This is a genomic window from Ensifer sp. PDNC004 (genome assembly GCF_016919405.1).
Classification (GTDB): domain Bacteria; phylum Pseudomonadota; class Alphaproteobacteria; order Rhizobiales; family Rhizobiaceae; genus Ensifer.
On sequence record NZ_CP070352.1, the window covers coordinates 972,048 to 1,029,004 of the forward strand.

Here is a 56,957-nt window from a genome sequence, read left to right on the forward strand (position 1 = left end):
CGAACCGCCGAGCCGGTTATGCTGCCATAGGGAATAGAAAGGATGTGGACCTTCGCTCATTGAACCGAAGGCGTCGGCTTGCGTCGTTTCCATTCGCAACCGGCAGAACGACGCAACTTTATCCACTTTTCGCAAGACCCTAGTGGCTCTTCACGCCGAGGGGGTTATAGATTGCAATCATCATCACCTTTCAGCGGACGTTTCGTGGACCAGATACTCGCAATCCGTACATTCGTGCGCGTCGCCGAAGCCGGTTCTTTCGCCAAGGCGGCGGATACGATGAACCTGCCCCGGTCTTCCGTTAGTAAACTAGTGCAGGATCTTGAGGCGCATCTCGGGACAAAGCTTGTGGAGCGCACCACGCGGTCGGTCACGATCACCACCGAGGGCGTTGCCTATCGCGAGCGCGCGCTGAAGCTCCTTGCCGATCTCGATGACATGGACGGCGCTGTCGCCGGTTCTCGCAGTGCACCCAAGGGAAAGCTACGCGTCGACATCGGCTCCGTGCTCGCAAACCAAATCCTCATCCCTGCGCTCTCCGACTTTCAACACCAATATCCCGATATCGACCTCATGCTCGGGGTCAGCGATCGCCCCGCCGACCTTATCAGTGAAGGGATTGATTGTGTCATTCGCGGCGGAGTGCTCAGTGACTCGTCAATGAAGGCACGAAAGCTGTGCGAGCTGGATTACGTCATTTGCGCGTCGCCCAGCTATCTGGATGGCTTTCTGGTGCCGGAGCGGCCTGATGAAATCGAGAAGCATCGGATCGTCAGCTACTTCTCCGCGTCATCTGGAAAACGGTTTCCATTGCGGTTTCAGCGCGGCAAAGAGCGAAGCGAGTATCTTCCGGCCTCCAGTGGCATTTCTGTCAACGAAAGCACCGCGCACTTGAACGCGCTTCTCGCGGGACTGGGGATTGGTCAGAGCTTCGGTTTCCTCGCAAGACCGCATTTCGCGAGCGGTGCGCTGGTCGAACTGCTGGCCGAATGGAAACCGGAAAATCATTCCCTTCATCTAGTCTATCCGGCCGATCGATTTTTAAACCCGCGTCTGCGCGCCTTTACAGAATGGGCAGCGAAGGCATTCGAAGCCGTCGATGCTCGACGTCGACGCAATGAGACGACGGAGACCATCCATACCCATGGATAATGTCTCCATCCCGAGCGGCTTCTCGCCGCCAGCCTGACGAACTAACTTCTCCTCATCGGACGGCGACGAGGCCAACGGCCACCCCCTCCCGAACAGTTTAAAGAACTTCAACAGGCCGCGCATCCGGGCTGAACCCTTTCGCGCGCCCAGCATCAGGAGAGTAAAATGACCAAGAGACTTGAAAACAAGATCGCCGTCGTCACCGGAGCAACCAGTGGTATCGGCCTTTCGACCGCCAAGCTATTCGCCGCCGAGGGCGCGCGCGTCTACATAACCGGTCGCCGCAAGGATGCGCTCGACGAGGCAGTGACCGAGATCGGTGATGGCGCGGTCGGCGTACAGGCCGACTCCTCGAGCAACGCTGATCTCGACAAGCTATTCGCCCAGGTAAAGGCGGAACAGGGCCGCCTTGACATCCTCGTTGTGAACGCAGGTGGCGGCAGCATGCTGCCGCTCGGCCAGATCACCGAGGAGCAGATCGACGACACCTTCGGTCGCAATGTGAAGGCCGTCATCTTCACTGTACAAAAAGCGCTTCCGCTTTTGAGCAAGGGCTCGTCGGTGGTGCTGACCGGTTCGACCGCCGGCACTGAAGGTACGGCTGCCTTCTCCGTCTACTCCGCTTCGAAGGCCGCGGTCCGCAACCTGGCACGCTCCTGGGCGCTTGACCTGAAGGGCACCGGCATCCGCGTCAACGTGGTCTCGCCCGGCGCCACACGCACCCCCGGCCTGGTCGAGCTTGCCGGCGAGGACAAGGAACAGCAGCAGGGCCTGCTCGACTATCTCGCCGCGCGCATCCCGCTCGGCCGCGTCGGTGAATCCGAGGAGATCGCCAAGGCGACCCTGTTCCTGGCTTCCGACGATGCAAGCTTCGTCAACGGCGCCGAACTCTTTGCCGACGGCGGCCAGGCCCAGGTCTAACCCGAAACCAGGAGCGGCTAACCGCCGCTCCACCTCTCAAGGAGAGACAGCTATGCGTGCCGCAGTCCGGCGGTCGGACTGCTCGCTCAAGGCGGACGCCTTGTGTCTTACGGCGATCTTTCCGGGCAGCCGATCTCGGTCCCAGCACTTTACTTTTCTACACGCGACATTCGGCTGTCTGGCGTGACGGTCGGGCGGTGGGTGGACCGTCCCATGGAAATTCGTAAGGTCGATCTCAAGCTCGCTCTCGAACTCGCGGCCAGCAAACCGGAGCTCTTTCCGGTCGAGCAGACGTTCGACCTCGCGGATGTCGGCCAAGCTGTGGCCCTTGTCGAAAAGCCCGGCAAATCCGGCACGGTTCTGATCGCGTCGCGCTAGTCTAGACTAGTAAGGCGCCAAAACTGGAGCGCAAGCCTATGCTCGCCTACAACGCGACGCAGACGGCAGCGCGGCTTCAAGCGGTTGAAGGCAAGCGATTGCACATCCCGGTTTTACTGGCGATGATGTGTGGGCTAAGACGCGGCGAGATCGCGGCGCTCCGATGGAAGCATATACCATCGTCGAAAGTGTCGAACAGACGGCCGAGGGCGTCAACTACAAAGAACCTAAGTCAGGGAGGAGTATAGTAGTTGATCTCTCCTCATCTGTTGTAAAGGCGCTAAAGACGCACAGGGCGCGTCAGGCCGACATGTTGCTGGCACTGCTGACAGACGGATGGATGCGGCACCTAGAGGGGCTGGATCTGCCGCGCATTCGCTTCCACGATTTGCGTCATACTCACGAAACGCAGTTGCTGGCCGCCGGCGTTCATCCAAAAATCGCGAGTGAACGTCTTGGACACTCGACGATTGGCATTACCCTCGACCTCTACTCACATGTGATGCCCGGGATGCAGGCCAATGCAGCCGCGCAGATTGACGACATGATAAGTCGTGCCGCGGTTGAAAAAGGTGATGGCAAAGGGTAGCAAAGCGGTAGCAATGCCTGAGCATGCCGGAGTTTCTAGCGGCGAAATAATAATAAAATCAATGACTGGAAGGGAATCATGCCCGGTGGCATGGCCGGACTTCAAATCCGGTTGGGGCAGCGAGCCTGTCCCGGGTGGGTTCGACCCCCACTCCCCTCCGCCAGCACGCGCGGGTTCGAGCTCGGCTCCCGCATGTGCGGACGTTCAGGGATCGCTTCGGCTTCGATACTCGATTGCGCGCCTCGTTCCGGCCGCGCGGCTGCAAAAGCCGCTCGCCGATGCCGGCTACAATCGCGTGCAGCGACCGCCTGCCGACGCGAAAAGCGCAAGCGGGGCTGGGCTAGTTGCCCAACCCCTGCATGGCGAGATCGACCTGCTCAGCTGTTGGGAGCGCCACGTCGACGACGACGCCATCTTCGTCCGCACCGAGCAGCTCGAGGGTTGCTAGCTGGGTGTCAAGCAGGGAAGCCGGGAAGAAATGTCCCGCCCGATGGGAGAGCCGATCGGCCAGCACGGCGCGGTCGCCGTGCACATGCACGAAGCGGACGCGCGCCGCGCCCGTGCGCAGGATATCGCGATAGGACCGCTTCAGCGCCGAGCACCCCACAACCGAGGGACGGCCGGCCGCCTCGTCCTTGGCAATTTCTGCCGCCAGCGCCCGCAACCAAGGTTCGCGATCATTGTCATCAAGCGGAATGCCGGCGGACATCTTGGCGACGTTCTCCGGCGGGTGAAAGCTGTCGCCCTCGACGAAGCGCCAGCCGAGCCTTTCGGCCAGAGCCTCGCCGACAGTGGTTTTCCCGCTGCCGGACACGCCCATCACCACGATATGCTGCAGATCTTCGCTCATAGCAGCCACCATCCGACGAGCGCGAAGCCGAAGCCGATCACCCCGAGCAGGGTTTCCATCACCGTCCAGGTCTTGAGCGTCGTCCGTTCATCCATCTGCAGGAAGCGGCCGACGAGCCAGAAGCCGGAATCGTTCACGTGGCTCAACACCGTCGCGCCGCAGGCAATGGCGATCACGAGGAAGCACAGGTCGAAGGGGCTGAGGCCCGTCGTCGCCGCGACGGTGGGCGCGAGCAGGCCGGCCGTCGTCGTCAGTGCCACGGTCGCCGAACCCTGCGCCACGCGCAGGGCCGTGGAGATGAGGAAGGCGGCGACGATCAAGGGCATGCCGATCGCGTCGAGGCTGCCGGCAAGCGCCTGACCGATGCCGCTTGCACGCAGCACGCCGCCGAACATGCCGCCGGCTCCGGTGACGAGAATGATGCCGCAGATCGGGCCCAGCGCCCCGTCCATCAGCTTCTCCATGTCCTTGAGCGTGCGCTCGCCGCTGAGGACCCACATGCCGACGAGCACCGTGATCAGCAGGGCGACGGGCGTCTGCCCGGCCATGCGCAGGATGCTGACCCACAATGCGCCACCGTCGATCATCTTCGCGGCGGCCAGTGTCGAAAGGCCGGTATTGAGGAAGATCAGCACGAGCGGCAGCAGCAGCACCAGCATGACGGTGCCGAAAGACGGAGGCACCTTGTCGCGCGCCGCCTCGCTCGGCGATCCTAGAAGGGTTGGCACCGGCAGTTCGAAGCGCTTGCCCGCCCAGAGCCCGAAGAGGTAACTGCCGAGATACCACGTGGGCAATGCGACGACGAGACCGACGAGCACCAGCAGGCCGATATCCGCCCCCAGCAATTCGCTGGCCGCGACCGGGCCCGGATGGGGCGGGAGAAATGCGTGCATCACCGCGAAAGCGCCCGCCGAAGGCAGCGCATAAAGCAGGACCGAACCGCCGAAGCGGCTCGCGACGCTGAAAATGATCGGTAGCATGACCACGAGGCCGGCGTCGAAGAAGATCGGAAAGCCGAAGAGGAGCGAGGCGATGCCGAGCGCCAAAGGCGCGCGCTCAGGCCCGAACTGGCCGATCAGCCGGTCCGCGAGCACCTGTGCGCCTCCGGAGACCTCCAGCATCCGCCCGATCATCGCGCCGAAGCCGACGAGAAGCGCCACCGAGGCGAGCGTCGAGCCGAACCCCTGCAACAGCGTCGGGACCACATCCTTGAACGAGATGCCGGTCACCAGCGCGGTCAAGAGGCTGACCAGCACCAGGGCGACAAAGGCGTGCAGACGCAACCGGAGGATAAGAAAAAGAAGCAGGCCGACGGCTGCCGCCGCAATCAGCAGCAGCGTCGCGGTTCCATAGACGGGTTCGATCGAAGTCATGTGTCCTCCTTGTTCCGGAAGTGAGGTCAAGGGCCATATAGTCTATGGCCCTTCTCAGCAACCTACCTGAAAGAGGTGGGCACAGGAGATACGACCGCATCAATAAGGGCCCGTAGCCGGGCGGTCGCGATCGCCTTCGACAGGCGATCACACCACGTTTGAGGCGCGTCGCATTGCCATAGGCACGGATCGCCACACGCACTCGATCAGACCCCATAGGGCGTGTTAGGTATGCCAACATGGCAGACCTGTCGTGATCAGTTCAACTGAAAGGTAGAATAAATGCGCGCTACAATCCTGTTGGCAATGGTTCTAGCCCTCGCCGGATGCTCCCAGACCGGCGGTGGCGGTGGCGGCTACACTGCTGACTATGAGGCTGGCGACGGCGACTATTATCACGGGATTGTCGCGCCGAGATAAGGCCCGACCTTCCCACACGAAAGACCGGCTTTCGTGTTCCAGCGGGATGGGCGCTCGCTCAAGTCCATCCCGGCAACCCCTCCCAAGCCGAGCGGCAGCTGCCTTGGGATCAGTCGTTGGTCTGCCGGCTCATCCACCCGAAATCGCAAATGCTGCGACCATTCCGGACCGGTTTCATCGCCGCACACCACTCATTCCGTGGAATAGAGATCTTCCTCCCGCGCATTCAGCATCCCCGCGAGCGTGCGCAAGCCGCTGTCGAGCTGGTCCATCGTCGGGGTCGCCAGCGCCAGCCTGACCGCATTGGGCGCATGGCCGGGCATCACCGCGAAGGTAGTGGAGGGCGTCAAGGCGATATCGCGCCTCGCCGCGGCAACGACGAAACTCTGCGAACGCCAGTGGGGCGGCAGCGTCAGCCAGAGGTGGAAGCCGTTCTCGTTCGACTGGATATCGAAGCCGGAGAGACGGTCGGCCGCAAGCTTCTGCCGGGCGCGCGCGTCGAGGCGCTTCCGCCTGACCAGTTCGGCAACGGTGCCATCCGCCATGATCCGCTGGGCCGCGGCGAAGGTAAGACCGGAGGCCGACCAGCCGCCGGAACGCACCGAGGCCATCATGCTTTCCCGCAAGCGCAGGGGCGGGACGATGAAGCCGAGCGACAGGCCCGGCGCGACCCGCTTGGACAGGCTGTCGATGACGATGCAGGTTTCGGGCGCGAGTGTCGCAAGCGGCAGATCGTCCTCGAGAAAGCTGTAGACGCGATCCTCGATGATCGGGAGGTCGAGCGCCTCGAGGACCCGGATCAGATCGCTCCGCCGCGCCGCAGACATCGTCGTGCCAAGCGGGTTCTGGACCGCCGGCTGAATGTAGATCGCGGACAGCCGGGCCTCCTGATGCGCCCTTAGCACCGCATCCGGCCGCACGCCGTCGCCGTCCATCGCAAGCGGCACCAGCGTGATGCCCAACCGGACGGCGATGCCTTTGATGTAGGGATAGGTCAGCGCCTCGACGCCGCATCGGCCACCGGTCGGAACGAGCGCGGCAAGTGCCGCGCCGATGGCCTGTCGACCGTTGCCGGCAAAAACGAGCTGCTCGGGCGTTGCGCACCATCCGTCCCGCGACAGAAAATCAGCGGCCACGCTGCGGGCAACGGCCGTTCCGGTGCTGGTGACTTGCCTCAAGGCGACATCCAGGGCGGCGGGCTTTTCGAGGCCCGCGAGGCTCCTGGCGATCAACGCGGTCTGTTCGGGCAGGATCGGATAGTTGAATTCCAGATCGGTCCGGATACCACGCGGTTCGCCAAGCGCTTCCGCGCCACGCCTGGTCTCGCCCGAAACGAAGGTGCCGCGACCGACTTCGCCAACGACAAGACCACGCCGCAGCAGTTCCGAAAAGACACGGCTCGCCGTCGAGGCGGCAATCTTGTGCTCATGAGCAAACCGGCGCTGCGGCGGCAGGCGGTCGCCGGGCTTCAGCGTGCCGTTTGCGATCTCAGCAGCGATCGCGTCGGCCAGCCTGATATATTCGGAGTTAGACATTTATTGCTCCGAGTACAATGTTTAGATTGCACCGAGAAGTATCTGCGATCATTCTCCTTTCATCAACCCACTTTCATTGAGAACGCAGGCGCTTTGGCGTCGCGGGCGCGTCAACGCGGAGCCACGCCATGGAACTGACCCTTGCGACCGTCCTCGTCGCTTTTGCCGGCGTGTTTCTGATCAGCTTCATGCGCGGCGCATTCGGCGGCGGCTTCGCAATCATCGGCATTCCGCTACTGTCGACCGTGATGGATCCGGTTACGGCCGGCGGTCTGCTCGCACCACTGTTCATCGCGATGGACCTCTATGCGCTGCACTACTGGAAGCCTTCGACCTGGTCGAAGCCGGACCTCGTGCTGCTCGTGCCCGGCCTGGTGATCGGGATCGGCATTGGCTACTTCGTGTTCCGTGCGCTCGACCATCGGGCGATCGCAATTCTGATGGCGGGCATCACGCTCGCCTTTGTCGGGCTCTGGTTTATCCGGGGCGCCGACGTGATCCCGCATCCCCGTTCGAGACCAAAGGCCGTTGCTGCCGGCTTCACCTCGGGCATCACCACCATGGTTGCCCATTCGGGCGGCCCGCCGCTCGCGATGTACCTGCTGCCGCTCGGTCTCAGCAAGGAAATCTATGCGGGAACCACGAGCCTGTTCTTCACCGTCGGCAACGCCACCAAGCTTGTGCCCTGGCTGCTGTTGTCCCAGCCTTCGGGCGGAACCTGGACCCTGATGGCGCTTTGCCTCCTCACCATTCCGGTCGGCGTGTGGTCGGGCTGGCGGCTCCATGGGGTGTTGGACCAGCGCCAGGTCTATCGCGCCTGCTACGGGCTGCTGGTGGTAACCGCGTTGAAACTGCTGTGGGATGGTGTTTCCGGCTACATCGCCTGATCGTCGTTACGGGCGTGCGCCGACTTGGGCAATTAGAGCCAACGCCTGACACGCGCCTTGTAGGCCCGATAGACGTCGCCGAACTTGCGCTCGAGATAGGCCTCCTCGCGCGCCACGACGCCATAGCGGATGACGAGGTAAAAGGGGACCAGCAGGATCAGCAGCCACAGACTGTCGAAGAGAATGGAAAAGCCGATCAGGCCGAGGAACATGCCGCTATAGATCGGGTTGCGGGTGAAGCGGTAGGGACCGGCTTCGACGATCGTCGATGTCGGGCGATGGATCTGGATTTCGGTTCCCGCGCGCCTGAAACTCACCGCCGCCCAGATCAAAAGCGCAAGACCGGCGAGAAAAATGATGCCGCCGGCGAGGGCGTCCGGCACGATCGCGGGCACGAACGGCAACGGGTGGAGCCGGTCGAGCACCAGGCCACCGCCCACCGACATCACCCAGGCGATCGGCGGATGGATCACCGCGCCGGAACGGTCAGGCGCATTTCCCGTCGTCTCGTTCATCAAAACACCTGTTGCCTGGTTTGCGCGTGGTCCGCTCCCGCACCAATGGCGCGGGTGGCCATTTTAGCGGACGCGGGCCATTTGCGAAAACCCTCCAAGACGCTATGTGAACGGAGGATCATCGGCTCTGTTTGGGACCATGATCACGCCATGGCTACAACAGGACGAGACACATGAAAGCACGCGTCAAATGGGTGGAAGACCGGACCTTCGTCGGAGAGTCTGGTAGCGGCCACAAAGTCGTTTTGGGAACCGCCTTCGGAGAGGAAGGTCGCACCCCGGGACCGAGCCCGATGGAACTGGTGCTGATCGGCACCGGCGGCTGCTCGGCCTATGACGTGGTGCACATCCTGGAGAAGGGCCGCGAGCCGGTCGAAGACTGCGTCGTCGAACTCGACGCCGACCGCGCCGAGACGGAGCCGCGCGTCTTTACCCGCATCCACATGCACTTCATCGTCAAAGGCCGCGGGCTCGCAGTCAACAAGGTCGAGCGCGCCGTTTCGCTGTCGATCGAGAAATACTGCTCGGCTTCGGCCATGCTCGCCAAGACCGCAACGATTACCCACGATTTCGAAGTGGTCGATACCAGCGCCGGCTGAGCCCCCACCCGGAGCTCGCATCAACGACCAGCGGGCGCGCGGTCCCTATCGTCGCGCCGGTTGAAACAGTTCGACGACATTTCCGGAGGGGTCGATCAAAAGGATCTGCGCCCCTCCGGGACCGGTGACGATGTCGTTGCGGAACATGACGCCGGCGCGGCGCAGCCGCTCGACCTCGCCGTTGAGATCATCGACGAGGAGATGGATGCGGTTCCAGCCGCCCGGCCCCGGCTTCTCGCCGTCCGGCATCGGCCTGCCGGCCGAACTCGTCGGTCCGCTGAGCAGCAGCCGCAGCGCGCCGCGCTGCACATCCGCGAAAGCCGGTGGATAGCTCGACAGAAGCGAAAAACCGAGGTGGGTCGTGTACCAGGCGATCGCCGCCTCGACGTCATCGACCATATAGCGGACATTGACCGTTTCAGACATTGGCCTTTCCTCCGAAGCGAACGTCTGCCCGCAAACAGAAACCGGCGGGCACCCACGCCTCGGCAACGCCCCGTCTTCAAAAGAGACGTCGCCGATCTTCAATCCCGATAGAAGTTGCGCCGCCAGCGGTGGGCGGTCAGTTTCGCCCGCTGCGTATCCGGCAGGCCGGCACCGTCGCCGATGGCGCAGTTGCGCTCGACGTTGCGCACCGAGCGCATGCCGGGAATGACCGTCGATACCGCCGGGTGGCTGAGAACGAAGCGCAGCGCCGTTTCGGCCAGCGCGTCGGGCTTGATTTCCAGGTCTTCGACGATCTTCTGAGTCCGCTCCTCGACCTCGCGCTTGCGCTCGCCGCGGAAGTAGGTCTCGCGGAAGTCGCCCTCGGGAAAGACGGTATCGGCGCGGATCTGGCCGGTGAGACCGCCTTCGTCCAGCGCCACGCGGACGATGACGCCGACATTGTGCTTCAGGCACGCCGGCAGCAGCTTCTCCTCGGGCGCCTGTTCGAAGATGTTGTAGATCACCTGCACGCTATCGACGACGCCGGTCTCGATCAGCCGGAGCGCATTGTCCGGCTCGTAGTCGTTGATCGAAACGCCGAAGAAGCGGATCTTGCCGTCGCGCTTCAACCGCTCGACCGCTTCCAGCCAGTCGCCGCGCCCGACCCACTCGTCCGACCAGACATGAAACTGCTGCACGTCGATCGTCTCGACGCCGAGATTGCGCAGGCTTGCCTCGGTGCAGGCGATCACGTGATCGGCCGGGAAGGTCTGCTCGGCAGGCGTGCCGGCATGCGCTGGCCATTGCATGTTCTTCGGCGGGATCTTGGTGGCGACGTGGATCGTCTCCGACCGCTCGCGCAGCAAAGCGCCGATCAGCTTCTCGCTGTGACCCTGACCGTAGCCGAGTGCGGTGTCGATGAAGTTGAGGCCGAGATCGACCGCGCGGTTGAGGGCGCGCGCAGACTCGTCATCGCTTGCGCCCTGCCACTGACTCTTGCCGATGCCCCAGGCACCGTAACCGATTTCGGAAATGCGCAGGCCCGTGCGGCCGAGGGTTCTGTAGTGCATGGTGCTCTCGCTGGCATTGGAGGGAGGACGGGATGTCGCCGGTTATCTAGGCCTCGGCGATCGACCGTCAACCTGGCAAATGCCCAGGCCAGTTGCCCAATGCGTCCTAGGCCCAAGGCGTCCTAGGCAAGGAACCAGAAGATGACAGCCGAAAGGAAGATGAAAGCGAGCACGAGCCCGATGAATTGCCGCATGCCCTCGCTCGTATTGTCGCCGAGCAAGGCGGCCCAGATCGGCCCGCCGCTGCAGTCTTCGTCGCGCAGGTCGCGAATGGAGGCCAGAGCCTCGCGACCCACCGTCCGGCGGCTATAGTCGTGCGTCGGCGGCTGCCGGTTGCGATGAGAGGCAAGCGATCCCGAAAGATCCGGCGCGACGAGGCCACCGTCGCCGGCATCGACCACCGGGGCCGGCCGGCCCTCCGTCGTGGCCTGGTTGCGGATCGCGTCGCCTGCCCGCAGGCGCCCCGCGCCATGGTGAAACGCCCAGCGCTGGGGTTTCGACTGCAGATCGGATTTCACGTGCCGGATAGACATCACGCACCTCCACAGGCGTAACCGCCAACTGGGGACTTTGGTTCCGTGGGCGGGCATGCATTGTTGATCGTGCGGGGGCGGGGCGTCGCCGATACGTCGCTTGAGGGACGCAATTGCCGGCAGCGTCAGCCGAAAAATAAAAGAGCCCGCCGCGGGAGGAGCGGCAGGCTCTCAAAAATCGATCAGCAGCCTGGGAGGAGGAGTGGCGCTGATCTCGTGAACGATCCATGGGAGGAGGAGATCGTTCACCCGTCGAAGCTCTGCGGGAGGAGATGCATTGCTTCGATGAGGTGAATATACAGGGTTTCTGCCCAAATCGTAGGCGGTTTTTGTGCAGGCCAGCTATGCGCTATGCGCGCAGCGCAACACCGGCGCACCGGTCCAGGCCCATAGAAAATGCGATCGAACGGCCGGCGACGTAGATGATACGCGAGCACGTCAGACGACGCGCAGGCGGGCGGAAACGGGTTTCACGCCGCCCCCACTCCGACGCCGCAGATACTGCCGCCGGTCGAAACGATCAGTTTTCCATGAAGGCGCGTGCCATGCTGTCGCGGATCGGCTTGGTGAGATAGTCGAAGAAGGTCCGCTCCGCCGTCTGGATCAGGATTTCCGCCGGCATGCCGGGGGTCACGACGAAATTGTGAACCCTCGCAAGCTCGCTTGCCGGCAGGTTGACGCGCGCCAGATAGACCTCGCGCGTGCCCTCCTGCGTCTGTACCGGCAATGCGTCCGCCGAGACGTAAAAAACCTGCCCGTTGAGAACCGGCGTCGTGCGCTGGTTGAGCGCGGTCAGGCGCACAGTCGCCTTTTCGCCCACCCGGATATTGTCGACGTCGGTGCGCAGCACTTGTGCCTCGATGATGAGCGGCACGTCGGCCGGCAGGATTTCCATGATCGGCTTGCCGCTCTCTATGACGCCGCCGGAGGTGTGGAAATGCATCCGGATGACCGTGCCGGTCACCGGCGCATTGATCGTCGCGCGGCGCAGAACATTGGTGGCACCACGCAGTTGCTCGCGCACCGTGTCCAACTCAGCTTCGGCCTTCTGTAACTCGTCGAGTGCTGCCTCGCGGTAGCTCTCCTCGGTCTGGTTGACCTGCTGCTGCTGTTTCAGGATCTGGGCGCCGGTTTCGGAGACTTCGGACATCAGCCGGCCGATCTGCCCCTCGGCATCGGCGATCGCGCGCTGGATGCTCTTGATCTCCGTCTTGCGGATCAGGTCCTTGGCGAGCAGCGTCTTCTTGCCGATATATTCCTCCTCCAGCAGGGTCCGCTGCTCACGGACCGACTTCAACTGCTCCTCGAAGCCTTCGGACCGGAACTCGAGGCTCTCGATGTTTCGCTTCAAAAGACCGATGTCGCTGTCGAGCTTGCTTCTCCAGGTTTTAAAGTTGAGCTGCTGGCTCTGGACGATCGGCACGATCTCCGGATCGTCCTTCAGGTTCTCGGTGAGGACCTTCGGCAGCGCCACCTCCTTCAGGCCGTTGGCCTGCGCATTGAGCCGGGCGACGATCGCCTCGAGCCTTGCCCGTCTCAGAAAGAACTGCCGTTCGTTGGCGAGCGCCGCCGTCTCGTCCAGCCGGATCAACGGCTGGTCGGCGGTGACATGGTCGCCCTCGTTGACCAGGATTTCCTTGATGATCCCGCCCTCGAAATGCTGGATCACCTTATTCTGTCCGGTCGCGACGAAGCTTCCCTGGGCGATGACGGCCGCCGCCAGCGGCGCGGTGAAGGCCCAGAGGCCGAAACCGCCGAAGGTGACGACGATCAGCACCATGCCGATCACCGTATGCCGCCAGATCGAACGCGGAACCTCCGCGTACCAGGTCAGATCCTGTACTTTGGCCATATCGCTCATGATCGCCTACGGAAGTTGGTTTTGTTCGAGCGGGTTGCCTTCGGTATTCACGCCGCGCGACGCAAGTGCCTTGAGTACATCCTGGCGCATGCCGAAGAGCGCCACGGTGCCGTTGACGAGCAACAGGACCTTGTCGACGCTGTTGAGCAGCGCGGGCCGCTGGGTGATGGTGACGACGGTGATCTTCTCGCGCTTGGCATGACTCAGCGCCCGCGTCAGCGCCGCCTCGCCGGCAGTATCGAGATTGGAATTGGGTTCGTCGAGCACGACCATGCGCGGATTGCCGAAGAAGGCGCGAGCAAGTGCCACGCGCTGCTTCTGGCCGCCCGAAAGCGGCGAGCCGTCGGCCGCCACCACCGTTTCATACCCGTGCGGCAACGTGGCGATCATGTCGTGCACGTCGGCAAGTTTGGCGGCGGCATAAATGTCGGCGTCCGTGGCATCCTCGCGCATGCGCGCGATGTTGGCCTTGATCGTGCCGGGGAACAGCTGCACGTCCTGCGGCAGGTAGCCGATGCTTTCGCCGAATTGCCGCTGGTCCCAGTTTCTGAGATCCATAAGATCGAGCCGCACGTTGCCCGACGTCGGCAGGATGGAGCCGACGAGCATCTTGCCGAGCGTCGTCTTGCCGGCGCCGGAACTGCCGATGACCGCGAGCGAGTCGCCCGGCTCCAGCGCAAAGGTGATACCGTTGAGCACGACGCGCTTTGTGCCCTGCGGAACGAAAAGCAGGCGCTCGACATCGAGGCGCCCTTCGGGTCGCGGCAGCTTCAGCCGCTCGAAGTTCAGCGGCGACGTCTGCAACAGCGAGGTGATGCGCCCATAGGCGGCGCGCGCCTGGATAACCTGGTGCCAGCCTTCGATCGCCGCCTCGATCGGGCCGAGCGCGCGGCCGGCGATGATCGATGCCGAAATCACCATGCCGCCCGTCAGATGGCCGTGAAGCGCGAGATTGGCGCCCCAGCCAAGCATCGTTACCTGCGTCAGCAATCGCACCGCCTTGGAAAGCGAGGCAAAGGCGATGTTACGATCCTGCGCCAGAACCTGGGCCTTGAGCGAGCCGGCCATGTCCTTGCCCCAAATGTGCACGGCCTCAGGGATCATCGCCAGCGCATTGATGATCTGCGAATTGCGCGACATGGAATCGAGATGCAGGTTTGCCTTGGTCTGGTAGTTGGTGGCCTCGCCGAAGCCGGCGGCCGTCGCGCGTTGGTTGAGCAGCGTGACGATCAAAAGCAGGACGGCCGAGGTGACGACGATGGCGCCAAGATGCGGATGGATGAGGAAGACCGCCACCAGGAAGAACGGCGCGATCGGTGCATCGAGGAAGGAAAGCAGCGTTCCCGACACCAGGAACGAGCGCAATTGCTGCAGGTCGCCGAGCGTCTGGTATTCGCGCCCGTTGCTGTGGAGTGCTGCTCTTGCCGCCGCACTCAGGATCGGCGCGCCGAGCTGGGCGGCGACCTCTACCGCCGTTCGCATGAGGATCATGCGGCGAATGCCGTCAAACACCGTCTGCAGCACCACGGCGCCGACGATCAGCGCCGTCAGCATCATCAAGGTGTCGATCGAGCGGCTGGTCAGCACCCGGTCGGATATCTGGAACAGATAGACCGGTATCGCGAGCACGAGCACGTTTGTGGCGATCGTGAACACCATGACGATCATCAGGTTCTGCCGGATGGCCTTGATGCCGGCCCTGAGGCTGGCGGAGAAATCGACCGGTCCGAGGCGTTTGTGAAAGACGCCCCCTCCTCCGCCACCGCCGCCGCCCTTGCCGTCGGACGATCCGCCACCCTTATCGGGCGAACGGGCCTCGGCCTTGATCGGTCCGCGATCGGCTTCGATCACCACCATGCCCGACGGAGAATATCGCTCCTTCATCTCCGCCGTCGGCCAGACGACCGGCTTCTCCGCCGGTTTTTCGATGCGCGGTTCCGGCCTCCGTTCCTCCTGCATCGGTCGGCGCTCGCCCGGCGCTTCGTCGCGCGGAGCGGGCTGGATCTCGACGCGCGCCACCGGCTCGGTTTTCGGCGGCCAGGGCCGCTGCATGAAGTTGCCTGCCTCCGCGGCGCCTGCCGGTGGCGTTGCCGTCTGTGGCGCCTGCGGCGTTACCGCCTCGGCGATCCCCATCGGCGCGGCCGCTGCAGCACACACCGGCGCGACGCCGGATGCGGCGACCGCCGCCTGTATCGGCCTTGCAGCGACACCCGAGCCCGCGGGTGAAATGCTCCAATTGCCCTTGTCGCCGGCGTCGGTTGCCGCCACTCTTCTTATCTGGTCCGCCACTCCGTCGATCTCCCTAACGGCACGATTGAGAACGTGTTCTTGATGATTGAGCTTGCGAAGAAACTGCCGCCGCGCGGCATCGGCGCGAGACGTTTCCGACCGTGTTTCCTTTTCCTCCACGCGTGAAACGGCATCGCCGCCGGTTTCGGCGGGCGCCGGCCGTGACGGATTGGGGCGGTCGGTCATGATTATCCTCCCGCACTCCCATCAGGCGACCATGCTGTGCATGGGGTCGGCGCTGGCCGTGTCGATGCTGTGCTGGTTCGGCGAGATCTGGTCCTGCGGCTGGTGGCCGGAATCCGGCGTGAGCATGTCGTCGCCGAGAAAGATCACCGCCTCGCTGACGAGCGCATCCGGGTTCTGGCTTCCGAGATAGGGATCGTTCTTGACCAGCTCCGCCTGGATGAGCACCTCGTCCGAATAGGCGCCGCCGCCGGCATAGATCGTCTTGCCGGTATCGACATCAACGATCCCGGCATAGTTCAAAAGGGCGTTGGAGCCGGTGGAAATGGTCCAGTCCGCATCCGGGCGCGCCTCGAGCGCGTTCATCGCCAGCGTCACCTGATCACTGTCGCCGAGGATGTTGGTCTGCTGGATATAGTTGAGGCTGATGAGGTCGCCGGAAATGTAGAGCACCCGCAGGCCATGGAGCCCGGCAAAGGCGGGATCATGCAGAAAGTCGTCGCCCGACGGCTTCTTGCCTTCCGACAGGTCCTCCAGCGCCGACAGGTAACCGTCCGACATCGGATTGACCGGGCCTGCACGACCGGCCTCGACGATGCCGGCATAGTTCCAAAGCAGGTTTCCGCCAGTCGAGACCGACCCGGCACCGCTGGTGTGGAATCCGCCGACGGCACCAATCAGATCATTGTCGAGCAGGATGTTCGTCTGCTGGATGATGTTGGCGTCGAAGACGCTTCCGCCGACGAAGATCAGGTCGAAGCGGTATCCCAGTTCAAGCAGCGAAACCTCGTTGGCGGCGGTGTTGTCGCCGGCGACGATCGAGAGCTTCGAGCCCGAAGCCGAAAGGGTCGCCGTGTCCTGGTCCGACATGAAGGTAAACTGCTGCAACCAGTTCACCATCATCAGGTCGCCCTTGACCTGGGTGATGGCCCAGGCCTTGGGGAAGTCCCCGGTTTCCGCATGGGCTGGTTCCTGCGCCGGCTCGACATGCTTGAACATCGCGATGTTCAACGCCTGGGTGGCGGCCTGCACCGGACTGCCGCCGCTGAGCGCCGAACTGACGAGGTCGCTGTCGTAATAGGCGTTGACCTGCACGATCGCGTTGAGCGCGACATGGTCGCCGGCCACAGCCAGTACGTCCGCCTGCAGCCAGTTGCTGGTGATCACGACGGAGTTGACCAGCGTGTTGCTGCCGGTTTCCAGTTCGACCGAACTGTTGATCGAAACGGCGCCTTCCCCGTACGCGACGCCGCCGCTGACCTCGACCGGCCCGTTCGTAAGTGCAGGCTCGTCCGGTGTCTCGGTGGCATCGTCCGCGCCTGGCAGATGATCCTTCAGAACTGGCGCTTCCTCGACGATCACGCCATTCACATAGATGCCTTCGAGCGCGCTTGCCTTGGCGACGAAATGGCTGACGGTCATCCCCTCAGCCTCTGCCTCGCCGCTGGCCGCATAGGCATCGAGCCTTTCAGCCGCGTTCGTTACGAGGCTGGCGATCGCATCGCTGGAGTCAGCGACATCGGTGTCGCCGAACAGCGAAATCTGCTGTGCCGCATCGATGAGTTCGGCGATCGTGGCGCTGTTGTCGATCTGCAGGCTGGACGTCAGTCCATGCCCGCCGACGCTGACGAAGTCGTTGTCCGAGAGTTCGGCGATCTGGTTGCTGTAGACCACGACCGAACCCGGCGGGTTGATGTGCGGCTCGACCACCTGGGCCGCCGATCTCGGCGATCCGCCCTGCAGGAAGGCTTCCGTGCTGGCGCGGCCAAAGGAACCGCCAAAAATGGGATACTCCGGCAAAGACACTCCGGCATAGCCGTCCGGAATCGGCATGAAGATGTCCGGTCCGACCGGTTTGTACGGGACGTCGGGGTTGAAATCGTCGAGATCGTAGGGTGCGTGCACCTTGACCGGCGCGGACGAGAGTTCCTTCGGGTCCTTGTGGACCTCTCGATCCGGATCGAATTTCTCGTGGATTTCACGCAGACGGGCCTCTTCGGCCGAGAGCTCGAAAAGACCGATGAAATGGGCAATGGCCTCGGTGATCTTTGCGGAATACAAGGTCAGGGCCTCCTTCTTGTAACCGGCAGTCCCCTCTGGCATGGCGGGTCATGCCGGACTGCGCGAGAGGCTCCCCGCGCAGTCCAATTCAATGCCGATGTCCGCGGCATGCGGTTCGGCATCACCTCATGATCAGGTGTTGTCGTCGTCGCCGACCGCGGTGGTCGTGAAGTCCCCACCAACAACCGTCATGTCGATCGTGTTGCCCTGCAGGTTCGCACCAAGCACGATCTGCTGGTTGAAGGCGTTGGTGTCGATGACGGCATCGGCCGACGCCGAGGAGAGCCCTTCGACGAAGCTGTCGTCACCATTGTACGAGCCCCACATGCCGGCGCTGCCACCAGCGCCGCCGTCGCCATTCGTTGCGAAGCCACCGGCACCGCCGTCACCGGCCGCACCACCCAACGCGTGGCCACCATAGGCATCGCCACCGTCGCCACCCGCAGCCCACGAACCCGTGAGCGCGAGACCACCGAGGCCATGACCACCGGTTGCAGCACCACCGGTACCGTCGCCGCCAGTCGAGTCACCCGTGGAGCCGCCGCCGGCATAGGCGTCGCCACCACCGCCGCCGGCGCCACCGACGCCCGCACCGGCCCCATAGCCTGCACCGGCGCCGAACCCGGCACCGAAGCCACTGCCGCCGTCGCCGGCATCGCCAGCATCGCCACCGTCAGCACTGCCGGTATCGCCGACCGCTACGCTGTTGCCACCGTTGCTGTCGCCGCCGTCGCCGGCAAGGTTCAGGATCGGCAGGATGAAGCCGCCAGCGTCACCGCCGTCGCCTGCATCCGACGATCCGGCCGTGCCACTCGAGACGTCGCCGCTCGTACCACCGTTGCCGGCGCCATTGCTGCCACCGTCACCACCGGCTGCCGCACCGACACCAAGACCCACACCGAGACCGAGGCCGACGCCGAGACCGGCGCCACCAGCACCACCGGCACCGGCTGTCGCCGTACCGCCATTCGCATCACCGCTGGAGCTGCCGCCACCAACGCCGACACTGGCAGCAATGCCCCCAAGGCCTGCACCGCCGGTCGCATCGGCATTGTTGTCTGCGTCGCCGCCATCGCCGTCGCCAGCGCCCGCGAAGCCACCGATCGAATGGCCGCCGTCGCCGCCGTCGCCGCCGTTGGCATAGGCCTTGCTACCGCCCTCGCCACCGTCTGCCCCGGCCTGGATGCCGTCGCCCGAGTGGGCGTCCCCGGCATTGGCGTCGCCGTTCTGGTTCAGCGTGCCGCTGTTATTGATGTCCGACGCGCTGTCGTCATCCGACATGATGGCGTTCTGGCTGAACACGTTGGCAACGTTGCTGTTGCCGTTCATCGAGCCGTTCAGGATGTCCTTGAAGCTCGTGTTTGCCATGCCATGGATGGAGGAGTTGTCGATATCGGCGAAATCGTCATCGGAGGGCTGGTAGCCGCTGAGGTCGAGATCGACGCTCACATCGACGGTCGTCTTGCTGTCGACGTCGACATGCGAGCTGTTTTCGTTGAGGTTGGCATTCAGGTTGGCGTTGCCATTGCCGTTGAGGTTGGCATTGCCGTTGCCATTGAGGTTGGCGTTGCCGTTACCGTTCAGGTTGCCGTTGCCGTTCGCATTGGCATTGCCGTTACCGTTCAGGTTGCCATTGCCGTTCAGGTTGCCGTTGTAGGATTCGCTGTATTGCGACTGTCCCTGGTCCTGGCCTTGGCCTTGATCCTGGCCCTGTCCCTGGTCTTGGCCCTGGCCTTGTCCCTGACCCTGAAGCTGGCCTTGCAGCTCCGCCTGCAATTGTCCTTGACCCTGGCCCTGTCCTTGGTCCTGGTCTTGATCTTGAGACTGGCTGTCATCCCATGGCCACAGGATATTTTTGTCCTTGCTCATAACGATCACCTCAAGTTGAGGCCGCGACAGCCGAGCCGCATTCTTCTCATACGCGGATTTGGGCCATGCGCGGGCTACATGTTGAACTTAATGAAAATGGTTCCTCCTGGACGCCGCAGCGTCCGCATGCCGATATTTCGATTGCTTTCTTCTGGCTGCCTCTCCCCTATTGGGTCGAGAGGACCGGATCAGGTTCCCTAAAGGGCATTTTGCCATTCGATGCAGTGCTAGCCCCATAAGGCCCGATGCGTCCTGCTCGCCGGTTGCGCTGGAGAGTCTGTCGAAAACCGATACACATTGTAAGTTGTCAGTTCGGGCTAACCACCGCGGGCTAGCGGCGACGGCTGGATGTCTTCACCCGTGGGTTAGGTAAAATGTGGCCATCAACCTTCCGCTGGCGCCAAGCCGACGACAGGGCTGGGCGTTGCGTTTCAGGCCCTGCAGGACGCCTGCTGGAACAAATTTACTCGCCGCCAGAATGGGATATTCTAACGTTCGTCCATTGACGGACGAAAGCGTTGGCAGAGGCCCATGGCAAGATTTCATGAGATCCTACTTCTGATCGGACAACTCAACTATACGTGGACCAATACGGAGAGTTTGCTCATCTACCTCATCGCCGGCCTCGCCCGGGTCGACAAGGAAACCGCGATCGTCATCTTCCTGACGCTGAACACGACGCGGGCCCGCATCGAACTCGTCGAGCGGCTGACCAAGATGGGAAAGACACCTGCCGCCCAGCGGCAGGAAATTCTGGCGATCACCCAACAGCTTGGCCGGCAGGCGAAGCTCCGCAACAAATACAGCCACTGCATCTATTCCTTCGACGAAACCGGCGATCAGGCGAGCACGCAACTGATGGCGATCTTCGACAGCAAGGACACGATCAAGTACGGCAAGATCGAGCAGATCAACGAGGCGGAGATCGCGCGGATCAACGAGGTGATCGAGCAGCTGCAGGAGGTCAACCGGGAAATCTGGGCGATCGTCGACCGTTACGCCTTCCCGCGCTGATCGACCGCCACGAACGCTGCTTGCGGCCTGTCGCCATCCTGCCGCCTGCGGGCGGTGACGGACGCGCGGCGGCCCCACACGGCCCGGTTTCCACCCATCCACAATTCAACCGCATTGTCAGGCCATCGCACGAGCGATGGCAACGGGAGGCGATGCGGATGGTTGGAAAGCCCGAAGAGAGGCGGCTTACGAGCCTTGAGGCGCGCATCGACGCTGCGGCCCATGGCGTGCTCGACCGGCTTCCGGCAAGCGGCCCCCTTGGCGGCCTGACCGAATTTCTGGTGTTCGGCATCAAGCAGGCCTTCGCCTGCCTCTTCGGCGGCGCCATGCTGGCCCTGATGCTGGCAACGAAATTCTACTGGCCCGAAGGCAGTGGTCTCGCGCGCTACGACTTCCTGTTCCTGAGCGCCATCGCCATCCAGGTCTCGCTGCTCGTCTTCAAGCTCGAGACGATGGCCGAGGCCAAGGTCATCCTGATCTTTCACGTCGTCGGCACGCTGATGGAAATCTTCAAAACCTCCGTCGGCTCCTGGATCTATCCGGAGCCGAGCTTCTTTCGCATCGGCGGCGTGCCTTTGTTTTCGGGCTTCATGTATGCAGCGGTCGGCTCCTACCTGGCGCGCGTGACCCGCATTCTCGACATGCGCTACAGCAACTACCCGCCACTCCTTGCCACCCTGCTCTTGGCTTTTGCCATCTACGTCAACTTCTTCAGCCACCACTACATCATCGACCTGCGCTACGCGCTCTTCGGGTTGACCGCGATTCTCTTCCTTCGCACCACGGTGCACTATCGCGTTTTTCGCTTTCGCCACCGCATGCCGCTGCTTCTCGGCTTCCTGCTGGTCGCCCTCTTCATCTGGTTCGCCGAAAACATCGGCACATGGTCGCGGGCCTGGATCTATCCCTCGCAGCATGCCGGCTGGACGCTGGTCTCCGTGCAAAAACTCGGCGCCTGGTATCTGTTGATGATCCTGTCCTTCGTACTCGTCACGCTCGTGCATCGTCCACGCGCGGTTGTCGCTTCGGCCGCCGGGGCCGAGAGGAAGGCCGCCGAGATGGGCGATTCAGCCGCCGCCGCAAAGGGTGTCGTCGCGCGATAGCGCAACCCTAGAGATGGGCCGGATCTCCCCGGGAGTTGCAAAACGGCGCGCGCTGGAAAACGATACCGAATCAATCGCTTTCGCAACGAGGGGAAACATGCGGCGTTTCTTTCTTTGCCTGCTGGCGCTCGGCGTGCTCGCTGTCGTTTCAGTCATGATCCTGCCCAGCTTCGTTTCGAGCGACTGGATGCGCGCCGAACTGGGGCGGCAACTCTCGAACGCGACCGGCAGCGCAATCGCGCTCAACGGCCCGGTCAGGCTTTCCGTCGTCCCGCACCTGGCGGTGGTGGCCGAAAACGTTTCGCTCGATGCCGATGGCATGGCCGCAGAGATCGGCGAAGTCGCGGGCTCGGTGACGCTCTCCTCGCTCTGGTCCGACCGCCTGCACGTTAGGGAAGTAAGGCTTGTGCGCCCTGTCGTGGCGCTGCGGCCGAAGGCCGAGGCCGCCGCGGCCGCCCAAGACGGGGGGGAGGCGGGACAGGCGAACACGGGCGAAACACGCGATCCGCTCGCCGCTCTCGTGGCGTTCCTCGAAAAAAGCGCCATCGACAAGATCTCGATCAGCGAGGGAACGCTGCGGCAGGAGGACGCCGGCGGTTCGGTCGATGTCGTCAAGGATCTCGACCTCACGCTCGCCGTTCCGGATATCGATGGCGAATTGTCGCTCTCGGCCGGCGCCGGCGTCGAGGGCCGGCGCTACGAGGTGACGCTTGCCGTCTCGCCGTTGCGTCCGTTGCTCGAGCACAAGCCCGCCGAACTCAGCCTCTCGCTGCAGGCCGAGCCTCAGCTCGCGGCCGGGCTCACCGAACTGACCGCCAGCGGCCAGGTGGCGCTGAATGCCAATGGCGGTTACCAGATCCGCGGCGGCAAGCTTACGATCGGCGACGAAGCGCTCGGGCTCGACGCGCTGTTCGTGCCGGGCAGCCGCCCGCGGTTCCTCGCCGACCTCAATGCCGAGCGGCTGGATCTGAGCGCGTTCCTCGAGGGCGGCGAGACCGCCGCATCCTCCTCGCAGCCCGAGGAACCGGCAGGCCGGACGGACAAGGCCAAGGCCAAGGCGGCAGCGGGCCTGCAGGCGCTGGCCGGCTTTGACGCCGATATCAGCGTCAATGTCGGCGCCCTTGCCGCCGGCGACATTTCCGCATCCGACGTCACGCTGACGGCGACGCTCAAGGACGGACAACTGACCGGGCGGCTCGAGCATCTCGGCATCGACGCCGGCAGTGTTGCCGCCGATCTCGCCGCCGACGTCAGCGCCGCCGAGCCGATTTTCCAAGGCCGCGTCGTCAGCAACGGGCTCGACGTTTCCAAACTCGCGGCTCTGGCCGGCCAAGCGGTGCCGCTGACGGGGACCGTGACGATGGACACGACCTTCGCGTTTCGCGGACTGAGCGCAAGCTCCGTGCGCAAGACGATCAACGTGACCGGCGGCGCAAGCCTGCGCGACGCGACCATCGTCATTCCCGGCATCGCCGATCCGGCCATGGCCGAGGTGAAGGCAAAGAAGCTCACCCTCAAGATCGAGGACCTGGCCAAGCCAATGCGTCTTGCGGGCAGCCTTGAGTGGCGGGGCAAACCGGCCGAGATCGATCTTACCCTACCGGTCCGCGACCTGCTCATGGACGCCAATGCCCGTGCGGGCGACATCCCGCTGAAGCTCGACCTGCGCTCGAAGGAAGCGACGCTTGCGCTGGATGGCAACGCGGCGCTTGCGGGCAGCTACGCCGGCAAGGTGAACTTCGCGGCCGCAGACCTGCGAGCGCTTCTTGCCTCGATCGGCCAGGCGGACGCGGGCGGCATCACGCAATTCGCCTTCAACGGCGACGTGCAGGCAAGCGCCGCCGGCGTCGCGTTCCAGAGGGCCACGCTCTCGGTCAACGGGGTGGAGGGAAGCGGCAACGGCGCGGTCGAACTCGGGACCCCGCTCAAAATTTCGAGCGCGCTCCATTTCAAGGAACTAGACCTCGCGCGGCTGGCCGGCGCGCCTTCGGCCGCGCCGCAGGCGAAGGCCAAAAGCAAAGCGAGTGGTGGCCCTGCAACGGATGCTCCTCTGGATCTGTCCGCTCTTCGCTCCATCGATGCCTCCATCAAGGTCGATGCCGAGAAGCTCGGTTACGGCCGCGTCGTCGCCGGGCCGGTCGCAACCTCCCTGAGGATCTCCGAGGGCATTGCAAACCTCGACATTCCCGAAAGCCCCTTCTATGGCGGCCAGGTGGCCGCAAGCCTCACCGCAGACGGCTCCGGCACGGAGCCGTCGATCGCGGTCAAGGCCTCGATTTCCGGCGCTTCGGCCGCACCGCTGCTCACCGACCTTGCGAACTTCAAGCACCTTGAAGGGGCGCTGCAGACGACGTTCGACATTGCAGGCGCCGGCGGCACGACGGGCGCGCTCAAGCGAGCGCTCAAGGGCACGGCGCAGGTGCGTTTCTCCGACGGCGCCATTCGCGGGATCGACGTCGCCGACGTCTACAACAATCTCGTCGGCTTGATGTCGTCCGGCTTCAAGCAGAACGACAGCAAGGCGACCGGCTTTACCGAGCTCGGGGCGTCCTTTGCGATCGAGAACGGCGTTGCCCGCACCGACGACATCAAGCTCGTCGGTCCGCTGGTGCGGATGAGCGGCAAGGGCGAGGCAAACCTGCCGGAGGACGAGTTGAACTTCCGGCTCGATCCACGCGTCGTCGCATCCTTGCAGGGCCAGGGCGCCGATATCGCGACGGAAGGCATCGGCGTGCCCGTCATCATAGAAGGGTCGTTTGCTGCTCCGCGTATCTATCCTGACCTTTCGGGCCTTCTGAAAAACCCCGATGCCGCGCTTTCGACCTTGAAGAAGCTCGGATTGCCGACCGGCAAGCTGGGGCTCGACGAACTCCTGTCCGGCGAAGGCAAGGGAGGAAAGCTGCGCGATATCCTCAGCGGTGCGATCGGCAAGCAGCCAAAGGATGAAGGCAGCGAACTCTCCATCGAGCAGATCATCGGCGGTGGCGGCGGCGAGCCCGAGGCGGCACCGGCTGTCGAAGGGCAAATTCCGCCCGACACGGCTGCGGAACAGCCGTCGCCGGAAACGCCGCAGCCTGAGCAGCAACCCGCCGCAGAAGCCGAGCAGCCGGCACAGGACAGGAGCACCTTGGGAAAGCTGTTCAAGCTTCTTCAGTGAGCGGGCGCCTCCGCTGAAGGAGCCCGAAGCCCGAGACATGCCCAGAAGACCGTATGTGCCGGCTTCCAACCACGGCCGGCAGTGCTAAAGCTGTCTGCGATTGCTGCAAGGACAGAAAGTTCATGAGACACGACCCGTTGTTCGAGCGTCTGTGGGACGGCACGGCTCCGATGGAAGAATGGACCGCCGCGGTCTCGCATGGTGCCATCACGCACGTCGCCGACGATATCGTCACCGTCCATACGACCTATTTCTGCGGCAGTGTGACGGCCATCCGCACGCGCGAAGGCCTAGTCCTGATCGATACCGCGAAGCCGGAAACGGCAAAGCAGACCCTCGACGTCATACGCTCGTGGGACGACAGCCCCATACACACCGTCGTCTTCACACATGGCCATATCGACCATACCAGCGGGATCACGGATATCGACCGGGAAGCGGATACGCGCGGACTGGCGCGGCCGCGGATCGTCGCCCACCGCAACGTGAAGCGACGAATGGAGCGCTATGAAGCCTCGCATGGCTACAACAGCATCGCGCAGAGCCAGCAGTTCAACAATCCGGGCTACGTCTACCCGATCGGCCAGCGGCGACCGGACGTGGTCTATGACGACACCCTGTCGCTCTCCATAGGCGGTGAGCGGATCGAACTCTTTCACGGCAGGGGCGAGACCGACGACGCAACATTCGTCTGGCTGCCGGAACGGCGCGTCCTTGCGAGCGGCGATTTCGTCATCTGGGTGTTTCCGAACGCCGGCAATCCGCGCAAGGTGCAGCGTTATGCTGCCGATTGGGCGACGGCACTCCGGCGGATGGAGGCGCTCGCCCCGGCGGTCCTCATTCCCGGTCACGGTCCGGTCGTCTTTGGCGACGAGCGCGCGGCCGAGATGCTGCGCGACGGGGCAGAGGCGCTCGAGCATCTTGTGCGCGAAACGCTCGCGCTCCTCAACAGGGGCGCAACACTCGACGAAGTCCTGCATGCGGTGAAGGTGCCGGATGCATATCGGGCCAAACCCTATCTGGCAGCCAAATACGACGACCCGGAATTCCTCGTCCGCGGCATTTATCACTTCTATGCCGGCTGGTTCGATGGCGATGCGGCCCACCTCAAGCCGCCGCGGACCGCCGACCTCGCATCGGAACTGGCCGCTCTTGCCGGCGGCGCCGAAAAGCTTGCAGAACGAGCCGTGCGCCTATCGGAGGAAGGGAGTTTCCGCCTTGCGGTGCAGCTCATAGAATTCGCCAGTGCAGCCGCACCCGACGACCGTGCCATTCAGGCAACCCGCGCGGCGGTCCTGCGACAGAGCATCGAGAACGAGAAGTCACTGATGGGCAAGGCCTTCCTCGCGGTCTACGAACGCGAGGCCGCGCAGCGGTCCAAAGGCTAACGCATGCCGCGCAACGATTTGCGACAACGCTGTAAAAACAAGAGTTTAATTCCTGTCGCGTGAAGCCTCTTCACCAGGCACGCGTTCGAACGAGTTTACTTAGAAGCCAAAGGACTGCTGTGCGGGCTTTGGCTGTTGCTCTTCCAGGTGGACGCCTTCCAGTTCGAGCATGCGCGTCTTGGTGGTCGATCCGCCGGGCGCCGAAAACCCGCCGATCTTGCCGCCGGCGGCCAGCACCCGATGACAGGGGATGATCAGCGACACTGGGTTTTTCGCCATAGCCTGGCCGACATCGCGCGCGGCTTCCGGCCCGACGCCCAATTCCTTGGCGAGCGCGCCATAGGTGGTGGTCTGGCCCCAGCGCAGCGCCCGCGCGGCCGCGTAAATGCGCAGGAAGAGCTCGTTCTGGCCTTGCAGGTCCACCGCAAAGCCGGAGAAATCGACCTCCCTGCCTTCGAAGTAGCGCTGCACGGCTTCCACCGCCGCCTCTATTTCAGGTGTCGGCTCCGATGCCCCGCCAGAAGGCAGCCGCCGTAGCAACAGCCGTTCGGTCGCATCTCGCGTGCTGGTCGGCAATTGAAAGCGCGTGATGCCGACATCGTTCCAGGCAATGCCGCAGAACCCGGCTGCGGTCTCAAAGATGAAATATCGATGCATCGCCTGGCCCATCGACCTTGCCTCCACTTGTGCGCCTCCCTCAAAAATCGTGCAGGACGCCGCCGAATTCAACCCGTTTCCTGCCTATGCGACCGCCGTTTTGGCACAGATTGCCCGAAGCTCCGCACGCCGCCCCTCGCCGTCATTTGCGAAAGCTTTACGCTTGTCGGGCATGGTTTCGCGCGAACATCAGGAGACGATGGTGGACATCCTGCATACCCCGACGATCATGCTCAGTTCGTTCGCGACACTGGTGATCTTCGCCGCTTTCTTCGGACTTGCCTGGCGACAGGAGCGCAAAAGCCTCGAACTGCTTCTGTGGTCCTCGGCCTTCGCCATCGGCGCGCTCGGCTTCGTCCTGTTGACGCTGCGCGGCGACGGCTACAACTTCATCACCATCTCGCTCGGCAACGCGCTCGCGGTGCTGGGGCTGGCGATGATCTGGCTCGGCCTGCGCGCCTTTGACAATCAGCCGCTCAAGATCGCCTCCGCGCTCATCGGGCCGATCCTGTGGATCGTCGTCACCTACTCCTCAGACTATGTTCGCGAGAGCGTCACCAGCCGGATCGTGCTCTATTCCATGCTGATCTTCGCCTATTCGGCACTGATCGCGCACGAGATCTTCCGGTCGGAGAATTTCCGCAAGCTCCCCAGCTCCTACATCGTCGCTTTCGTCTTCGCCACCCACGGCTTGCTCTACCTCTCCCGCATTCCACTGATCCTGATCTGGCCGCTCGCCGGCAACACGGCGGCGGGAACGGCGCAGCCGCTCTGGTACCAGTTGCTGACCTTCGAGCTGTTTCTTCACAGCCTCGCCGGTGGTTTCGCCTTCTTCGCCATGGTCAAGGAGCGAACCCAGCAACGCTACAAGCTCGCCTCGGAGACCGATGCGCTGACGGGTGTGCCGAACCGCCGCTCGTTCCTTGCGCAGCTGGAGAGCCATCTCGCCACGCAACCGGCCAGGGGAGCGCTGCTCTATCTCGACATCGATCACTTCAAGGCGATCAACGATCGCTTCGGCCATACGGTGGGCGACCAGGTGCTCGTGGAATTTGCCGGGATCCTCTCGAAAGCCGTGCCGCGCAGCGCCGTGATCGCGCGCATCGGCGGGGAAGAATTCGCCGCCTGCCTGCCGCAGGCGGATCGCGCCGACGCGATCGCCATTGCCGACAGCATTCGCACCTCGCTCGAGGCGCGCCGGATGAGCACGGCCAAGGGCGTGCTGTCGGCAACGGTCAGCATCGGCATTGCCTTTGCCGACCGGCACGAGGATGTGCACGCGATCATTTCCGCCGCCGACGCCGCGCTTTACGCCGCCAAGGCCGCCGGCAGAAACAGCGTTTGGTCGGATGATCCGTCGGGCGTGCCGCAGTTTGCAGCGGGCTCGATCGCACCCGCCGAAACGGCGGCGACGCTTCTATCATTAAGCCCTGCCAGAAGCAGTGCTGCGACACGGCGGCCCACCGGCTCCTGAACCTTCCGCATCCCGAAAACGAACAATCGGCCGAGCACCCCGTTATCGCGACCCGCCGCCTATCCGTTGACGCGCTTTACCAGCGCGAGCGAGGCAGCCGAGACAAGCAAGGCGCCGCCGCAGCCTCGTTCCATCCAGCGCCGCATCGACGAGGCGGCAAACTGCGTCGTCTTGAAGCCGACAAGGGCGTAACCGAACATGACGGCAAACTCGACGACGGTGAACACGGCGGTAAGCGCCAGGAACTGCGGCAGTTGCGGCGCGGCCGGGTTGATGAACTGCGGCAGCAATGCGGAGAAGAACAGGTAGGCCTTGGGGTTGGTGATGGCCACGATCATGCTGTGGCGGCAGATCGCGAGTGCGGATTCCGTGCGAACGAGATCGGCGTTTTCCGAGTTCTGTCCTTCGGCTTTTTCGGTTCTGCCGGGCCGAAGCATCTTGTAGCCGAGCCAGGCGAGATAGCCGGCGCCTACATATTTGACGACCGAGAACCAGAACTCCGAGGCGGCGAGGATGGCGCCGAGGCCGGCTGCCACGGCGGCGATCAGGAAGAAGTCGGAAAGGAGCACGCCGATCATCCCGGCAACCGCCTTTTTCATGCCGAAACGAGAGCCATTGGCCATCGCCAGGATCACGTCCGGGCCGGGCGTGACCACCGCGATGAAGGTGACGGCCGCAAAGGCAGCCATGGTGCTGATGTCCATGAACGAGCTCCTCCCGTGAGCGGCCTATCTTTGGCCGTTCAGATCGAACGTGTAAAGCACCGCCCGCTCAACCACGCATCGGTTCTCACCTGGCGAATTGCGCGTTGCGTGAAGGAACACGCCCGTCGAAGGACAGTTGAACCGCCTTTCCGGATCCGGCATCGACGGCATGAATGTGCAGATGCGGCTCCGTGCTGTTGCCGGAGTTGCCGACGGCGCCGATCGGGTCGCCGGCGAAAACCCGCGCCCCGACCGTCGCGGTCACGCTCCCCTCGCGCAGATGCGCCAGTTCCACCCGCATGCTGTCGCAGGCGACGATCACGTGGTTTCCGGCCGGGTTGTCCCGGTCCGCCTCGGGCGGCGGCAGGTCGGGAAGCCCGTCGACGACCGCAACGACCTCTCCCTCGCAAGGACTGACGACGGTCTTGCCGAAGATGGCGTAGTCGGCGGGATCCCTGGGCAGCAGTCCGAACGCCCGGAAGCCGGCGTCGCCGATCGCCGTGATGTCGAGAGCGTGGTGTTGCGCCGGGTGATCGCTGTGATGATTGAGCACGCCGATGCCGCCGCCCTGCGCGACGACGAAGCGACCGCCGGTCAGCGGAAAGGTCAGCGCGCGCGGATCGTGCCGTGCACCAATGCCCCAGGTAACATAGGCGAGTGCTGCACCGAAGACGACGAGAGAGGCTACGGTCGGCACCAGGCTGCGCGCCAATGCGCCACGATCGAGCGACAGCCAGGGCCGGCGCCAATGTCGGGGCAACGAAACCAGAGCCGCTGCGACCGCGAGCGCGGCAAGCGCCGCCCGGGTCCAGAAGCCGGCGATATCCCAACGATTGAGAAGCCCGATCAGGGCGAGCAGGACGACGGTTTCTGCAAGCGCCAGCAGCCAGCCAAGCCGGGTCGGCTCGTTCAACCACCACAGTCGCCAGATGAAGGCAAGCGGCAACAGGATGCTGAGAGCAAGCAGAAAGCCGATGACAACGACCATGACCCCACCTGTTGCACACGCCGGCGCTGTTTACACAGGGAAAAAATAGGGATATTTTTTGTCCTTAATAGATGCGAACGGCATCTGCCGGACGAAAAATGATCGTTAGAGCGTATGATCCTTAAGAGCCAAGTCGAATGGGCGTTGCACTGTTGCGCCATTCTCGCCGGCCTGCCCGAGGGCCGCTACCTATCGACCAAGGCGCTGGCCGAATTCCACGGACTTCCGAAGGAGTATCTGTCGAAGGCGCTGCAAAGCCTGTCACAGGCAGGCCTCGTCCACACGACCCTCGGCCCTTCGGGAGGCTACCGGCTGGCGAAAGCGCCAGCGGAACTGACCTTCCTCGAAATCGTCGAGGCGGTCGAAGGCAGGACGCGCACCTTCGTCTGCACCAACATCCGGGCCGACAATCCCTGCCGGGCGCCCGGTTACTGCGACGAGACGCCCTGCGCGGTGGCGCGCATCATGTGGGAGGCGGACGAAGCCTGGCGCGACAAGCTGCGAAGCGTGCGCCTGTCCGATCTGATCGAGACGCTCTCGAAGGAACTCCCCGCCGATCTCTGGAAGCGAAGTTTCGCCTGGGTGCTAGAGCGCGCCGGATGAGCGGCGCCCTGCCGTGGTTTCAGCCGGCGAGATGTAGAGATACGCCGGCAGCGCGAGCGACAGGCCATCTTGCCGGCATTGCTCATGGACGCGTGCGATCACCTCGTTTCGCGCGGGCGTCCTTTCCGCCGGGCTTCTGACGCGAAACTGCAACTCGATCTCGATCGCCACGGCGTCGATCGCCTTGAGGGCCACGGCCGGCGGCGGATCGTGCACGATCCGGGTGCATGCCTGCAAGGCGATCCGCAAGACCTCTTCGGCCCGGCCGGGCGAGTGATCCGCAGCAATGCGGATCAGCAACGAGATCTGATGGGTTTCGTCAGGGCGGCTGAAGTTGGTGAGCCCGACCTTGGCGAGCGCGCTGTTCGGCAGGACGACGACATTGTGGGCGCTGGTGAGCAGAAAGGTGGAGCGCCAGTTGTTTTCGATGACCCGTCCCTCGGTTCCGTCGCCGAGCGCCACCCAATCGCCGATGGCGAACGGCCGCCCCAGCGTCAAGGCAATCCCGGAAAAGACGTCGCCGAGCGTGTTCTGAAGCGCAAGCCCGAAGATGATGGCGACGACGCCTGACGTGGCGACGAGCGTGCCGATCGGCGCTTTGAAGACGAACCCCAGGATCGACAGCGCCACGCCGAGATAGACGGCAGCGACGATGAGATCCTGCAGAAGGCGGGCTTCCTGTGGCCGCCGGTCAAGAACGATGTAGAGGCGAACGAAGCCGACGAGCGACCAGGCGAGGTGTGTCCACCAAAGTACCCGCGCCGAGGTCGCGAGGAACGCCGCTGCGCCTTGCAGATGCTGGTCGTCGCCGCGATGCGGCATCATCCCGGCAAGGAGGAGAACCGCGGTCATGATGGAGAAGAACAGGATCTGGACGATCAGCCGCGCCATCAGACGGCGGCGACCCTGCAGAAGCCAGACGACGATGCCGGCAGCCCCCAGAAGATTGATCAGGATCAGCGGCAAGGGCAGGTGTTCGGCGAACATGGCAGGCTCCAACAATTGAGCCGAAAGAAGGACCGGGCGCGCGATTGGCACCCGGCCCTTGGCATCACGTTATTTCGTCATCGGAAAGGTCAGTTCCTTTTCGGCGGTGTCGACGACGAAGACGGCCAGCAGCTTAGCTGGCGCGGTCTTGCTGCCGTTGGCGCTGACGCCGTGACGGTCGCCCGGCATTTCGGAGAAACTCTCACCGGCCTTGTATTCCTTCACCGGGCCGTCATTGACCTGGCTGAGGATCGAGCCTTCAAGCACGGTCGCATAGATGAACGCCGTGCTCGCATGGGTATGCGCCTCGGACGAGCCGCCAGGCCCGTATTCCACCAGGACACCCTTGATGCTCTTGCCGGGAACGTTCGGCAATTCATGCTCATAGACAAGCGTCACCTTGGCAGCCTCACCGGCGACGGCGGTGCCGAACAGGGTTGCAGTAACGGCAAGAGCGGCGAGGAAAGACTTGATCATGTCGAAAATCCTTTCAGACGAGGGAGACGCGCGACGCGCACCTCCGGTTCGGTTACTTGCGGGGCGCCGTTGCGAACCACTCTTCGAAGGTGATGCGGCCGAGGCGGGGATGGTTGTCGGAAACAAGCGAGCCGTCCTCGAGCAGAGCGCCGAAATAACGCGCCTCCCGGGCGGGCTCGACCTTGCGATTGTCGCCCATCGCCTTGAGATAGCGGGCGACGAGATCGCTGAGGCGCGAGCGTTCGGGACCGGCAATCTCGATCGTGCCATTGACGGGAGCGGCGAGCGCCACGTCGGTCATGGCATCGGCAACGTCGTTAGACGCGATCGGCTGCACATAGGCCGGCGACAGGCGCACGACGTCGCCGACTGTTCCCGGATTGCGCGATCCCGCTCAGGAACTCCATGAACTGGGTCGAGTGCACGATCGTGAAGGGCACGCCACCGGCCTTGATCAGCTTTTCCTGGGCAAGCTTGCCGCGGAAGTAGCCGCTCTCCTGCAGCCGCTCGGTACCGACCACGGAAAGCGCGATATGGTGTTTGACACCGGCAGCTTGTTCGGCGGCAAGCAGGTTGCGGCCGGACGTCTCGAAGAATTCGAGCACCGCCTTGTCCTCGAACGAAGGGGAGTTGGCGAGGTCGACGACGACATCGCAGCCGCTGAGCGCTTCGGCGAGCCCCTCGCCCGTGATCGTGTTGACGCCGGTGTTCGGCGAGGCGGCGATCACCTCGTGTCCACGCTTGCACAGGCGTTCGACCGTCTTTGAACCGATGAGGCCGGTTCCGCCGATGATGACGATTTTCATGGGATCCTCCATTGGCGGCGCCCTTCGCGCCGCCTTGCATGACGGCTGTTGAGGCGCGCTCAGTTGAGCCCGGCTTTGTCGAGCCCATAGAGCTTGTCGGCCGAGCCGGGCACGGACTTGAAGGCGACACTGACGCGGTTCCAGGCGTTGATGGCCATGATGGAGAAGGTCAGATCGGAGATTTCCTTCTCCGAGAGCTGGCCGCGCACGCGCTCGTAGAGTTCGTCCGATACGCCGCCCTCGGGCAATTTCGTCAGCGCCTCGGTCCAGGCAAGTGCGGCGCGTTCGCGCGGCGCAAACAGGTTCGATTCCCGCCAGATCGCCACGTGGTAGAGGCGCAATTCGCTCTCACCGTGGATCTTCGCCTCTTTCACATGCATGTCGACGCAGAACGCGCAGCCATTGATCTGCGAAGCGCGCAGATTGACGAGATCGCGGATGGCCTGCTCGATGACGCTATCCTTCAGGCTGAGGCTGAAGTCGGAGATTTTCTTGAAAAACTCGGGTGACTGCTGGGCGTAGTTGAGGCGCTGGGTCATGGATTTGCTCCTAAATTAAGGACATTTGTTATCCTTATGGATACAAAGTATCCTTAATTGACGGACAGTAAAGCGCGTCCGGCGTAAACTCGGCGCATAAGGCTTATGTCGAAACGTTTGGGGGAAGCCGGATGGACATCGTTTCTGCGCTCAGAGCCTTCCTGCGGGTGGCAGAGACCGGCTCGTTCTCCGCCGCCGCCAACGACCTCGGCCTGACCCAGCCGGCCGTATCACGCCAGGTCTCGGCGCTCGAGGAGCACCTGAGCACGCGCCTTCTGCATCGGACGACGAATGCGCTGGCGCTGACCGCCGAGGGCGAGCACATGATCCCGATGGCGATTAAAGTGGTCGAAGCGGTCGACGCTCTCACCGAAGCCTCCTGCGGCGAGACCGGCCTCGTGGCGGGCCGCGTGCGGCTCACCGTGCCCGCACCGCTCGGCCTCTATCTCAGCGATCGCCTGGCAGCCCTGCTCGCCCGTCATCCGGGCCTGTCGGTCGAGCTGCTGTTTCGCGAGGAGCCCTCGGACCTGGTCGGAGAGGGTATCGATCTGGAAGTGCGCTTGGGCCCGGTGTCGGAGAGCGGCCTGATCTGCCGGCGGATCGGCTGGACGACCGCGTTTCTGGTGGCGACACCCGACTATCTGGACCGGCGCCCCGCGCCCACGTTACCCGACGACGTCGGGACGCATGAATGCATTTGCTACAGCCGCGCCGGCGACGGCCGCCAGTGGACGTTTTCCGACGGCTCCGACGACGTTTTCGTGCGCATCGCGCCCCGCCTCGTCGCCAACAATGCCTTGGCCGTGCATCGCGCGGTGCTCGCCGGCAACGGCCTTGCGATCCTCTCCCATATCCTGGCCTGCCCCGACATCGACGCAGGCCGCCTGGTCAACGTCATGCCGGCATTCCCACCGGCGCGCCTGCCGATCAGCGTCGTCTACCCTTCGCGCAGAAACGTGCCGCTGCGCGTGCGCACCGTCCTCGATTTCCTGGTGGAGGTGGTCCGGGAAGACCCGCTGATGGCGTCCGCCTCCTGACCGCCGCTTGGGTCAGCGCTGGCCGGCCGAGGCACGAAGGGGCAGCCCGCCATAGGCCTTGATCTCCTTCAGCACGAAGGTCGTCTGCATCTCCTTGATGCACGGCAGGCGCCGCACGACCTTCATGGCAAAATCCGAATAGGAATCGAGGTCGGCAGAGACGACCTGGAGCAGAAAGTCCGCATCGCCGGCGATGCTGTAGCAGGCAACGACGCTGTCGAGCTTCATCACCTCGTCGGCGAAGGCGTCCGCTTCCGCCTCCGTGTGGCTGTCGATCTTCACGCGGATGAAGGCAAGCACCCCAAGGCCGATTTCCCGCCGATTGAGAACGGCCATGTAGCCCTGGATCACGCCGTCGTCCTCCAGCTGCCGCACGCGCCGCCAACAGGGCGAGGTCGACATGCCCACTTCCTCCGAAAGCGCCTGGTTGCTCAGGCGCCCGTCACTTTGCAGCGCGTTCAGGATCTTTACATCGGCGGGCGTTAGGGTCGCGGGCATCTTCTATCTCAATTCGAGGTATACTCGGTAAAATCTACCTCATCTTTGCAATTCCTCGCAACATCCGAAAGAAACTGCCTCGCCGCACGGTCTATTCTCCTGTCCGGCAGCCGCCTTGAGATAGAGAGAGGAAACAGACCACGTGCTTCAGGACACCCGCCTCGCCATAATCGTCAATCCCGAACTGGCACCCGGCCATCTCGCCAACACGATCGCGGCGATCTCCATCGGCATCGGCTCGGCGATGCCCGGTCTCGGTAACCAGAAGCTGACGGACAGCAGGCAGAACACCATCGATATCAGCTCCAACCGGCCGGTGCCGATCCTTCAGGCCGATGGCGCGACGATCCGTGCGCTGCTCCTGAAGGCGCTGCAGAAAGACAACGACCGTGTCGTCGTGCCGTTTCCCGCCTTCGCGCGCTCGCTGCACAGCTACGCGGACTACGAGACGCAATTTCCGGAACGCGACCTTTCGCAGGAGACGATCGACGGAATCGGCCTTGCCGGCGACGGAAAGTGGGTCAAATCGCTGACGGGATCGCTGAAATTGCTGCGATAGGGCAAAAGCCTCGCAACGGCGCGGCGGGTCGGGGTCCGCCCCTGCCCGGCATGTACATTTTTTTCACCCGAACCAGACCAATGCGCGGATTGGTGGCGACACATTCGCAACACCAACAGCCATTCGCTCGGAAAGGCAGCGCTTTCCGACTTGCCGGCCTCTTCGCGCCTTGACGGGGCCCGGTCTGCGCGACAAGCTCTGAAAACATTCAGAATATCAGAATTCCTTCACATACCGCATCGGCTCGACGGCTCCCGCCGTTGCCGAGGGTGCATCGCGCGACACGCTATCCGGGGAACAAAACGCATGACCAATCAACGGCTCATCATGCTGATCTTCTTCCTGCAACCGATCGCCTTCGGCGCCTGGTTGCCGCGCATTCCCGACGTGCAGCAAAGGCTCGGACTCGGCCCGGCGGAACTGGCGATCGCGCTGCTCGGCATGCCCGTCGGCATTCTGCTGACGCTGCCCTTTGCCGGTCGTTTCGTCGCCTGGATCGGCGGACGTGCAACCATCCTCTACGGCTTCGTCGTCTTTCTGGCGCTCGTCTGGCTGCCGACATGGGCTCCGAACATCGAGGTGCTCTTCGTGGCGCTCGCCATCGTCGGCGCGGCGCTGACGACGCTTGAACTCGGCCTCAACGTCGAGGCCGACGCGATCGAAAAGCACTCCGGGAAGCTGATCATGAGCACCTGCCACGGCTTCTGGAGCCTCGGTATCATGACCGGCAGCCTGGTTGGCGTCGGCTTCGCGGCGCTGCATGTGGCGCCGGAATGGGCGGTGCCGCTGACGGCTGCCGGCATGCTTCCGATCAGCGTCTATTTCGCCCGGAAGCTGCCGCTCCTGAAGACCGGCGAGGCCGCGGCTGCCGAGGCGGCACCATCCAGGCGCAAGCTGCCGGGCTGGGCATTGCTCGGGGTTTGCTTCTTCGTCTTCGGCATCACCATGACCGAGGGCGCCGTCGCCGACTGGTCGGCAGTCTTCCTGCGCGACATCTTCGGGCTTTCCAGCGCCAGCGCCGGTTTCGGCTACTCGATCTTCGCCTTCATGGTGGCGGCCGGGCGCTTTGCCGGCGACCGGCTGAAGGCGAGCTACGGCCCGGTTGCGGTGGCGCGCGCCTGCGGCATCGCCAGCATTACCGGGCTCATTCTGGTGGTGGTAAGCCCCGCTGCCTGGGCAGCGCTTCTCGGCTTTGCCGCCATGGGCTTCGGCGTATCGGTCGGCTTTCCCTTCGCCGTCACCGCCGCCGCCGACCAGAAGGACCGGCCGGCGGCCGCAAGCGTCGCCATTCTGTCCTTCATTGCGCTGCTCGGCTTCCTGCTCGGGCCGCCACTGATCGGCCTGATCGCCGAATACAGCGACATGCGTTTCGGGCTTGGCGTGCTCGTGCCCTTCCTCGCCGTCAGCTTGCTCTTGACCGGCCGGCTCAAGCCCGCCGCCCGTGTGGGCGTGCAGGACGCCCAGCAAGCCGCCAGCCGCGCGTAACGGCTACGGCAAGACGAGAACGCAAAAAGCCCCGGCCATGCCAGGCCGGGGCTTTCGTCGTTCCTCGTCTGGCGCGTCCTACTTGCGTGCCGCCATGGTGTTGTAGCTGGTGATGAGGTTGCGGTAGTCCGGGATGTGGTTCGAAAACAGCGTGCCGAGGCCTTCGATGTCGTTGCGCCAGTCGCGGTGCAGTTCACAGGCAACGCCAAACCAGGTCATCAGCTGAACGCCGGCGGCGGTCATGCGCGACCATGCGGAATCGCGGGTCACCTCGTTGAAGGTGCCGGAAGCATCCGTGACCACGAAGACCTCGAAGCCTTCCTCGATCGCCGAAAGCGCCGGGAAGGCCACGCAGACCTCGGTCACCACGCCGGCGATCAGCAACTGCTTCTTGCCGGTGGCCTTTACGGCCTTGACGAAGTCCTCGTTGTCCCAGGCGTTGATCTGGCCCGGGCGGGGAATGAAGGGCGCATCGGGAAACTGTTCCTTCAACTCCGGCACCAGCGGGCCGTTCGGGCCGTCCTCGAAGCTGGTGGTCAGAACCGTCGGCAGCTTGAAGTACTTGGCGAGATCACCAAGCGCCAGCACGTTGTTCTTGAACTTGTCCGGGTCGAAGTCGCGCACCAGCGACAACAGGCCGGTCTGATGGTCGACGAGCAGGACGGCAACATCATCCTTGTTGAGGCGTACGTAGGGCTTGGTCATCGGAAGTCCTTTCCTTCGTTTGGTTTCATCACCGCCAGCGACCGTCGTTGCCGCTTGATCCACTGTGATTGAACGTAAGCTACTGCAGGACCGTCACCGCAAAAAGATTGTGAATTTCGACGCAGCGTCCTATCAATAGAACGATGCAAGATCTGAACGACCTCTATTATTTTGTCCAAGTCGTCGAGCACGGCGGCTTTGCGGCTGCGGCGCGGGCGACCGGTACGCAGAAATCGCGGCTGAGCCGGCGCATTGCTGTCCTGGAAGACCGGATCGGCGTCCGGCTTATCCAGCGTTCGCCACGCCGGTTCTTCGTTACCGATGTCGGCCGCGAATATTACCAGCGCTGCGTTGCGGTGTTAATCGAGGCGGAAGCGGCCGATGCCTTCATCGCGCAGCATCAGGGAGAGCCGCAGGGCATCATCCGGGTGAGCTGCCCGACCGCGTTGATCTCGTTCCAGTTCGGCCGGCTCTTTGCCCGGTTCATGACCGCTCATCCCCGGATCGGCCTGCATCTGGAAAGCACCAACCGGCGCGTGGACGTGATCGCCGAAGGCTTCGACGTTTCGATCCGTGTCCGGTTCCCGCCGCTGGAAAAGAGCGAACTGGTGATGCGCAAGCTTGACGACAGTTCGCAATATCTCGTCGCCAGGCCCGGATTTCTGAAGGCGCCGATTGGCGAGCCCGCACAACTGACGGGATTGCCGAGCCTTGCCTGGACCTCGGCGACGCACACCTATGAATGGCGGCTGGAAAGCGCCGATGGAGAGCGCGCCGTCGTCCGCCACGAGCCCCGCTTCCTGACCGACGACATGGCTGCGCTGCGCGAAGCGGCACTCGACGGCGCGGGTATCGTGCAACTGCCGACGATGATGATCTGGAAGGACCTGGCAGCTGGTACGCTGGTGCCCGTCCTGCCGCAGTGGCGCCCCGCGTCCGGCGTCGTGCACGCCGTCTTCCCTTCGCGGCGCGGGCTGCTGCCCTCCGTCCGTACCTTCATCGACTTTCTTGCCCAGGAATGCGCCGCCGATCGCCTGACGATCGACGAGAGCCTGGCATGGCAGGCAACGCCACCCCATATCACTGCCTAGCGCATCCGGCGGTCAAGCGGGCTCACGTCAAGGTGCCGTCCTCGGCGGGCCTCCCGCGGACCCATGCGCCGGCCGCATGGGTGCCATTCCTTGCATATCCGGCCGCAACGCACGATCTTGATGGAGAAGCCGCGTTCGACGCCGGCTCCCCTCCTGGACCCACCCCAGTCGTAGACTTTTCCCCCGGCTTCGGCCGGCGCGGCCATTTCGGCTTGAACAATAGGGAAGGTAATCATGCAGACAACTGCCAAGACCCCCGACGCCAAGACACTGGATGCCATGACGCTGGATGAACGTTCGAACATGATGGCGCTGGTAGCAGAAGCGCTCGAGGCAACGGCCGAGAAGGCCTACGAGATCGGCGACGACCGGTTCGCTGAGAACTCGATCAGCCTCGCCAACATCATCATCGGTTGTGCGGACGACCTGGTCGTCGGCGACTTGCCAGCCGCCGAACTGCTTTTGCAACAGGGCATCGCACTTCTCAGCCTGTTTCCGGGCGAGCCCCGGGAATTCACCCTGCACTAGCCCGTGCGATCACGGCCGACGGCCAGTCGGCCGTGGTCAGGCGTCCCCGAGCGCGAGATCGACCGCGGCAAGCGCGTGGATCTCAGTCGTGTCGAACACCGGGACCGGGCTATCGGCCTGCGAAATCAACAGCATGATCTCGGTGCAGCCCATGATGATCGCTTCGGCGCCGGCATCCACGAGCCGTGCGATGATGGTGCGGTAAGCGTCACGTGAGCTGTCCTTGACGATACCGGCCACGAGTTCGCGGTAGATGATCTCGTGCACCTTCGCCCGGTCTTCCGCCTCCGGCACCAGCACATCGAGACCGAATTTTTCCGCCAAGCGACCCTTGTAGAAGTCCTGCTCCATGGTGAAGGCCGTTCCGAGCAGGCCGACCTTGCGAAGGCCTGCCGCCTTGATCTTTTCTGCCGTGGGGTCGGCGATATGCAAGAGCGGAATGGAGACGGCGGCCGAAACGTCCGCTGCCATCTTGTGCATGGTGTTGGTGCAGATCATCAGGAAATCGGCGCCGCCGGCCTCAAGACGCCGCGCCGCGGCGATCATCTCTCCCGTCAAAGCCGGCCAGTCGCCGTGATGCTGCAGGCGTTCGATCTCGCCGAAGTCCATCGACCACATCAGCGATTTCGCCGAGTGCACGCCGCCAAGGCGCTCGCGAACTGTCTCGTTGATGATGCGGTAATACTCCGCCGAGCTCTCCCAGCTCATGCCGCCGATCAGGCCGATGACCTTCATTTTCTTCTCCCTTTTCAATCCGGACTCCGGGCTAACAAATCCCGCGCCGTCGCGATAGCGCCCACCCGTTTATGCACCTCCAGGACAAGGGGTCCTGCTTGCCGCTGCCGGCGGTTGTGACACGACGACGACAGCCGGTTGACATTTGCAGCTTTGTGCCGTTTTATATTCCAAAATAAAGAACGACATAGCATAACTATGGAATATGAGGAGGAGCAAATATGAAATCGACTAAACTCGCATTGCTTATTGGAACCGCATTGGTGGCATCGGCAACCCTCGCCTTTGCACAGGAAAAGGGCGGCGTGATCACCGTCGCAACCGTCGGCGAACCGCCGACCCTTGACCCGATGGCATCGACGGCCGACCTCGTCGGCATCGTCTCGCAACACATTTTCGAAACGCTCTACACCTTCGACAAGGACTGGAAGCCGACGCCGCTGCTCGCCGCCAGCCTGCCGGAGATCAGCGCCGACGGCAAAATCTACACGATCAAGCTGCGTTCGGGCGTCAAGTTCCACGACGGCACCGATCTCGACTCGAAGGACGTCGTCGCCTCGCTCGAGCGTTGGACCAAGGTCGCCTCGCGCGGCAAGCAGACGGCAACGACGATTTCCGGCATCGAAGCGGTCGACCCGCTGACGGTAAAGATCTCGCTGGCCACCCCTTACGCACCGCTCGTCTCGCTGCTCGCCTTCAACAACTCCGCGGCAATCGTGCTTCCGTCCGAAAAGCAGGCCGAGCCGATGACCGATTTCGTCGGCACCGGCCCCTACCAGCTGAAGGAGCGCAAGGCGGACCAGTATATCCAGCTGACCCGCTACGACGCCTACAAAACGCCGGAAGGCGAGGCCAACGGCTATGGCGGCGCCCGCCACCAATATGCCGACGAAATCCGTTTCGTGCCGGTTCCGGATCCGAACACCCGCGTCGAGGCCGCCGTTTCCGGCCAGTACGACTATGTCGATAGTCTGCCGGTCGAATCCTTCGAGCGCGTCAAGGGTTCGAGCGCCTCCGAACCCGTGATGCTGCAGCCGTTCGGCTGGCCGGTCTTCGTCTTGAACTCCGGCAACGGCATGACCAAGAACCTCGACCTGCGCAAGGCGATCCGCGCTTCGCTCAGCATGGAAGACATGATGGCCGCCGCCTTCGGCACCACCGACTTCTATGCGCTCGACGCCGCTCTCTACCCGTCGCAGTTCACCTGGCGGACCGATGCCGGCACCGAAGGCGCCTACAACATCGCCGATGCGGAAAAGGCCGGCGAACTCCTGAAGGCCGCCGGCTACAAGGGCGAGCCGCTGCGCATCCTGACCAGCCGCCAGTACGAGTTCCACTACAAGATGGCGCAGGTCGCCGCCGAGTACCTGAAACTCGCCGGTTTCACCGTCGATCTGCAGGTGGTCGACTGGGCAACGCTCACCCAGCGCCGCGCCGACCCGACGCTCTGGGACATCTACATCACCCACAGCCCCTTCCTGCCGGAACCGGCGCTGATCGGCATGATGTCGACGAAGGCGCCCGGCAACTGGGATACGCCGGCGCGTGCCAAGGCGGTCGATGCCTTCAACGCCGAATCCGACCCGGCCAAGCGCGTGGCGCTGTGGGCCGACGTGCAGAAGGTGATCTTCGAAGAAGTGCCGTTCATCAAGATCGGCGACTTCAACGCGCTCTCGGCCAAGTCAAAGACGCTTGAGGGCGTCTCACCGGCCCCGTGGCCGTACTTCTGGAACGCTTCGATCAAGAAGTAAGCTCCCCCCTCCCAAGGGACTTCGGCGGATGTTCGGGCAAAAGCCCGGCGTCCGCCTGAAGGGGCGCGTCGCTCCGCCTCCACCTTTCGGCGGGGCGCACAGGAAAGGTTCGAGGCCACCATGTTACGCTACATCTTCCAACGGCTGATGGGCATGATCGTCGTCATGGCGATCGTCGTCACGATCGTCTTCGTCATCGTCCGCGTGACGCCTGGGGACCCGGCCGCCGTCATGCTCGGTCCGGAAGCGACCCAGGAGGACATTTCGGCGCTGCGCACCCGGCTTGGCCTCGACCAGTCGCTCGGCCTGCAATATGTCTACTATATCGGACAGCTGCTGCAGGGCGATCTCGGCCAGTCGATCTTCCTCAACCAGCCGGTCACGTCGGCCTTGGCAGAGCGTGCCGAACCAACCTTCTTCCTGACGCTTTTCTCTATCCTGATCGCCTGCGCCATCGCGCTGCCGATCGGCATCTACGCCGCCTACAGGCGCGGCTCCTTCGTCGACCAGGCGGCAACGACACTCGCCATGTTGGCGGCGAGCATACCGAGCTTCTGGCTCGGCCTGATCCTGATCCAGGTGCTGGCGGTGCGCTTCGGCTGGTTCCCGGTCTCCGGCTATGGCGGCCCCGGTTCCTCCTTCGCGGACCGCATGTACCACCTGGCACTGCCGGCGATCGCGCTCGGCGTGGTCTCCTCGGCACTGATCCTGCGCTTCACCCGCGCCTCGATGCTCGACGTGCTCGGCGACGACTTCATTCGCACCGCCCGGGCCAAGGGCCTTGGCGAACGCAAGGTGGTTATGAAACACGCGCTGAAAAACGCGCTGATCCCGATCCTGACGATCATCGGCCTCACCGCCGCCGTGCTGATTTCCGGCGCCGTCGTCACCGAAACCGTCTTCGGCCTGCCCGGCGTCGGCAATCTCGTCGTCTCCGCCGTGCTTCGCCGCGATTATCCGGTCATCCAGGGCGCGCTGCTCGTGATTGCAGCACTCTACGTGCTGATCAATTTCGCGATCGACATGCTCTATCTCCTCGTTGATCCAAGGGTGCGCTACTGATGGCTATCACCGTATCCGCCCCCTCCGAGAGCGAGGGCCGCAAGTTCATCCGCCGGCTGCTGAAGCGCAAGACCGTTGCCTTCGGCCTGATCGTTCTCACCGTCTTCGTGCTGCTCGCCGCCTTCGCGCCGCTGATTGCGCCTTACGCACCCGGCAAGCTCTCGATCGTCAACCGCCTGCAGCCGCCGAGCCTGCAATGGTTCTTCGGCACGGACGAGTTCGGTCGCGACGTCTTTTCCCGCACCATCTATGCGGGACGCCTGTCGCTGTTTGTCGGCGCCGCCGTCGTCACGCTCGCAACCGTGATCGGCGTGGTGCTCGGCCTTCTTGCCGGCTTCTTCCAGAAGCTCGACACGCCGATCGCCCGCGTCATCGACGCGATGATGGCTTTTCCGGACATCCTGCTGGCAATCGCGCTGGTCGCCGCCCTCGGCCCGTCGCTGACGACCGTCATCATCGCGCTCAGCATCGTCTACGCGCCGCGGCTCGCCCGCGTCGTACGCGCCTCTACGCTGGTCATCCGCGAGCTACCCTATGTCGAGGCGGCGCGTGCGCTCGGCATCTCGACGCCGCACATCATGACGCGGCACGTGTTGCGCAACCTGCTGTCGCCGGTCCTCGTCCAGGGCACCTTCCTCTTCGCCCATGCGATGCTCGCCGAAGCCGGCCTTTCCTTCCTCGGCGTCGGCGTCAGCCCGGAAATCCCCACATGGGGCACGATGATCGCCTCGGGCCGGCAATATATCGGCCAGGCCGACTGGGTAACGCTCTTCCCGGGCATCGCCATCGTGCTTTCGGTGCTGTCGCTGCAGATGGTCGGGGACGGCCTGCGCGACATGCTCGACCCCCGCCTCAGAAAGGATCTGTAAGTCATGGCTAACGAAACCAGCAGCAAGGGGCCGGTCCTGCTCCGCCAGGTGAAGCCCGTCGCCTTCGGCATGGCCGCACCGGCAGAAACCATCGACATCCTCGTCGACGGCGAAGGTCGCATCGCCGCACTCGGCCGGAACCTTCAGGCCCCGGACGGCGCACGCCGTATCGAAGGCAATGGCGCCTGGATCTCGCCCGGCTGGATCGACCTGCACGCCCATGTCTGGCATGGCGGCACCGATATCTCCGTTCGCCCGCAGCTTTGCGGCATGGAGCGCGGCGTCACCACCATCGTCGATGCGGGCTCGGCGGGTGAAGCCAATTTCCACGGTTTCCGCGAATACATCATCGAGCCGTCGCGCGAACGCATCAAGGCGTTCCTCAATCTCGGCTCGATCGGCCTTGTCGCCTGCAACCGCGTCAGCGAACTCTCCGACATCCGCTCGATCGACATCGACCGTATCATCGCCTGCTACCAGGAAAACCGCGAACACATCGTCGGCCTGAAGGTGCGCGCCAGCCATGTGATCACCGGTTCCTGGGGTGTCACGCCGGTGAAGCTCGGCAAGAAGATCGCCAAGATCCTGAAGATCCCGATGATGGTGCATGTCGGCGAACCGCCGGCGCTTTACGACGAAGTACTCGAAATCCTCGGACCCGGCGACATCGTCACCCATTGCTTCAACGGCAAGGCGGGCTCCAGCATCATCGAGGACGAGGACCTGTTCGAGCTTGCCGAACGCTGCGCCGGCGAAGGCATCCGTCTCGATATCGGCCATGGCGGCGCCTCGTTCTCCTTCCGCGTCGCGGAAGTGGCGATCGCCCGCGGTCTGCTGCCCTTCTCGATCTCCACCGACGTGCACCTGCGCAGCATGAACCAGTCCGTCTGGGACCTCGGCACCACCATGTCGAAGCTGCTCAGCGTCGGCATGCCCTTCGAAAAGGTGGTCGAGGCCGTGACCCAGGCGCCGGCTTCGGTCATCCGCCTGCCGATGGACAATCTGCTTACCGTCGGCGCCCGCGCCGAATTCACCCTCTTCGACCTCGTCGATAGCGAGCTCCGGGTCTTCGATTCCCTCGGCGCCGAAGCCCATCTCAACCGCCTCTTCGAGCCCCGCTACGCGGTGATGGGCACCGAGGTGGTTGCCGCCAACCGTTACCAGCCGCAGCATGTCGAATGCCCCGACCACAGCCACGGCTTCAGCTACCGCTGAGGCAAGGCACCAGAATTCAGAAATGACAGGATATCGCGTGAACAGTCTGGATCAGAAGAAGACCACCTCTGCTGCCGTCTCACCCTATGAGCGGCTGCAAGCCCTCGGCATCGATCTACCACCGGCGCCACCGCCGATCGCCAACTTCGTCACCCATGTGCAGGAAGGCAATATTCTCTACCTCTCCGGCCAGGGCCCGCGCGAAGTCGACGGCCACCTGCATGCCGGTAAGGTCGGCGCCGAGGTTGACGTCGACAGCGCCTACCAGCACGCGCGACTGACGGGCATAAACCTCTTGGCCGTCATGCATGACGCGCTCGGTGATCTCGGGCGGGTCAAGCGGATCGTCAAGCTGCTCGGCATGGTCAACGCCGTGCCCGATTTCGAGGAACATCCGCGCGTCATCAACGGTTGCTCGGATCTGCTGATGGATGTTTTCGGAGAGGCCGGCAGCCATGCCCGCTCGGCGGTGGGTTTCGGGTCGCTACCCGGAAACATCACCGTCGAGATCGAGGCGATCGTCGCTCTGCACGACTAACGACAGGAGTTTGGATCAGTGGCTGCGCCAGCCCATCATCTTTTCGATCCGCTCGGCGGAAACCCTGACGTGATCGGCGTAGAACGCCCGGTCGTCGAGGATTTTCTGCTCGGGCAGCACGATCGAGATCGTGGCGGCGCAATTGCCCTTGTCGTCGAGGATCGGGGCGGCGACGCAGGCGACCGCATAGTCGGATTCACCCGCCTGGATCGACAGCCGTGCCGCAAGCGCGCTCTCGGCCTGGTCGGAAAGGGCGGCCGGATCGATGTCAGCGCGACCGGTCGGCGAGGTGCGGGCACAGCGGCGGAACAGCTCGAGCCGTTCATCGGCCGGAAGATGCCCGACGAGCAGGCGGCCGGACGCCGTCCAGTTGAGCGGCACGCGGGTACCGACGCGCGAGGTCACCTGGAAATGGCCGGGACCGTCGGCCATGGCGAGCACCTGCATGTAGTCGCCGTCGCGACCGCAAAGCTGGATCGTCTCGGCGACTTCGCGGCCGAGGTCGTGCATTTCGCGGGTGGCAACGCCGAGAAAATCGAGCGAGCGGGCATAGGCAAGGCCATAGTGATAAAGCCGGTCGCCGAGCCAGACGAGCCCGTCGGCGTCACGACTGAGCAGGTTCTTCTCGACCATGTCGTCGACAGTGACGTAAGCGGTCGACAGCGGCGCGCCGACGGCCTTGGCAATGGCGTAGACGCCGCTCGGGGAACCCGTCTCATAAAGGAAATCGAGCACCTGCAAGGCGCGATCCATGCCGCTCACGCGCGAACGGCGCGGCTTGCCGGTCGTTTCGATATCGTCGGTCGGCTCGACGCCGGTCATCGTCTTGTCCACTGCTTCACTCCTGCACCGCTCGAAGGGCGTGCTGCCGGTAAAATCTCGGCTTCCGCTTTCGCCGCGCCGCCGATGGCGGCCGCGCCAGGTGGCGGAAAGCCTCACTCATACTTCATTACTATGGTAGATATTCCGCGAAAACGGAATAGTCTACCCGTTCCGACCGCCAGAAAATCGCCTGCCAGAAAATCATATGGAGACCACTATGCCTGACCGTGACATTCGCGAAGCTCTCGGACTTCGCCCCGTTATCAACGTCTCCGGCACGATGACGGGCCTCGGCGCATCGATCGTGGTCCCGGAAGCGATCGCGGCCATGACAGGCATACTGCCGCAGTTCGTCGAGATCAACGACCTGCAGCGCAAGGTGAGCCCGGTGATTTCGCGGCTGACGGGTGCCGAAGCCGGCTTCATCACGGCGTCGTGCTCCGCCGGCATCAGCCTCGCCGTTGCCGGCACCATGACCGGAAGCGATCTTGCCGCCATCGAGCGCCTGCCCGACACGACCGGCCTCAAGAACGAGGTCATCCTGCAGATGGGCCATGTGGTCAGCTACGGCGCGCCCGTCGACCAGGCGATCCGGCTCGCCGGCGCCAAGCCAGTATTCGTCGGCCAGGCCACGTCCGCCTATCGCTACCATATCGAAGGCGCCATCAACGAGCGCACCGCCTGCGCCGTCTATGTCGTCTCGCACCATGTCGTGCAGTACGGCCTCGTGGGCCTCAGGGAATTTGCCGAGGTCTGCCATTCCAAGGGGGTACCGGTCATCGTCGACGCAGCCTCGGAATACGACCTGCGCATCTTCCTCGACGAGGGCGCCGACATCGTGCTCTATTCCGGCCACAAGTTCCTGGGCGGCCCGACCTCGGGCATCGTCGCCGGCAAAAAGGAAATGGTGCGCAACACCTTCCTGCAGAACCTCGGCATCGGCCGCGGCATGAAAGTCGGCAAGGAAAGCATGCTCGGCGTGATGGCGGCGCTTCAGGCCTGGGAAACCCGCGACCATGCCGGCATCCGCGAGCGCGAAACCGGTTACCTGAACCTCTGGCGCGAGACGCTCGACGGCCGTCCCGGCATCAAGCCGGTGATCGAGGCCGACCCGACCAACAACCCGCTCGACCGGCTGCGCGTCAACATCGACCCGCAGGAAGCCCATATCACCGCCTGGGATCTCGCCGATGCGCTGGCCCGCGGCGCGCCGCCGATCATCGTTCGCGACCACGAGGCCGAGCACAACTACTTCTACCTCGATCCCTGCAACCTGCATCCGGGCCAGGAAAAGATCGTCGCCAGCCGTCTCGCCGAGGAACTCGACAAGGCGAGAGCCTCGAACGAGATCATCGCCACGTCGCTCGCCGAACGCAACGCACGCCGCTTCGCCGGCCTGCTGCGCTGGCCCGACTGACCCGACGACCAACGACGACACGCGCAGCATCTGACGGAGGAAACGAGATGACCGAGACCAAAGCCCAGCCGGACCGTTTGACGGCACCCGTTCTCTCCGTCGAAAACCTGACGACATCCTTTCTGGTCGACGGTGCCTGGAAGCCTGTCGTCCGGGATATCTCGTTTTCCGTTGCGCCGGGCGAAACCGTCGCGATCGTCGGCGAGTCCGGCTCAGGCAAGAGCGTCACGTCGCTGTCGATCATGCGGCTCCTGCAGAAGGAGACGAGCCGCGTCGAAGGACGGGTGATGATGGGCGGACGCAACATCCTCGACCTGCCGGAATCTGAGATGCGCCGCGTGCGCGGCAACGATGTCGCGATGATCTTCCAGGAGCCGATGACCAGCCTCAATCCGCTGTTCACCATCGGCGACCAGATCTCCGAGGCCCTTCTCTGCCACAGCCCGATGTCGAAGGCAGAGGCGAAAGCCGAAACCATCCGGCTGCTCGAAAAGGTCCGCATTCCCTCGGCCGCCTCGCGCTTCGACGAATACCCGCACCGCTTCTCCGGCGGCATGCGCCAGCGCGTGATGATCGCGATGGCGCTCGCGAGCCGTCCGAAGCTGCTCATCGCCGACGAGCCTACGACGGCGCTCGACGTCACCATCCAGGGCCAGATCCTCGACCTGATCAAGGTGTTGCAGGAGGAGGAAGGCACCTCGGTGCTCTTCATCACCCACGACATGGGCGTGGTCGCCGAGATCGCCGACCGCACGGTCGTGATGTTCCGCGGCGATGCCGTCGAGACCGGCAACACCGAGGACATCTTCCTTCGGGCGAAACATCCCTATACCCGCGCGTTGCTTTCGGCCGTACCGATGCTCGGCTCGATGAAGGGCGAAAGCCAGCCGATGCGCTTTCCGGTGATCGATGCGTCAACGGGCCTGCCCAACGCCGTCGCTGAAGCCACCGATACGGTGCAGTCCGGCCGCAAGCCGATCCTCGAGGTCAAGAACCTCGTCAAGCGCTTCGACATCCACGCCGGCCTGCTCGGCAAGCTCAAGGGCCGGGTGCACGCGATCGAGAACGTCTCCTTCAGCCTGCAGCCGGGCGAGACGCTGTCGCTCGTCGGCGAATCCGGCTGCGGCAAGTCGACGACCGGCCGGGCGATCATGCGGCTGATCGAGCCGGAAAGCGGCGCGGTGACGCTCGACGGCCAGGACGTGCTCAAGATGGATCGCAAGCAGTTGCGCGAAATGCGTCGCACCATGCAGATGATCTTCCAGGATCCCTTCGCCAGCCTCAATCCACGCATGACGGTAGGGGCGGCGATTGCCGAACCGTATATCGAGCACAAGCTCGGCACCGCACGACAGGCCCGGGAGAAGGTCGCCGATCTCCTGGAACGCGTCGGGCTGCAGGCCGACATGGCGGCGCGCTATCCGCACGAGTTCTCCGGCGGCCAGCGCCAGCGCGTCTGCATCGCTCGTGCGCTTGCGCTCGACCCGAAGGTGATCGTCGCCGACGAGTCCGTCTCGGCGCTCGACGTGTCGATCAAGGCACAGGTCATCAACCTCTTGCTCGACCTGCAGGCAAGCCTCGGCCTTGCCTATCTGTTCATCTCGCACGACATGGCCGTCGTCGAGCGCGTCAGCCACCGCGTCGCCGTCATGCATCTCGGCGAGATCGTCGAGATCGGCTCGCGCGCCCAGGTCTTCGAGAACCCGCAGCACCCCTATACGAAGAAGCTGATGGCTGCCGTGCCGATCGCCGACCCGACCCGTCGCCATACGCGCCGCAATGTCGCGAGTGACGAGCTGAAGAGCCCCTTGCGCGCGCCCGACTATGTGCCGGCCGAACGGCGTTACCAGCAGGTCGCCGACGATCACTTCGTCCAGGTCTGACAGCGCACCATACCGACCGAACAACCGTGGCATCAACCGCGGGCCGACGCGCGTCCATATCGTGGGCGCGCGATCGCCGTTGCTGTCGGCGCTTCGAGATTGACGCACTTCGACGGACGCGGCCAACTTCCGTGCGCCAGGGGTGTGGCTTGAGCCACGCCGTAAACATCTCCACTCGACGAAGTTTTAGGAAACAGTCATCCACGCGACGCGGACCAGTCGGCCAAACCCCAGGTCGAACACGGGCAGTATATTCATCTTTTCGTTGCAATCCCGTTGCAAGAGACCTATAGGGGCAGCGGGCGGGTTTCAGACTGAGTTGAGGATGAAACAATGTTTCGACACACCAAGCCCGATCTCCTGCGGCCGATTTCCGAGGTGCTGCGCGCCTATTGGCGCGCCGATCGCTGGATGCTCTTGGCCGTGGCGACGATCGTGCTCGTTTCGAGCGTCTGTAGCGTTGCCGCTCCCTATGTCTTTTCCAGGCTGATCGACACGCTGTCGCAGGAAACCCTCGTACCCGGTCTGCTATGGGGCTTCGTGATCTATGCGACGCTTCTCGGCCTGTCGGCGGCCCTGCAGCACATGGTACAGTATCTGTCGTTCATGACCGCGGAAAACCTCGGCTTCATTGCCAGCACCCGCTTCTTCGAACGCATCCTCAAGAAGACGACCGCCTTCTTCGTCGAGCACAATCCGGCGCAGATCCAGAACGCCAATGCGCGCGGGCGCAGCGCGCTGATCACATTGGTCGAGCTGGGGCTCGTCGCCTTCATCCCCGGCGCCGTCCAAATCCTGCTGACGCTTGCAACCCTCGGCGCCCTCATCAACGCCGAAGTGGTCGCGATCACGGTGATCTACGGCACAGCAGCGATAACGGTCACGCTGCTTTCCGCCCGCCGCGCCCGCGTCTATCTCGATCGGGCCGTGGAGGCCGGGCAGGAAAATGCCCGCTTCGTCGGCAACGCCATGAACGCCATGGAAACGTTGCGCCATTTCGGCAGCCACGCCTGGATGAGCCACCGCTTCTCGGCCAAGGTGCGCGACAATTGGCGCGCCTACGTGCTGCAGCGCATCGGTTCGATCGCCCTCATCGGTCTTGGGTTGGCGATCCAGTTTGCGGTGACGTTCTGGCTGCTGCTACCGCGCTACGAGGCGGGCGCTCTGTCGATCGGACAGATCGTCTTGTTCAATACGCTGCTGCTCCAGCTCAACATGCCGTTCGAGATGATTGCCCACGCCATCGACGACGTCGCGCGCTCGCGCGCCGACCTGGGGCCGATGGCGAGAATGTGGAGCGCGCCGGAAGAACGGCAGGTGTCGCACGCATCGGCGTTCACGCCACGCGAAGGGCGCGTCGTTTTCGACAATGTAGGCTACGCTTACGACAATGGCCGCGGGCTGAGCGCGGTCAGCTTTGCCGCCAGCCGCGGCGGCATCACCTTTCTTACCGGCGAGACCGGCTCCGGCAAGTCGACGATCTTCAAGCTGGCGCTGAAATCGATGGAGCCGGACAGCGGACGCATCCTTGTCGATGGCATCGATCTTGCGACCATCGACCGGGCCGACTGGTACGGCGCGATTGCCGTCGTGCCGCAGGACGTCGTGCTGCTGAATGAGAGCCTGGAAGACAATATCCTGCTCGGTCGCCCGCGCGACGAGGCCAGATTGCGCGAGGCCGCCGAGAAAGCGGCGATCCTCGCCTTGATCGCGGCGCTGCCCGCCGGCTTCGACACCACCGTCGGCGAGCGCGGCCTGAAATTATCCGGCGGCGAGCGCCAGAGGATCGCCATTGCCCGCGCGCTCTACGGCAATCCCGCCATCCTGTTTCTCGACGAAGCGAGCTCGGCGCTCGACGAGGCGACCGAGCGCGATATCATGGAACATATCCGGCTGCTTGCCCGCGATGTGACGGTGCTGGCGATCACGCACAGGCGATCGGTGATCACTGAGGCCGACACGGTTATCGCACTCGGCGACACCAAAGCCGCCCCGAAAGAAGCCCTCGCACCGTCCGCTGAGCGCGCGTTCTGACCGGCAGATCAGCGCCAATAGGTGCAAGGCGGAGCGATGTTCGCCTTTCGTTAACGAACACCCTCTAACGTTGCTCATAGTTAACAACACAACCTTAAGATCACTCGATGTTCGGGGCGGTGGAGGTTTAGAGGAACAGCCGATGATGTCCATCTCCTCCACGAGTTCCGCCGCACTCATCGTCTTGCAGCAGGTGCAGGCGCCTGAGGATCGGGGCAACGACACCAAGCCGAATGCGGTCGACAAGATCGCCGCCATCGTCAACGGCGGTACGGGCGGCGACAGCCCGGAGAAGACCAGAGCGGCGGCCCGGATCAACAGCGGACTGCTGGATGCCCAGCAAGCCAAGGGCGATGCCTCTGCCGCGTTGACCTATCTGGAATCGGGAAAGTTCAAATCGGGCGATCCCAGCGTCAAGCAGACGCTCAAGATGTTGATAAGCGAAGACAGCGAGCGCTTCGCGGCGTTGGTCGAGGAAGAAAAGGCAACGAAACCCGGCATTACGAACGACAACGCGATCGCTAATGCAATCTACAGCCTCATCGAGAGCAATCGCGAACAATTCCCGGCCGGCGAATTTGTCATTGGCTTCCGCTTCGCAAACGGCGGATCGAACCTCATCAACATGCCGGATGCTAACGGCAACAGCACCAGCGGAGCCCTGTCTGCCCGCCACTCCGCCAACATAGCTGCGCTGATCACCGCGAGCGAGACGGGCACCCCCGAAGGATCCGCCTCCGACGGCGGCAAGATGAAGGATGCCGTCCGGTCGCTGCAGGCCAGCATGTCCGATCAAGCCGCGTGGAGCAAACGTTGGTGGGACGCATTCGGCTTCTGACGCCGACCCTTCGGTTTTTCGAGCCGGGATAAGCGCGGCCGTGTTCCCCAGGGAACATCGCGGAAACGATCCGCCGGTAGGTTGCAGCGCCAACCCGAAACCTGCAGGATCGAACACATGCGCTTCGTAGCCTCCGCCCTTCTTGCCCTGAGCCTTGCATCACCAGCCGGCGCCGCTGACCTCATCGGCTTCTGGGACAAGCCCCAGCATGGCGGCAACAGCTTCAACCGGCTGCCGCCGGACGACGCCTATTTCAAGGCCCTCGCGGGTTACGGCGCCACCTGGGTGCGTCTCTCCTATGACAAGTGGAAACCGGCCAAGCGCGACTATCTGATCGGCGATGCCGACAAGTACGCGGGCATTCCGGCCGCTGACCTCAAGACGCTCAAGGAGACGCTCGATCGTGCCGACAAGGCGGGGCTGAAGGTCGTCATCGCGCCGCTGTCGCTGCCCGGCATGCGCTGGGCGCAGAACAACGGTAACCGGTTCGACGGCCGCCTCTGGCAGGACAAGGTCTGGTGGGACCAGGCAGCAGCCTTCTGGCGAGATCTGGCCCGCGAACTGAAGGACCATCCGGCCGTCGCCGCCTACAACATCGTCAACGAGCCGGCCCCCGAAAAGAAGAACGGTCTTGCCGAGCATGCCGACAGAGAGACGATGCAGACATGGTACGGCGACAAGGCGGGCAGCGCCTCGGACCTCAAGGCCTTCTACGGGACGGTGATCGCCGCCATCCGGACGGTCGATCCGGCAACGCCCGTCATGGCGGATGCCGGCTGGTATGCGGCCGCCGACGCCTTTTCCTATTGGCCAGCCGCGCTCACCGACCAGAAGGTGCTCTACAGCTTCCACATGTACGAACCCTATGCCGCGACAAGCGCGCCCAACATGAAGCGCGACACACCCTATGCCTATCCCGGCAAGGTGCCTTTCGGCGATAGTGAAGAGACGTGGGACAAGGCGCGCGTCGAAGCCTATCTGGCAGAGCCGGTGCGATGGGCAAAAGACAAGGGCGTGCCGCTCAATCGCCTGGTTGCGGGCGAGTTCGGCTGCATGCGCCTCTGGTCCGGTTGCAAGGCCTATCTTGAAGATGTGCTGACAGCTTTCGACAAGGAGGATCTGCATTGGGCCTTCTACAGCTTCCGCGAGGATGCCTGGGACGGCATGGATTACGAACTGGGATCGAAGAAGGTCGGATGGAAATACTGGCAGCAGATGGAGGCCAACGAGCGCGACACGACGCCACGCAAGGCGACGCCCGAGTTCGCGCCGATCAGCAAACGGCTGCAAAAGGCAGATTGACGCAGGGCCGGAAAGGTCGGCACGCGCTTGGAAAAAAGCCCAAAACAGCTAGAAGACGGTGCACTTCCTGCAGAGCGACGCGAATTGCGAGCCCCTGCTGCAACATGAGGCATGCGCGTGCAGATCACCAAGCCGGCTGACGCCGAAAAACGGACCCGAACCATTCGTCTGTCGCGCACGCTGGCGATCGTGATGGCAGCACTGGTCGCCTTGACCGCGGCCGTCATCCTGTCAGTCGTCTGGTTCATGTCGGCCGGAACGACGCGTGATCTGCTGGTGCAATCGGCGCATCTCGGGCTGGAGGCGGTGCAGACGCAAATCGGCAGCCGCTTTTCACCCGTGGAGGACCAGCTCGCATTTCTGGCACGGGAGGTCGGCGCAGGTCGTCTCGATCCAACGGATACGCTCGAACTCGAACGTGTGATGACCGGTGCCCTGGCGGCAACGCCGCAGGTTCGCGTGCTCTCCTTTGTCCGGCCAAACGGCGAGATCCTCGGCGTGACGCAGGGGCCCAAGGGTGTCTTTTCCTTCGCCGACAAGGTGACGAGCGATAACGAGCGTTCGGAGATCGAGGAAGCGCGACGCAGCGGCACGCCCCACTGGGGGCCTGTCTACTTCGTGCCCGATCCGGCGATCCGCACCTCGGTCGCGAACCTACAGCAGCCGGCGAACCTCGGGGACGAATTTGCCGGCATGTTCCGAGCGACCATCACGGTCGATGCCATGTCCGATTTCCTGCGCCAGATAGCGCTCTCGAACCCCGGGACGACGCCCTTCGTTCTCTACGGCCGCGACCAGGTGCTGGCCCATCCGCTGATGGCCGCGGGCCATCCGCTGCTGTCGGCAGAACACCGGTTGCCGACGCTTGACGAACTGGGCGATCCCTATCTCGCCGAACTGTGGAAAGGACCACCCGAGACTTTCGACGACACCGACATGGAGGTGCGGGCGGTCAAGCTTGGAAGAGATGACGGGCGGGTCATCCTGACGCGCGAAATCCGCGGCTACGCATCGGCCCCGCTCATCATCGGCGTCGAGGTTCCGATCGAATCGGTGGAGAAGCCGGTCTGGGATCTGCTGCGGGCCGGTCTTGCCGGTCTCGCCGTCCTGTTCGTCGCGATCGTCATCGCGTGGATTGTCGGGCGGCTGATCGTTCGTCCCGTCACCAGCATGGCCCGTGAGGTCCGTGCCGTCGGCATGCTCGATTTTGCGGCGCTCCGTCCGCTTCCCGGCAGCCTGTTCACCGAGCTCAACGAACAGGCCAAGGCCTACAACACGATGCTGACTGGCCTTCGCTGGCTCGAGACCTACGTGCCGAAGAAACTCGTGCGCCACCTGATCGGCAGCGAAGACCTGGCCTCGACCCAACGCGTCGTCACCATCATGTTCACCGACGTGGTCGACTTCACCGCCACCGCCGAGAAGACCAGCGCCGGCGACGTCGCCGCGCTCTTGAACAGCCACTTCGACCTGCTCGGCCACTGCATCGAGAGCGAAGGCGGAACCATCGACAAGTTCATCGGCGATTGCGTCATGGCCTTCTGGGGCGCGCCCGATGCGCAAAAGGACCACGCCGATCGCGCCGTCCGCGCGGCGCGCGGCATTGCCCGGGCGATCGCCAAGGACAATGCGGAGCGACAACGACAGGGCCTGCCACCACTCCGCCTGCGCATCGGCATCCATTCCGGCCCCGTCGTTGCCGGCAATATCGGAATGACCGGACGCTCGGCCTACACGATCGTCGGCGACACCGTGAATGCCTGCAACCGGCTGGAGCAGCTCGGCAAGGCGGTCGCGCCCGGCGAGGAGGTGGTGATGCTGCTGAGTGGAGAGACCTTCGACCTGGTGGCCGAGGATCGCTCCGATCTCATCCCGCTCGGCAAGCATTGCCTTGCCGGACGGACGGAGCTTACGGAAATCTACAGACTTCCTACGGTGTAGCGGCCGGCCAAGGGCCAAGCCGCCGGGCGATGTCGATCACCGCGTCAGAAGCCCGCCGTTCTGCGGGCAGGCGCGCGCGCTTCGACCATGTGGTTGATCTGCTGGCGGTCTCCACGCAGGGTCTCGAAGCAATCGTTTCCGAACCATTCCAGCGACGCATCGGCCTGCGGGTCGCCTGTGATTTCTGAGAGGAAGCGGTCGTAGTCGACGGTGCCCTCAAACAGCGGCGTCATGCCCCGCCGGCTGCCGGCGGCGGCATAGACATTGGCGGGCTCGAACACGGTCAGGTCGGTGCGGTCGACAATGTTCTTCAGGTGATAGTGCCGGATATGCGGCTTCATCGACCGGTGCACCGCGACCGGATCGTCGCCGCCCTCCCACACATGCAGCGTATCGAAGTTGATCGCAAAGGCGGGGTGGCCGACCTCCTCGATCAACCGCACGGTCGAGGCCGCCGTGTCGGCCAGCGTTTTCGGATGGGTCTCGGCAAGCAGCTGGATGCCGTAGCCCGCGGTGATCGCGCAGATGTCCTTCAGCCGCGAAACGATCCGCTGCCGCTCGTCGGCGCTGACCTCGGCGCTGCCGCGATTGCCGGCAAAGGTCCGGATCTTGCGCGTCCGCCACCGGCGCGCCAGCCGGCAAAGCTCGACCGTCTTGGTGCGCAGCGTTTCGGCGTCGCCGTCGAGCGGCAGGTAGTCGCTGATCATCGGCACCGAGAGGCCATAGCCATCCAGCCATTCCGCATTACGGTCCGGGCGCGGCGCGAGATTTCGCGCATGCGCACCCCAGAGTTCGATGCCCTGGAAATCATTGGCTTCGGCCCAGGCGGCGATCTCGTCCAGCGATATGAGGTGATGCCGGAAGGTGATGGTGCAAAGCGAAACTCTCATCGCGCAACTCTCTTCAAGGGGGTGTGGCTTTCCGCGGGGATGGCAAGGTCGCACCAGCGTTCGAAGACTTCGGCGAGCTTGGTTTTCAGTCTCGTTTCGAGCCGGTCCGCCTCGTCGAGGCGCTCGAAGACCGGCGCGGCCAGAGCGCGGTCGCCGGTCTGGGCCAGCTTCATGCAGGCGTAGTGCAGGGTCTTCAGCGCCTGGACCAGCGCCTCGATTTCCTCGCACCACCCTTCGAACTCGCCCGACGGCAGCTTCAGCGCCCGCCAGTAGAAGGCGAAACCGTGCTCATAGGCATATTTTCGGATGGTGATGACCGGCAGCTCACGCACCGCCGCGCCGAGATCTG

The 56,957-nt window shown here is 63.7% G+C and carries 51 protein-coding genes, 1 tRNA gene and 1 pseudogene (1 of these 53 only partly in view); 29 read left to right on the forward strand and 24 right to left on the reverse strand.

Annotated features, from left to right (window positions below):
• The first annotated feature begins 204 nt into the window (after positions 1-204).
• From JVX98_RS04245 to JVX98_RS04265, 5 genes are all read left to right on the forward strand, one after another.
• Entirely contained in the window at positions 205-1,152 is a 948-nt protein-coding gene (locus JVX98_RS04245) for a LysR family transcriptional regulator (RefSeq protein ID WP_205235908.1), read from the forward strand.
• A gap of 165 nt (positions 1,153-1,317) precedes the next feature.
• Positions 1,318-2,073: an SDR family NAD(P)-dependent oxidoreductase gene (locus JVX98_RS04250; protein ID WP_192451254.1), complete on the forward strand. Its 756-nt coding sequence runs from the start codon at positions 1,318-1,320 to the stop codon at positions 2,071-2,073.
• Positions 2,074-2,286: 213 nt separating this feature from the next.
• Positions 2,287-2,451 (forward strand): hypothetical protein, encoded by a 165-nt coding sequence (locus JVX98_RS32220; RefSeq protein WP_246764796.1) that lies wholly within the window; start codon positions 2,287-2,289, stop codon positions 2,449-2,451.
• 163 nt (positions 2,452-2,614) lie between these two features.
• Entirely contained in the window at positions 2,615-3,040 is a 426-nt protein-coding gene (locus JVX98_RS04260) for a site-specific integrase (RefSeq protein ID WP_246764797.1), read from the forward strand.
• A 67-nt stretch (positions 3,041-3,107) separates the two neighbouring features.
• Positions 3,108-3,203: transfer RNA gene (locus tag JVX98_RS04265), tRNA-Sec, on the forward strand.
• Between the two features lie 177 nt (positions 3,204-3,380).
• Here JVX98_RS04265 and JVX98_RS04270 read toward each other — a convergent pair.
• The 3 genes from JVX98_RS04270 to JVX98_RS04280 all read right to left on the reverse strand — a co-directional run bounded on the left by JVX98_RS04270 (position 3,381) and on the right by JVX98_RS04280 (position 7,218).
• Positions 3,381-3,890: a gluconokinase gene (locus tag JVX98_RS04270; protein ID WP_205235909.1), complete on the reverse strand. Its 510-nt coding sequence runs from the start codon at positions 3,888-3,890 to the stop codon at positions 3,381-3,383.
• Entirely contained in the window at positions 3,887-5,263 is a 1,377-nt protein-coding gene (locus JVX98_RS04275) for a GntP family permease (protein ID WP_205235910.1), read from the reverse strand. The genes JVX98_RS04270 and JVX98_RS04275 overlap by 4 nt, the downstream gene beginning before the upstream one ends.
• A gap of 611 nt (positions 5,264-5,874) precedes the next feature.
• A complete protein-coding gene (locus JVX98_RS04280) occupies positions 5,875-7,218 on the reverse strand; it encodes a PLP-dependent aminotransferase family protein (RefSeq protein ID WP_205235911.1) in 1,344 nt (447 codons plus the stop codon).
• Between the two features lie 128 nt (positions 7,219-7,346).
• On the opposite strand from JVX98_RS04280, the gene JVX98_RS04285 reads away from it, so the two are divergent.
• Positions 7,347-8,105, forward strand: coding sequence for a sulfite exporter TauE/SafE family protein (locus JVX98_RS04285; protein WP_205235912.1), 759 nt, complete (start codon positions 7,347-7,349; stop codon positions 8,103-8,105).
• 32 nt (positions 8,106-8,137) lie between these two features.
• Here JVX98_RS04285 and JVX98_RS04290 read toward each other — a convergent pair whose 3' ends face one another.
• Entirely contained in the window at positions 8,138-8,620 is a 483-nt protein-coding gene (locus tag JVX98_RS04290) for an isoprenylcysteine carboxylmethyltransferase family protein (protein WP_192451249.1), read from the reverse strand.
• Between the two features lie 173 nt (positions 8,621-8,793).
• Between JVX98_RS04290 and JVX98_RS04295 the strand changes: the two genes are divergently transcribed.
• Positions 8,794-9,219, forward strand: a complete 426-nt coding sequence (locus JVX98_RS04295; protein WP_060604512.1) for an OsmC family protein — start codon at positions 8,794-8,796, stop codon at positions 9,217-9,219.
• Between the two features lie 45 nt (positions 9,220-9,264).
• On the opposite strand, the gene JVX98_RS04300 is transcribed toward JVX98_RS04295, so the two are convergent.
• The 7 genes from JVX98_RS04300 to JVX98_RS32170 form a co-directional block, all read right to left on the reverse strand.
• Complete coding sequence (locus JVX98_RS04300; protein ID WP_192451248.1) at positions 9,265-9,645, reverse strand: VOC family protein; 381 nt, start codon at positions 9,643-9,645, stop codon at positions 9,265-9,267.
• A 98-nt stretch (positions 9,646-9,743) separates the two neighbouring features.
• A complete protein-coding gene (locus tag JVX98_RS04305) occupies positions 9,744-10,715 on the reverse strand; it encodes an aldo/keto reductase (RefSeq protein ID WP_205235913.1) in 972 nt (323 codons plus the stop codon).
• Between the two features lie 122 nt (positions 10,716-10,837).
• Positions 10,838-11,248 carry a hypothetical protein gene (locus JVX98_RS04310; protein WP_205235914.1) on the reverse strand — a complete coding sequence of 137 codons (411 nt, stop codon included), beginning with the start codon at positions 11,246-11,248 and terminating at the stop codon, positions 10,838-10,840.
• A gap of 520 nt (positions 11,249-11,768) precedes the next feature.
• Positions 11,769-13,109, reverse strand: a complete 1,341-nt coding sequence (locus JVX98_RS04315; protein ID WP_205235915.1) for an HlyD family type I secretion periplasmic adaptor subunit — start codon at positions 13,107-13,109, stop codon at positions 11,769-11,771.
• Between the two features lie 6 nt (positions 13,110-13,115).
• Positions 13,116-15,584 (reverse strand): type I secretion system permease/ATPase, encoded by a 2,469-nt coding sequence (locus JVX98_RS04320; protein WP_205235916.1) that lies wholly within the window; start codon positions 15,582-15,584, stop codon positions 13,116-13,118.
• Between the two features lie 21 nt (positions 15,585-15,605).
• Positions 15,606-17,642 (reverse strand): type I secretion protein, encoded by a 2,037-nt coding sequence (locus JVX98_RS04325; protein WP_246764798.1) that lies wholly within the window; start codon positions 17,640-17,642, stop codon positions 15,606-15,608.
• Positions 17,643-17,774: 132 nt separating this feature from the next.
• Positions 17,775-19,511: a hypothetical protein gene (locus JVX98_RS32170; protein WP_210399301.1), complete on the reverse strand. Its 1,737-nt coding sequence runs from the start codon at positions 19,509-19,511 to the stop codon at positions 17,775-17,777.
• Between the two features lie 531 nt (positions 19,512-20,042).
• Here JVX98_RS32170 and JVX98_RS04340 point away from each other — a divergent pair.
• The 4 genes from JVX98_RS04340 to JVX98_RS04355 all read left to right on the forward strand — a co-directional run bounded on the left by JVX98_RS04340 (position 20,043) and on the right by JVX98_RS04355 (position 26,173).
• Complete coding sequence (locus JVX98_RS04340; RefSeq protein ID WP_052202028.1) at positions 20,043-20,525, forward strand: hypothetical protein; 483 nt, start codon at positions 20,043-20,045, stop codon at positions 20,523-20,525.
• Between the two features lie 158 nt (positions 20,526-20,683).
• Entirely contained in the window at positions 20,684-21,628 is a 945-nt protein-coding gene (locus JVX98_RS04345; protein ID WP_205235919.1) for a DUF817 domain-containing protein, read from the forward strand.
• Between the two features lie 97 nt (positions 21,629-21,725).
• Complete coding sequence (locus JVX98_RS04350) at positions 21,726-24,785, forward strand: AsmA family protein (protein ID WP_205235920.1); 3,060 nt, start codon at positions 21,726-21,728, stop codon at positions 24,783-24,785.
• A gap of 122 nt (positions 24,786-24,907) precedes the next feature.
• Positions 24,908-26,173: an alkyl sulfatase dimerization domain-containing protein gene (locus JVX98_RS04355; RefSeq protein WP_205235921.1), complete on the forward strand. Its 1,266-nt coding sequence runs from the start codon at positions 24,908-24,910 to the stop codon at positions 26,171-26,173.
• 99 nt (positions 26,174-26,272) lie between these two features.
• On the opposite strand, the gene JVX98_RS04360 is transcribed toward JVX98_RS04355, so the two are convergent.
• Positions 26,273-26,842 (reverse strand): methylated-DNA--[protein]-cysteine S-methyltransferase, encoded by a 570-nt coding sequence (locus JVX98_RS04360; RefSeq protein ID WP_205235922.1) that lies wholly within the window; start codon positions 26,840-26,842, stop codon positions 26,273-26,275.
• A 190-nt stretch (positions 26,843-27,032) separates the two neighbouring features.
• Here JVX98_RS04360 and JVX98_RS04365 point away from each other — a divergent pair, with 190 nt between their 5' ends.
• Positions 27,033-28,304 carry a GGDEF domain-containing protein gene (locus JVX98_RS04365; protein ID WP_205235923.1) on the forward strand — a complete coding sequence of 424 codons (1,272 nt, stop codon included), beginning with the start codon at positions 27,033-27,035 and terminating at the stop codon, positions 28,302-28,304.
• A 59-nt stretch (positions 28,305-28,363) separates the two neighbouring features.
• On the opposite strand, the gene JVX98_RS04370 is transcribed toward JVX98_RS04365, so the two are convergent.
• Both JVX98_RS04370 and JVX98_RS04375 read right to left on the reverse strand, forming a co-directional pair.
• On the reverse strand, positions 28,364-29,008 hold the full coding sequence (locus JVX98_RS04370) for a LysE family translocator (protein WP_205235924.1): 645 nt from the start codon (positions 29,006-29,008) through the stop codon (positions 28,364-28,366).
• 85 nt (positions 29,009-29,093) lie between these two features.
• Positions 29,094-29,996 carry a M23 family metallopeptidase gene (locus JVX98_RS04375; RefSeq protein WP_205235925.1) on the reverse strand — a complete coding sequence of 301 codons (903 nt, stop codon included), beginning with the start codon at positions 29,994-29,996 and terminating at the stop codon, positions 29,094-29,096.
• Between the two features lie 114 nt (positions 29,997-30,110).
• On the opposite strand from JVX98_RS04375, the gene JVX98_RS04380 reads away from it, so the two are divergent.
• Positions 30,111-30,599 carry an Rrf2 family transcriptional regulator gene (locus tag JVX98_RS04380; protein ID WP_205235926.1) on the forward strand — a complete coding sequence of 163 codons (489 nt, stop codon included), beginning with the start codon at positions 30,111-30,113 and terminating at the stop codon, positions 30,597-30,599.
• Here JVX98_RS04380 and JVX98_RS04385 read toward each other — a convergent pair.
• The 4 genes and pseudogenes from JVX98_RS04385 to JVX98_RS04400 form a co-directional block, all read right to left on the reverse strand.
• Positions 30,582-31,586: a mechanosensitive ion channel family protein gene (locus tag JVX98_RS04385; RefSeq protein ID WP_205235927.1), complete on the reverse strand. Its 1,005-nt coding sequence runs from the start codon at positions 31,584-31,586 to the stop codon at positions 30,582-30,584. The genes JVX98_RS04380 and JVX98_RS04385 overlap by 18 nt on opposite strands.
• Before the next feature lie 69 nt (positions 31,587-31,655).
• Positions 31,656-32,063: a cupin domain-containing protein gene (locus JVX98_RS04390; protein ID WP_205235928.1), complete on the reverse strand. Its 408-nt coding sequence runs from the start codon at positions 32,061-32,063 to the stop codon at positions 31,656-31,658.
• 52 nt (positions 32,064-32,115) lie between these two features.
• A pseudogene (locus tag JVX98_RS04395) lies at positions 32,116-32,869 on the reverse strand (SDR family oxidoreductase).
• A gap of 59 nt (positions 32,870-32,928) precedes the next feature.
• Positions 32,929-33,408 (reverse strand): carboxymuconolactone decarboxylase family protein, encoded by a 480-nt coding sequence (locus JVX98_RS04400; RefSeq protein ID WP_205235929.1) that lies wholly within the window; start codon positions 33,406-33,408, stop codon positions 32,929-32,931.
• A 131-nt stretch (positions 33,409-33,539) separates the two neighbouring features.
• Between JVX98_RS04400 and JVX98_RS04405 the strand changes: the two genes are divergently transcribed.
• A complete protein-coding gene (locus JVX98_RS04405) occupies positions 33,540-34,445 on the forward strand; it encodes a LysR family transcriptional regulator (RefSeq protein ID WP_205235930.1) in 906 nt (301 codons plus the stop codon).
• A gap of 12 nt (positions 34,446-34,457) precedes the next feature.
• On the opposite strand, the gene JVX98_RS04410 is transcribed toward JVX98_RS04405, so the two are convergent.
• Entirely contained in the window at positions 34,458-34,943 is a 486-nt protein-coding gene (locus tag JVX98_RS04410; RefSeq protein WP_192451231.1) for an Lrp/AsnC family transcriptional regulator, read from the reverse strand.
• A 142-nt stretch (positions 34,944-35,085) separates the two neighbouring features.
• On the opposite strand from JVX98_RS04410, the gene JVX98_RS04415 reads away from it, so the two are divergent.
• Together JVX98_RS04415 and JVX98_RS04420 are read left to right on the forward strand one after the other, a co-directional pair.
• Entirely contained in the window at positions 35,086-35,502 is a 417-nt protein-coding gene (locus JVX98_RS04415; protein ID WP_205235931.1) for a DUF2000 domain-containing protein, read from the forward strand.
• 306 nt (positions 35,503-35,808) lie between these two features.
• Positions 35,809-36,987 (forward strand): MFS transporter, encoded by a 1,179-nt coding sequence (locus tag JVX98_RS04420; protein ID WP_192451229.1) that lies wholly within the window; start codon positions 35,809-35,811, stop codon positions 36,985-36,987.
• Positions 36,988-37,065: 78 nt separating this feature from the next.
• On the opposite strand, the gene ycaC is transcribed toward JVX98_RS04420, so the two are convergent.
• A complete protein-coding gene (gene ycaC, locus JVX98_RS04425) occupies positions 37,066-37,692 on the reverse strand; it encodes an isochorismate family cysteine hydrolase YcaC (protein WP_034787558.1) in 627 nt (208 codons plus the stop codon).
• 143 nt (positions 37,693-37,835) lie between these two features.
• Between ycaC and JVX98_RS04430 the strand changes: the two genes are divergently transcribed.
• Entirely contained in the window at positions 37,836-38,783 is a 948-nt protein-coding gene (locus JVX98_RS04430) for a LysR substrate-binding domain-containing protein (RefSeq protein ID WP_205235932.1), read from the forward strand.
• A 234-nt stretch (positions 38,784-39,017) separates the two neighbouring features.
• The gene (locus tag JVX98_RS04435; protein ID WP_034787562.1) at positions 39,018-39,311 is read left to right on the forward strand and encodes a hypothetical protein; all 294 of its coding nucleotides are present in this window, start codon (positions 39,018-39,020) and stop codon (positions 39,309-39,311) included.
• A gap of 36 nt (positions 39,312-39,347) precedes the next feature.
• On the opposite strand, the gene JVX98_RS04440 is transcribed toward JVX98_RS04435, so the two are convergent.
• Positions 39,348-40,046, reverse strand: coding sequence for an aspartate/glutamate racemase family protein (locus JVX98_RS04440; protein ID WP_205235933.1), 699 nt, complete (start codon positions 40,044-40,046; stop codon positions 39,348-39,350).
• A gap of 221 nt (positions 40,047-40,267) precedes the next feature.
• Here JVX98_RS04440 and JVX98_RS04445 point away from each other — a divergent pair, with 221 nt between their 5' ends.
• The 5 genes from JVX98_RS04445 to JVX98_RS04465 all read left to right on the forward strand — a co-directional run bounded on the left by JVX98_RS04445 (position 40,268) and on the right by JVX98_RS04465 (position 45,481).
• A complete protein-coding gene (locus tag JVX98_RS04445; protein WP_205235934.1) occupies positions 40,268-41,797 on the forward strand; it encodes an ABC transporter substrate-binding protein in 1,530 nt (509 codons plus the stop codon).
• Positions 41,798-41,917: 120 nt separating this feature from the next.
• Positions 41,918-42,859 (forward strand): ABC transporter permease, encoded by a 942-nt coding sequence (locus tag JVX98_RS04450; RefSeq protein WP_043615358.1) that lies wholly within the window; start codon positions 41,918-41,920, stop codon positions 42,857-42,859.
• Positions 42,859-43,728: an ABC transporter permease gene (locus JVX98_RS04455; protein ID WP_192451224.1), complete on the forward strand. Its 870-nt coding sequence runs from the start codon at positions 42,859-42,861 to the stop codon at positions 43,726-43,728. Before JVX98_RS04450 ends, JVX98_RS04455 begins: the two co-directional genes overlap by 1 nt.
• A 3-nt stretch (positions 43,729-43,731) precedes the next feature.
• Positions 43,732-44,943, forward strand: coding sequence for an amidohydrolase/deacetylase family metallohydrolase (locus tag JVX98_RS04460; protein ID WP_205235935.1), 1,212 nt, complete (start codon positions 43,732-43,734; stop codon positions 44,941-44,943).
• Between the two features lie 22 nt (positions 44,944-44,965).
• The gene (locus tag JVX98_RS04465; RefSeq protein ID WP_052201747.1) at positions 44,966-45,481 is read left to right on the forward strand and encodes a RidA family protein; all 516 of its coding nucleotides are present in this window, start codon (positions 44,966-44,968) and stop codon (positions 45,479-45,481) included.
• Between the two features lie 15 nt (positions 45,482-45,496).
• On the opposite strand, the gene JVX98_RS04470 is transcribed toward JVX98_RS04465, so the two are convergent.
• Complete coding sequence (locus JVX98_RS04470; RefSeq protein WP_205236988.1) at positions 45,497-46,303, reverse strand: IclR family transcriptional regulator; 807 nt, start codon at positions 46,301-46,303, stop codon at positions 45,497-45,499.
• Between the two features lie 217 nt (positions 46,304-46,520).
• Here JVX98_RS04470 and JVX98_RS04475 point away from each other — a divergent pair, with 217 nt between their 5' ends.
• The 6 genes from JVX98_RS04475 (at position 46,521) to JVX98_RS04500 (ending at position 55,718) form a co-directional block, all read left to right on the forward strand.
• Positions 46,521-47,720: an aminotransferase class V-fold PLP-dependent enzyme gene (locus JVX98_RS04475; protein WP_205235936.1), complete on the forward strand. Its 1,200-nt coding sequence runs from the start codon at positions 46,521-46,523 to the stop codon at positions 47,718-47,720.
• Between the two features lie 47 nt (positions 47,721-47,767).
• Positions 47,768-49,603: an ABC transporter ATP-binding protein gene (locus JVX98_RS04480; RefSeq protein WP_205235937.1), complete on the forward strand. Its 1,836-nt coding sequence runs from the start codon at positions 47,768-47,770 to the stop codon at positions 49,601-49,603.
• 333 nt (positions 49,604-49,936) lie between these two features.
• The gene (locus JVX98_RS04485; protein ID WP_205235938.1) at positions 49,937-51,637 is read left to right on the forward strand and encodes an ABC transporter ATP-binding protein; all 1,701 of its coding nucleotides are present in this window, start codon (positions 49,937-49,939) and stop codon (positions 51,635-51,637) included.
• A gap of 142 nt (positions 51,638-51,779) precedes the next feature.
• The gene (locus JVX98_RS04490) at positions 51,780-52,475 is read left to right on the forward strand and encodes a hypothetical protein (protein ID WP_205235939.1); all 696 of its coding nucleotides are present in this window, start codon (positions 51,780-51,782) and stop codon (positions 52,473-52,475) included.
• 117 nt (positions 52,476-52,592) lie between these two features.
• Positions 52,593-53,777: a glycoside hydrolase family 5 protein gene (locus JVX98_RS04495; protein ID WP_205235940.1), complete on the forward strand. Its 1,185-nt coding sequence runs from the start codon at positions 52,593-52,595 to the stop codon at positions 53,775-53,777.
• Between the two features lie 117 nt (positions 53,778-53,894).
• Positions 53,895-55,718 carry an adenylate/guanylate cyclase domain-containing protein gene (locus JVX98_RS04500; RefSeq protein ID WP_205235941.1) on the forward strand — a complete coding sequence of 608 codons (1,824 nt, stop codon included), beginning with the start codon at positions 53,895-53,897 and terminating at the stop codon, positions 55,716-55,718.
• Between the two features lie 44 nt (positions 55,719-55,762).
• On the opposite strand, the gene JVX98_RS04505 is transcribed toward JVX98_RS04500, so the two are convergent.
• A complete protein-coding gene (locus JVX98_RS04505; protein ID WP_205235942.1) occupies positions 55,763-56,608 on the reverse strand; it encodes a sugar phosphate isomerase/epimerase in 846 nt (281 codons plus the stop codon).
• Positions 56,605-56,957, reverse strand: the final stretch of a protein-coding gene (locus JVX98_RS04510; protein WP_205235943.1) for a DUF6005 family protein. 961 nt of this gene lie beyond the right edge of the window; only the last 353 of its 1,314 coding nucleotides appear in the window; its start codon lies off the right edge, out of view; it ends in the stop codon at positions 56,605-56,607. Before JVX98_RS04510 ends, JVX98_RS04505 begins: the two co-directional genes overlap by 4 nt.

Excerpts from the sequence above, each read along its gene's own strand:
- JVX98_RS04250 (WP_192451254.1), top strand. The coding sequence starts at position 1,318 with ATGACCAAGAGACTTGAAAACAAGATCGCCGTCGTCACCGGAGCAACC.
- JVX98_RS32220 (WP_246764796.1), top strand. The coding sequence starts at position 2,287 with ATGGAAATTCGTAAGGTCGATCTCAAGCTCGCTCTCGAACTCGCGGCC.
- JVX98_RS04260 (WP_246764797.1), top strand. The coding sequence starts at position 2,615 with ATGGAAGCATATACCATCGTCGAAAGTGTCGAACAGACGGCCGAGGGC.
- JVX98_RS04270 (WP_205235909.1), bottom strand. The coding sequence starts at position 3,890 with ATGAGCGAAGATCTGCAGCATATCGTGGTGATGGGCGTGTCCGGCAGC.
- JVX98_RS04275 (WP_205235910.1), bottom strand. The coding sequence starts at position 5,263 with ATGACTTCGATCGAACCCGTCTATGGAACCGCGACGCTGCTGCTGATT.
- JVX98_RS04280 (WP_205235911.1), bottom strand. The coding sequence starts at position 7,218 with ATGTCTAACTCCGAATATATCAGGCTGGCCGACGCGATCGCTGCTGAG.
- JVX98_RS04285 (WP_205235912.1), top strand. The coding sequence starts at position 7,347 with ATGGAACTGACCCTTGCGACCGTCCTCGTCGCTTTTGCCGGCGTGTTT.
- JVX98_RS04290 (WP_192451249.1), bottom strand. The coding sequence starts at position 8,620 with ATGAACGAGACGACGGGAAATGCGCCTGACCGTTCCGGCGCGGTGATC.
- JVX98_RS04295 (WP_060604512.1), top strand. The coding sequence starts at position 8,794 with ATGAAAGCACGCGTCAAATGGGTGGAAGACCGGACCTTCGTCGGAGAG.
- JVX98_RS04300 (WP_192451248.1), bottom strand. The coding sequence starts at position 9,645 with ATGTCTGAAACGGTCAATGTCCGCTATATGGTCGATGACGTCGAGGCG.
- JVX98_RS04305 (WP_205235913.1), bottom strand. The coding sequence starts at position 10,715 with ATGCACTACAGAACCCTCGGCCGCACGGGCCTGCGCATTTCCGAAATC.
- JVX98_RS04310 (WP_205235914.1), bottom strand. The coding sequence starts at position 11,248 with ATGTCTATCCGGCACGTGAAATCCGATCTGCAGTCGAAACCCCAGCGC.
- JVX98_RS04315 (WP_205235915.1), bottom strand. The coding sequence starts at position 13,109 with ATGAGCGATATGGCCAAAGTACAGGATCTGACCTGGTACGCGGAGGTT.
- JVX98_RS04320 (WP_205235916.1), bottom strand. The coding sequence starts at position 15,584 with ATGACCGACCGCCCCAATCCGTCACGGCCGGCGCCCGCCGAAACCGGC.
- JVX98_RS32170 (WP_210399301.1), bottom strand. The coding sequence starts at position 19,511 with ATGAGCAAGGACAAAAATATCCTGTGGCCATGGGATGACAGCCAGTCT.
- JVX98_RS04340 (WP_052202028.1), top strand. The coding sequence starts at position 20,043 with ATGGCAAGATTTCATGAGATCCTACTTCTGATCGGACAACTCAACTAT.
- JVX98_RS04345 (WP_205235919.1), top strand. The coding sequence starts at position 20,684 with ATGGTTGGAAAGCCCGAAGAGAGGCGGCTTACGAGCCTTGAGGCGCGC.
- JVX98_RS04350 (WP_205235920.1), top strand. The coding sequence starts at position 21,726 with ATGCGGCGTTTCTTTCTTTGCCTGCTGGCGCTCGGCGTGCTCGCTGTC.
- JVX98_RS04355 (WP_205235921.1), top strand. The coding sequence starts at position 24,908 with ATGAGACACGACCCGTTGTTCGAGCGTCTGTGGGACGGCACGGCTCCG.
- JVX98_RS04360 (WP_205235922.1), bottom strand. The coding sequence starts at position 26,842 with ATGGGCCAGGCGATGCATCGATATTTCATCTTTGAGACCGCAGCCGGG.
- JVX98_RS04370 (WP_205235924.1), bottom strand. The coding sequence starts at position 29,008 with ATGGACATCAGCACCATGGCTGCCTTTGCGGCCGTCACCTTCATCGCG.
- JVX98_RS04375 (WP_205235925.1), bottom strand. The coding sequence starts at position 29,996 with ATGGTCGTTGTCATCGGCTTTCTGCTTGCTCTCAGCATCCTGTTGCCG.
- JVX98_RS04380 (WP_205235926.1), top strand. The coding sequence starts at position 30,111 with ATGATCCTTAAGAGCCAAGTCGAATGGGCGTTGCACTGTTGCGCCATT.
- JVX98_RS04385 (WP_205235927.1), bottom strand. The coding sequence starts at position 31,586 with ATGTTCGCCGAACACCTGCCCTTGCCGCTGATCCTGATCAATCTTCTG.
- JVX98_RS04390 (WP_205235928.1), bottom strand. The coding sequence starts at position 32,063 with ATGATCAAGTCTTTCCTCGCCGCTCTTGCCGTTACTGCAACCCTGTTC.
- JVX98_RS04400 (WP_205235929.1), bottom strand. The coding sequence starts at position 33,408 with ATGACCCAGCGCCTCAACTACGCCCAGCAGTCACCCGAGTTTTTCAAG.
- JVX98_RS04405 (WP_205235930.1), top strand. The coding sequence starts at position 33,540 with ATGGACATCGTTTCTGCGCTCAGAGCCTTCCTGCGGGTGGCAGAGACC.
- JVX98_RS04410 (WP_192451231.1), bottom strand. The coding sequence starts at position 34,943 with ATGCCCGCGACCCTAACGCCCGCCGATGTAAAGATCCTGAACGCGCTG.
- JVX98_RS04420 (WP_192451229.1), top strand. The coding sequence starts at position 35,809 with ATGACCAATCAACGGCTCATCATGCTGATCTTCTTCCTGCAACCGATC.
- ycaC (WP_034787558.1), bottom strand. The coding sequence starts at position 37,692 with ATGACCAAGCCCTACGTACGCCTCAACAAGGATGATGTTGCCGTCCTG.
- JVX98_RS04430 (WP_205235932.1), top strand. The coding sequence starts at position 37,836 with ATGCAAGATCTGAACGACCTCTATTATTTTGTCCAAGTCGTCGAGCAC.
- JVX98_RS04435 (WP_034787562.1), top strand. The coding sequence starts at position 39,018 with ATGCAGACAACTGCCAAGACCCCCGACGCCAAGACACTGGATGCCATG.
- JVX98_RS04440 (WP_205235933.1), bottom strand. The coding sequence starts at position 40,046 with ATGAAGGTCATCGGCCTGATCGGCGGCATGAGCTGGGAGAGCTCGGCG.
- JVX98_RS04445 (WP_205235934.1), top strand. The coding sequence starts at position 40,268 with ATGAAATCGACTAAACTCGCATTGCTTATTGGAACCGCATTGGTGGCA.
- JVX98_RS04450 (WP_043615358.1), top strand. The coding sequence starts at position 41,918 with ATGTTACGCTACATCTTCCAACGGCTGATGGGCATGATCGTCGTCATG.
- JVX98_RS04455 (WP_192451224.1), top strand. The coding sequence starts at position 42,859 with ATGGCTATCACCGTATCCGCCCCCTCCGAGAGCGAGGGCCGCAAGTTC.
- JVX98_RS04460 (WP_205235935.1), top strand. The coding sequence starts at position 43,732 with ATGGCTAACGAAACCAGCAGCAAGGGGCCGGTCCTGCTCCGCCAGGTG.
- JVX98_RS04465 (WP_052201747.1), top strand. The coding sequence starts at position 44,966 with ATGACAGGATATCGCGTGAACAGTCTGGATCAGAAGAAGACCACCTCT.
- JVX98_RS04470 (WP_205236988.1), bottom strand. The coding sequence starts at position 46,303 with ATGACCGGCGTCGAGCCGACCGACGATATCGAAACGACCGGCAAGCCG.
- JVX98_RS04475 (WP_205235936.1), top strand. The coding sequence starts at position 46,521 with ATGCCTGACCGTGACATTCGCGAAGCTCTCGGACTTCGCCCCGTTATC.
- JVX98_RS04480 (WP_205235937.1), top strand. The coding sequence starts at position 47,768 with ATGACCGAGACCAAAGCCCAGCCGGACCGTTTGACGGCACCCGTTCTC.
- JVX98_RS04485 (WP_205235938.1), top strand. The coding sequence starts at position 49,937 with ATGTTTCGACACACCAAGCCCGATCTCCTGCGGCCGATTTCCGAGGTG.
- JVX98_RS04490 (WP_205235939.1), top strand. The coding sequence starts at position 51,780 with ATGATGTCCATCTCCTCCACGAGTTCCGCCGCACTCATCGTCTTGCAG.
- JVX98_RS04495 (WP_205235940.1), top strand. The coding sequence starts at position 52,593 with ATGCGCTTCGTAGCCTCCGCCCTTCTTGCCCTGAGCCTTGCATCACCA.
- JVX98_RS04505 (WP_205235942.1), bottom strand. The coding sequence starts at position 56,608 with ATGAGAGTTTCGCTTTGCACCATCACCTTCCGGCATCACCTCATATCG.